The sequence below is a fragment of the Geminocystis sp. M7585_C2015_104 genome (assembly GCA_015295805.1).
Lineage (GTDB): Bacteria > Cyanobacteriota > Cyanobacteriia > Cyanobacteriales > Cyanobacteriaceae > DVEF01.
This window is the reverse complement of the sequence record DVEF01000101.1, coordinates 1-42,399: the sequence shown is the minus strand read 5'-3', so window position 1 is coordinate 42,399 and position 42,399 is coordinate 1. Positions and strand designations below refer to the sequence as shown.

The following is a 42,399-nucleotide window of genomic DNA, read 5'->3' as shown; positions in this document are numbered from 1 at the left end:
TTGTGCCGGTAACCGGCCTGTGGATGAGTGCTATCGGCGTGGTAGGATTGGCCTTTAACCTGCGCGCCTATGACTTCGTCTCCCAGGAGTTAAGGGCGGCAGAAGACCCCGAGTTTGAAACCTTCTACACCAAGAACATACTACTAAACGAAGGATTGCGCGCCTGGATGGCGGCCCAAGATCAACCTCACGAAAAATTCGTCTTCCCAGAAGAAGTACTGCCTCGTGGTAACGCCCTCTAATTCCTAACCACAAGCTATGGACAGGCCCCCCCGGGGGGCTTTTTTTGTGGGTTATGGGAAGTTATTAGCTAGGGGGGGTATGGGTGTGCCAGTCGGTGACCTGCTGATAGGCGTAACCCACCCTAAACAACAAGTCTTCCCGTAGGACATTGCCAATCAGTTGCATCCCCACCGGCAAATTCTGGTGGTCAAAACCACAGGGGATGCTAATCCCGGGCAACCCAGCCAGGTTTACAGGGATGGTCATCAAGTCGGACAAGTACATACTGAGGGGATTAGCGGTTTTCTCCCCAGCTTTGAAGGCCGTGGTGGGGGAGGTAGGGCATACCAAAACGTCCACCTGGGTAAAGGCGTTGTCAAAATCCTGTCTAATAAGGGTACGGACCTTTTGGGCTTTCAGGTAATAGGCGTCGTAATAGCCGGCAGAAAGGGCATAGGTGCCCAACATAATCCGACGTTTTACCTCTGCACCAAATCCCCTTGCCCTGGTTTTGGTGTACATCTCCAGGAGATTATCTGCATCCTCCCGTAGGCCATACTTAACCCCATCGTAACGGGCAAGGTTGGCACTGGCTTCCGAAGGGGCAATGATATAATAGGTGGGCAAGCCATAACGGAAACGGGGACAAGACACCTCTTTTACTTCCGCCCCCAGTTTTTCCAACTCCTTGACGGCCTGGGTAACCCTGTCTGCCACCTGACTGTCTAAACCGGAGGCAAAGGTCTCTGTGATTATACCTATTTTGAGACCCTTTAGGTCGGTGGTAAAATATTGGGTATAGTCGGGCACCTCTATTTTTAGACTAGTGGAGTCATGGGGGTCATGGCCGGCGATGGCCTGTAATAAAATGGCAGTGTCCTCTACTGTACGGCCAAAAGGCCCGATTTGATCCAGAGAAGAAGCATAGGCCACCAAGCCAAAACGGGAAACTAAACCATATGTGGGTTTTAGCCCCACTACGCCACAAAAGGAGGCGGGTTGACGGATTGAACCCCCCGTGTCCGAGCCCAGGGCCACTACACACTCTTTCGCCGCCACTGCCGCCGCTGAGCCTCCTGATGAGCCCCCTGGCACCCTTTCCACATCCCAGGGGTTAGCAGTGCGTCCATAGGCGGAGTTTTCCGTAGAGCTTCCCATGGCAAATTCGTCTAGATTTGTTTTCCCTACTATCACCGCCAACTGCTTTCTGAGTTTTTGGGTTACCGTTGACTCATAACAGGGGATAAAGTTCTCCAGAATCTTGGAAGCACAAGTGGTAGGGATGCCCCGGGTGACAATGTTGTCCTTTACAGCAATAGGGATTCCTGCTAATGGCGGAAGCTCCTCCCCCTTGGCTATTTTCTCGTCCACCTGTCTTGCCGTTGCCAATGCTTCCTCCCTGGTGACACACAAAAAGCTTTTCAGTTTTGGCTCTAATTGCTCTATCCTACTCAGGTATTCCTCTGTAATCTCTACTGCCGAACGCTCCTTATTCCTCAGTTGATTCTGTAGCTGCTTAATAATACTCATGAAACTCAGAAAGGTAAGTAGGGGACAATAATATTAAATCATCCCCCGGCAACAAGTCATATTCTGGGAAGAGGCAACTGCTAGCTGCTATACTTAGATAGGGACTAGCAAGGCCCCCTTCGCCTGGACTGTGTCAGGTTGTACTCCTATGTACCCCCAAGAAGTCAAATACCGTCGTGCCCCCAATCTGGAGCGTCGATTCTATGCCTTTCTCATCGATTATATCACTGTTTGGCTGTTCTCCTCCCTGGTGAGAAATATTTTTTTGGAATTTATTGTCTTTGTTTTTCTTTGGTTTATCCTCAGGGTGATTGTAGTTTCCGTCAACAAAGGGCAAAGTTTAGGGCGGTGGGCAATGGACTTGAAAATCATGGATGCTCGTTTTCAGAGGATTCCGCCGGCACACATTCTAGCAAAAAGGGAGGCCATTATTGCCTTTATTTCCTTCCTGGCGATGGTTGGTTTGAAAATCAATTTCCATGACTTCCTTTTAATGCTTCTGTTACTGGTGCCGGTTATCCTGGACGGTATTGGTGTTTTAATAGATGAGGAGGGGAAGCGCGCTTTTCATGACCGTTTTTGTGATACCATTGTTGTTCCTACTCAACGGGGAATCTCTTTGGATTTAAAAATCAAAAAACTCTGGCGTCAGGCAAAACAAAATTGGCTCTCTAGGGAAACAAATAGGAGATAATCTTTAAAATCACAGGGATAAAAGCTAGAAAAACTTTCATTTGTTCGGACCATCGATGAGTAAAGTTTTTGTTATAGGTTTAGGAAAATCAGGATTAGCCGCCGCCAGACTCCTACACAAAAAAAATTATCAGGTAACTGTTTACGATAGTAGCCAATCCCCCTCCCTCTTAAGCCAAAAGGAAAACCTAGAGAAGGAAAAAATCACTGTCAAACTGGGAAGTTTACCCTCCCTGGAAGAGAATATACCAGACTTAATTGTAGTTAGCCCAGGAGTGCCTTGGGACATACCCATACTGGAAAAGGCACGCGCCCTAGGCATTAAAACCATAGGGGAAATGGAGTTGGCATGGCAGTATCTCAAAGACTACCCCTGGATTGGCATAACTGGCACTAACGGCAAAACTACCACTACTGCCCTGGTAGAGGCTATCTTGAAAGCTGGGGGATTCAAAACCAAAGCCTGCGGAAATATTGGCTATGCCGCCTGTGATTTAGCCCTAGAAGCAATCACCAACCCCCTAGACTGGGTGGTAGCGGAAATCAGTAGCTATCAGATAGAATCCTCCTTTGAATTATCACCCAAAATCGGCATCTGGACTACCTTCACCCCTGACCATCTAGAAAGACACAAAACCATTGAAAACTATCATCGCATAAAAGCAACTCTCCTGGAACGCTCACACTTAAAAATCCTTAACGCTGACGACGCCCATCTCTACAACTTCGGCTTGAATCTACAGTGGAAAAATGTACACTGGACTAGTATAAGAGGCAAAGAATACCTGTTAGGAGATTTGGAAAAGGGTGTTTATCTGGAAGACTCCTGGATTGTCGCCTTCAGAGAATTAATTGCCCCCGTTTCCATCTTTAAAATGGTAGGCAGACACAATCAACAAAATCTCCTCATGGCAATAGCCGCCGCTAGACTGGCTGGTGTAGATAAACAGGCTATTGTAGATGCCATCTCCACCTTTAAAGGAGTTCCCCATAGGCTAGAATTGGTTAGGACTATTAATGGGGTGGATTATATTAACGACAGCAAAGCTACTAACTACGATGCCGCCTTGGTGGGATTGGATGCCGTTGAGGCACCTGTCATTCTCATTGCCGGCGGGTTGGCCAAAAAAGGGGATGACACCGGATGGATAGCCAAAATCAAGGAAAAATGCGCCTTTGTCCTACTCATAGGCGACGCCGCCCCCTCCCTTGCCCAGCGCCTCAGTCAGGCTGGCTTCAGTAGTCACGAAATTGTAGAAAATATGGCTAAGGCTGTGCCCCGTAGCAGGGAAATGGCAGAAAAATTCAATGCTAGAGTGGTCCTCCTTTCCCCCGCCTGTGCCAGTTTCGACCAGTATAGCAGTTTTGAAGAAAGGGGTGACGATTTCCGTCAGTTGTGTTATAGTCTATAGGAGGGAGATTATACCCTTCCTATCATTTGTGTAAATTAGGGGGGTTGTCCCCCCTCTTGGCCGAGTGGTAGACCCTTCATCTAGGTCTCAACCCCTTGGGGGGGGCCCCCCTTGTGGTTTTGACTGGGTTTGACAACCAATAAACACTAGTAAACACCGGGATTGTAACGCTCATCCCCTTCATTGAATACGGGGGAGGGAGGGGTGACTACAAAGTTGTCCAAGTTGGCTTGTAGTCTTTGTTTTTGCGCTTCGGTTAAGCCAGGGATGTTTAGTACATCCTCTACCTTCTCATAGGGGGCATTTTGGATTATTATACTAGCTAGTTTGGGATAAAAGCCTCTCAACTGGCGAAAGTCACGCACGTCACTGTTGTTGAGGTCGATTTTTTGACCTATCTTTCTCAAAACTTCATCTGCCTCATTGCGACGAGTAGTCTCCGCTGCCAAAACCCGAGGGGTGGTTTCCATGACAGTGGTTACATCTACAGCCTTAGCCGGAGACACCGCCACTGAAGTCACCAGGAAAAAAACAACCCCCACCATCCAAACAACTCTACGCCACATTTTCATGAATTCCTTACCTCCAAAATCCTATCTTTTCTCCTGAGTTTATATCTGTTTAAGTTATTGCACTCTAGCTTATAAATTATAAAATCCTATCCCTCTGGCAGCCCTTTGGAAAAAGCCGCCTCGATCCCCACTGGGGTTACAATAGGGCGGCGGGCGGGTTGACACCACCATGCATGGGCAAGTACCAATTAGACAAAACTAATTGGACTAAACTAATTAGACTGACTACTGGTATCGCCAACCCTCCCCATAGCCCCCTGTCCCCCCTTCTTATAGGAATCCATTATAAGATTCTATCAGTCGTTCCCCCTTTTCGCGGAATAAGTAAAGATTTGTAAAGAACACATAAGGAAAGACTATTTGATTTCCCCTGTCAGTTTTAACAAGAGAAACCCCCAGGCTAAACCAATCAAGACAACCGTAAAGCAAAGAATTGCGCCATTAAACAACATGCTTTCCGCACTCATCACATCTCCTCCTCAAACCTGGCATATGTTTTAATGGTGATTAATAGTACCATATAAGGTTGATTTTCGCCCATGACGGCCATCCCTTTTTTTGATTTTACTAACAATGTTTACCTCTGTAATCGGAGTCATTGGGGATTGTTAACCCTTAGTGGCGATGACAGAATTCGCTTTCTTCACAACCAAACTACAAATAATATTCAGGCTTTGAAACCCGGCGAAGGTTGTGATACTGTCTTTGTTACTTCCACTGGCAGAAACATTGACTTAGTCTCCGCCTACGTCAGGCAAGAAGACATTTTATTGCTAGTGTCTCCCGGCGAAAATCAAAGACTTTATCAGTGGATGGATCGTTATATTTTTCCCTTTGATAAGGTACAATTAAGGGACATTTCTTCTCAGTTTAGTATTTTTACCCTCATTGGCAAACAAAGTACACATCTTTTGGCAAATAATCTTTTGGCAAACTGCTTCGAATCTTCAGTCCTGTCTGCCCCTGAATTTCAACACTTTTCAGTTAAAATCGATGGCATTGAGGTTTTTGTCACGGTCGGTTGTAACCTAAAACTCCCAGGATACAACCTTATTGTGTCTAGAGAAAAGGCTGATTTCTTATGGGAAAAACTAGCTAATCTTCCTCTTGAAATAATCGACGAAGAGGCCTGGGAAAGGCTCAGAATACTCAGAGGTAGGCCAGCAGTTTACCATGAATTAACTGAAGATTATAACCCACTAGAGGCAGGTTTATGGCATGCCGTCTCCTTCAACAAAGGCTGTTATATCGGACAAGAAACCATTGCCCGTTTAAACACATATAGGGGGGTAAAACAACGACTCTGGGGCATTAAATTAACCGGAAAAATTAACCCAGACACAGATATCCACATCACAGTGGGAGAAGAAAAAGTAGGGAAACTCACCAGTTATTTCCACACAGAAGAATTGAGTTTTGCCTTGGGATATATTCGCACCAAAGCCGGCGGAGAAGGCTTACAAGTCATTGTGGGGAGTGAAAAAGGAGAAGTGGTGGCATTGCCCTTTATCCGTCATGAATACTATCTAGGGGATAAAATGTAGGTGGGAAAGATTGGGGTTTATTGTTTAGTTTTTATTCAAACTCCCAAAGCAAATATTTCTCCGCCTTCCACAGTGATAACAAAAAACACCTGTCTCCCCATTAATATTCCCCCCCTTAAATAAGATAATTTACAATGAGGGTGAGAAGCAGTTTTTCTCTGGCCGTTGAGTAATATTTCCTTCACAGGGATATACAATGGAGAAAAATGCCCCCAAAATCCATACCCCTAAAATTTGTCCTCACAATACCAGTAGTAATCCAAATTGTTTTACCAGTCACCATTGTAATCTATTTGTCCTGGAAAAATGGACAAAAAGCTGTTGAAAACCTAGTCAGTCAAATAAAACAAGAAGCTTTAGAAAGGGTCGTGCAAAATCTGGACAACTATTTGAGTCTACCCCATAAGCTGAATCAAATAGTATTGGATGACATTCAAAAAGGAAGACTGAATATCTATAACCTGGAAGATGCCGCCGCATACTTCTGGAAAAAAGCAAAACTATTCCCCCAATTAACTTTTATAGGCTATTATCTACAGGATAGAAGGGGTGCTGGTGCTGGCCGTTGGTATTCAGACTATGATGGCATAGTAGTATCCCGTCATTCCCCAAACAGTTTGGCAGACTACACCCATGCCACTGACGGGGAAGGAAATATTCTCCATCTACTGGAGTCTGACGACTATGACCCCATTGTGGACGAATTTTACACCCAAACCCTCAAAGCAGGAAAACCTATTTGGAGTGACGTTTATGTGACAGAGTGGGGAAGGGAAGGAAGAATTACCGGCGGCTATTTAGCTATTTCTGCTAATCAGCCCATTTTTGACAAGCAAAATAACAAAATATTGGGGGTTATAAACATCGATATTTCCCTGGATAGCCTCGGCGAATTTTTAAGAGAAATTAAGTTTAGCCCCTCCTGTGACATTTTAATTGTTGAGCGAAATGGCAATTTAGTCGCTGGTGCCGGTATCCCCGTATCCTGGCAGGGTAAAGATAAAAAATTTTACCGCCATAACCTCAGCAACTTGCCCCACCCTCTATGGCAGCAGTTGGACAAATTTGTGAGAGAAAAGGCTGGAAATTATAAGACAATAAAACAGCAAAAAGACTGGGTATTTTACTTCCAAGGAGAAAAATACTTCATTTCTGTCTACCCCTGGCAAGATGCTTACGGCTTGGATTGGTTGATAATTGCAGCTGTACCCCAGTCAGATTTTTTGGCAGAAATTAACCGCAATATCCGTAACACAATCTTACTATCGATAGTCGTTTTAGTGACTTCCGTATATTCTGCTATAAAAACCGCCCAGTGGTTGGCAAAACCCGTATTGCAACTTGAAAAAACAGCCTCCACAATTGCCAGTGGTAATCTATCATCTCGAATAAAAATTAGTGGCATAAAAGAATTAGAAAAGCTGGCAAATTCCTTCAATATAATGGCAGAAAAATTACAGGACTATTTTGAGCATCTAGAAGAAAAAGTAAAACAACGCACTTTGGAATTGGAAAAAGCAAAGGCTTTGGCAGAAGTGGCAAGCAAGGCAAAAAGCGAATTCCTAGCCAGTATGAGTCATGAATTACGCACACCTCTTAATGCCATTCTCGGCTTCACTCAACTTTTGAGTCGGGATAAGAGTCTATCAAAAGAACATTTAGAAACGATTACCATTATAAACCGTAGCGGCGAGTACCTTCTGACACTGATTAATGACGTCTTAGACATGGCAAAAATAGAATCCGGGAAAATGACGCTACAGACAACGGCGGTGGATATACATCAAACTCTAGAATTGGTGAGGGAGATGTTTCGCGAAAATGCCCATAGAAAAAATTTAAGATTGGAGATAAGAAAATCACAGGATTTGCCCCAAACAGTCAAAACGGATGCCCAGAAATTGCGTCAAGTGTTGGTAAATCTAGTTAGTAACGCCATAAAGTTTACTGACAAGGGTGGGGTTGTTGTCTCCGCCTGGCTAGATTCTGTAGAAGGAAATGGAGAGGCAAACAGGGTAAAGTTGGGATTTGCAGTTAGTGACACGGGAGTGGGAATTTCCCCAGAGGAGATAGGGGATTTATTTCAGCCTTTTGTGCAAACCTCTGCAGGAAAAAATTTACAAAAAGGCACAGGTTTGGGCCTAGCCATTTGTAAAAATTTTGTAGAATTGATGGGGGGTAAGATTACTGTAGAAAGTGAGAGGGGTAAGGGTAGTACTTTCCGTTTTTACATCCTAGCAGAATTGGCCGAACAAAAAAACCCACCCCCCACCACTTCCACTCCCCGTGTTATTGGTATTTCCTCCAAAAGACATTGTAAGATATTGATAGCGGATGATGATAAAAACAACCGGGACATTCTTACCGCCTTGTTAAAGCCTGTGGGATTTGAAGTCAAGGAGGCAGAAAACGGCAAGGAGGCAGTTGCCTTTTGGCAGTCTTGGCAACCGCATTTGATTTGGATGGATTTACACATGCCAGTCATGGATGGTTTTGCCGCCGCCGCCACTATTCGTCATCAGGCTGGGGGAAACACTCCCGTAATTATCGCCTTGACTGCCAGTAGTTTGACAGAAGAAGCTATCGCCAACATCCCTAACACTCACTTGTTTGATGAGATAGTCAGAAAACCCTTCAGGGAAAATGTCATTTTTGAAACGATGGCAAAATTCCTGGGGATTACTTACATCTACGAAAATAGGGAGGATTTAGGGGTTACCCACCACTTGACACCAGAAGACTTATTAGTAATGCCACCCCGGTGGTTGGACCAATTGTACCATGCCGCTGTCCAGTTAAATCGGAGTAAACTCGAGGAATTGTTGACAGAAATCCCCCCCCAATTCCCTTCTCTAATAAAAAAACTTGAAGTAATTATAAGAAATTTTGATTTTGACCATCTTTTAACAATACTTGATGGTATAAGGTAGAGTAGTGACTGGTTGACAAGGCGTCGCGGTTGCACACCCTTTTTCATCTACCATTTCATATCATGTCTTCACTGACTACTGGTTCATGATTATGAGTCTTTATTCCACCTCTGCCCTATCTCTCTAATCTTACCCCCTTGGCATAAATAATCAAGAAATAATCAAGAATAAACCGCACTGTACCCCTATGAAGAAATTGCACAATCGTGACATGATATAGTTGACGATGGAAATTACAAAAAGGCTGGATTTACACGGCAAAACCGTTTTAATAGTGGACGATAAACTAGAAAATTTGAATGTTCTATATAGGACCTTGTCTCGTCATGGCTTTGAAGTGCGGTGCGCTAAGGGAGGGAAAATCGCTCTGAGGGCCCTGGAAAAATTCACGCCAGATCTGATTATTTTAGACATTAACATGCCAGAAATTGACGGTTATCAGTTGTGCAGGGAGATAAAAAAAAATAACAGACTGAGGGACATCCCCGTCATTTTCCTAAGTGCTTTTGATGACGTATTGGACAAGGTAAAGGCCTTCGATGCGGGGGGTTCAGACTACATAACCAAACCATTTGAGGTGGAAGAAGTATTGACTAGGATAAGACATCAACTAGAATTAAAAATAGCCCGCAGACAACTTGAAAATATAAACAAAGAATTAGAGGAAAGAGTTAAACAAAGGACTTGGGAATTGACCAAATTAAACGAACAATTAAGGGAGGAAATTAAAGAGAGAAAACGAATCCAAAAATCCTTGGAAGAGAGTGAGAAGCGTCTGGAGAGTATTTTAAACTCTATGGAGGATGGAGTATGGTCAATAAGTCCAGACTCTCTCACCATTACCTATCTTAACCCGTCAGTGGAAAAAATTTATGGCTACCCCCGTTCATCCTTTTTTACCAACAAGTCCCTGTGGTTGGACGTGGTACATCCAGACGACAGAAGTAGAGTAAAAGAGGCGTTTAAGGCAATGCTGAAGACGGGAAGTCTGGCAGAAGAATACAGGATTTTAAGACGGGGAATAGAAGTGCGTTGGGTGAGTAACAGGGGTTATGCTATTTATGATGAAAGTGGAAAAATAGTGAGATTTGATGGCATAATCAGGGATATAACAGGGCAAAAAAAAGCAGAACAACAGTTAGTACACAGTGCCTTACATGACAGTTTGACTGGCTTACCTAATCGTATTCTATTTCAGGAACGTCTACAAAGGGCAATAAAACAAAGGCGGCGTAATCCAGACTATCTTTTTGCCGTCTTGTTTGTGGATTTAGACCGCTTCAAGTGGATAAATGATACCCTGGGACATATGGTAGGGGATAGATTTTTACAGGAAATAGGCAGTCTAATCTCCCAGTGTTTGGGGGAAGAGGATACATTGGCGCGTTTTAGCGGTGACGAATTTGCTATCCTTTTGGAAAACCTAAATGATGACAATGAGGCCATAATAACAGCTGAAAGTATTTTAAGTCAGTTTGCCAGGCCTTTAGTTGTAGAAAATCATAATATTTTTTCTAGTGCCAGTATTGGCATTGTAATGGGCAATAAGGATTATGACAATGCTGGAGAAGTTATCAGAGATGCCGAGATTGCCATGTATCGTGCCAAGGCTTTAGGCAAAGGGCGTTATACCATTTTTACCCCCGAAATGTACCAGGAGAATCTAAAAATCATCAGGATAGAAAACGACTTGCGACTTGCCTTGGCAAGAGAAGAGTTAGTGGTGCACTATCAACCAATAATTTGTCTAAAAACATCCCAATTAGTCGGGTTTGAGGCATTACTTCGTTGGCGTCATCCACAACGGGGATTTATTCCACCAGACGAATTCATCCCCATAGCCGAGGAAACAGATTTGATTGTGGAAATAGGCAACTGGGTTTTGGCAGAGGCTTGTAGACAACTTGGCATTTGGCAAAAGAAATTCCCCCACGGCGAAAATCTAAGTATGAGTGTCAATGTCGTCAGTAAGCAAATTAAAAATCTTCAAATCCTAGACAAGTTGGAAGAAGTATTAGAAAATACCCTTATCCCAGGCAGCAGTCTGCGACTAGAGATAACAGAAAGCACAATGATGAGTCAAGGAGAAGACACCACTGAAAAATTGCAAAAACTCAGGGAAAAAAACGTTTTACTCAGCCTTGACGATTTTGGACAAGGTTACTCTTCTCTCAGCTACCTCCACCATTTTCCCATAGATACCCTCAAAATCGACCGGACTTTTGTGAGTCAGATGACAAAGGGAAAACAAAATCTAGAAATCATTAAGACTATTATATTGCTTGCCCATGCCCTGAATATGGATGTAGTGGCGGAAGGAGTGGAAAACATTCACCAAGTGAGAATTTTAAAACAATTAGGGTGTGAGTTTGCCCAGGGTTACTATTTCTCCCCTCCCCTAACAGCCGCGCAAGTGGAAGAAGCCATCGCTAGCAAAAAACTCGTTATCTCCCCCCATAAACCGGCAAAACCATCCTCCACTCGTAAAAACCAACCATAAAAACCACCCGCAACCACAAAAACACTTAGCGAGGGGTAGAATTAAGACACTGTTTTAACTGTCGGATTTCCTCCTGTAATTGACGAATCAATTGGGCTTGTCGTCTTAGTGTAATTTGGGTTGCAATACGAGCAAGCAATTCCGGTTTCCGGAAGGGTTTTGTAACATAGTCGGAGGCGCCCAGACTATAAGCCTCCACTAAATGGCTTTCCTCCACACTAGCTGTGAGAAAGATGACAGGTATATCCCTGTATTCCGGGTGAGACTTGATAATACGACATACTTCCAAGCCACTCATTTCTGGCATCATCAAATCCAGCAAGATTAAGTCGGGGGTTAAGACTTTAAGTCTCTCCAAGGCATCCCTACCACTGGTTGCCAGACTAGTCTGATAGTTAGCTGACTCCAGGATAACATTTAATAGTTTCAGATTCTGTTTCAAATCGTCTACTACTAGTATTATAGGTTCGGAAGAAGAATTGATTAATAGGTTATCATCCATAGTACCTTTACACCTATTCTGCTATTATCCATTTAACCACTCAACTGTGTGGAACTTGTTTATTTTTCATATTCCCTCTCTTGTGTTTATGGGCTTGTCCCTACGGGGCTTGTGGGGGTTCTATAATTATCCTAGTATAAAATTGTCTTACCTGTTTTAGTTTTAACTCATAATTTACTATTACTGTGCCTGCCATTTATCATACTTGCCATTATCCAAAGCCTTGGTTTAGCCAACACCGTCAGACACATGATTTTATCACCAACTGTGGAAGACAACTAACTTTATCTCTCTGATGGCCATGATATGATGGAGAGCAAATCGGTATAATGTGTAGTCCGAAAAAACCAAACGGTGCCTATTTTTACTTTCATTCCCAACAGTTTAGACTCTAAGCAAAGAATACTGACAACTCCTAACACTCCATTCTTTCAGATTCTTTTACAGGTTTTTGTTGGGTTAAAAAAAAAGGAAAAAACACCTAACAAGCCCTAATTGTTGGGACAACCATTTTTTTTTTTGAGGTTTAAACCGTTTATTATCTGCCTCCTTTTAGAATTAATCCTCTGCTAACAGTCTCAACATATAGCATCTCCTGTGTTTTAACCTTCACCACAGTCTGGACTATCCGACAAAATGTTACTTAGCAAAATCCAATCTTGCAAGTCCAAATCCTCCGCCCGCACCTGAGGATTTATGTTAAAATTTGCCAGGATTACTTCCAACAATTCTGGCTTAACGATGGGTTTTAGATTATTCTTTAGCATCTTTCTTCTTCCATTAAAACCCATGCGGATAATTTTTTCCAGAAAGGCGGGATTTTTAGGTGGATTATCAATCTTCCTTGGGGTTATTTTCACCACCACAGAGTCTACCTTTGGCGGCGGATAAAATGCCCTTGCTGGCACCTTACATACTATCTCACAGTCTGCCAAATATCTTACCTTAAGGGTAAGAGCGCCGTAATTTTTGTTGCCTGGTTTTGCCACCAGTCTCTCCGCCACCTCCTTTTGAATCAATAAGACAATAAATTCCAACTGTTTTGGCGACGGTTTGCTGATAGTGCCTAGCAATTTTTCTAGGATGGGACCGGTGATATAATAGGGGATATTAGCCACCACTTTGTTGTATTCCAAGAAACCGGGAAAAAACTCCTGCGCCAAGAAATCCCCCTCCAGCAACAGAAAGTTGGACCAGCCGGCGAATTTTGTCCTTAAAAGTTTACACAAATCTCTATCAATTTCAACAGCCAATACTTGGTTCACTTGTGGCAACAATCTTTCCGTTAAAATTCCAGTACCAGGCCCAATTTCTAGTATCCTATCCTCCCTTTTTAACTGGGCAGTTTTAATAATATTCTCAAGGGCAATCTCACTTTTTAGCCAGTGTTGGCCAAATCTTTTTCGAGGCTTAATAATCATAGGCAAATGTTGTGGTATAATGGCCGGAACGGGGAAACAAAATTAGCGCAAATAACGAGGAAAAATGAGCAATTATTCAACCAACCTGAAGGAAGCAGTGCCCATGGATTCCATTAGATACAATGAACAAGGATTAGTACCGGCTATCGTCCAGGATTATCTAGATGGGACAGTACTAATGATGGCATGGATGAGCCCCGAATCGCTACAGAAAACTCTAGAAACAGGAGAAGCGTGGTATTGGAGTCGTTCACGTCAACAATTATGGCATAAGGGGGCAACTTCCGGACACATTCAAAAAATTAAATCCATCCGCTATGATTGTGATAGTGATGCTCTTCTGCTAGTGGTAGAGCAAATCGGGGATACTGCCTGTCACACGGGGGAGAGAAGTTGTTTTCACCAGATAGATAAAACCAAAGCCTCACCCCCAGCTGATACCCTCACAGAATTATTCAAGGTAGTATTTCAACGTCGCCAACACCCCAAGGAGAATTCCTATACCTGTCAACTGTATGAAGGAGGAGATAACAAAATCCTAAAAAAAATCGGCGAGGAGACTGCTGAATTTGTTATGGCTTGCAAAGACGACAATAAAGAGGCTATCGTTGCAGAGGCTGCTGACTTGTTTTACCACACCCTTGTAGCTTTAGCCTACCACCATGTCGATTTGCGTCAAGTATACAAAAAATTACAAGAAAGAAGACGCTAGGACTATATGAACTTTTGTTGCATTTTTGTGGGAAAGTCTGTATCCTATAATACAATGAACCCAGCAGGCGTGGAGTGGCTGTTTCTATGAAGTAGGAAGTAGAGAAATTATGAGTAGAAAAAGGGTAAAAAGTGGAAGTGGCTTTGCTGTTGCCAAGTCGGTTACCAAGTCAAGGGTGAGTGTCAGTGTCAGTCAAGAAACAAAAAAAATCCTAGAAAAGTTAACGAAAGAAACCCAAGAGACTGAGTCAGCTTTGTTGGATAAAATCTTTCAGGGAGACATTGCCATTTCTGGTAACAATCCTGATAGAGTTATCACCATCAAGTCTAGGGAAGACGGGGAGTTGTATGGAGAGGTTTCCCCCAGAAGTTTCACTGAATCAGAGTATCTTCAGGAAAGACTAGAATACTCGGAAAAAAGACAGAAGGAATTAGAGGAGAAAATACAGCAGCTGGAGAGTCTGTTGACGGAGAAAAATAAAGAAAACGAACAAATAGCTGAGAAATTAGAAAGGTTGGTAGCTGAAGATTTGGAGAAGCTGGAGAATTCAGAAAGTAAACGGAGGGAATTAGAGGAAAAAATCCAGCAGCTGGAAGGCTTATTAGCTGAAAAGGCCCGGGAGAATCAACTAATAGCTGAGAAATTGAATAAGCTAGCTGCTTCAGATAGTAAACGAGCGGAAATAGAGAAAAAAGTAAAACAAATGGAGAAGCTGTTAGCAGAAAAAAACGAAGAGAACCAACGTTTACTGGATAATTTGGCTAATAAAATAGCCGCCGTTAGCCGTCTTGAGAAACAACTGGCCAACCAAAAAGAAGAGACAGAAACTCTTAAGAATACCTGGGAGAAAAGACAGCTGGAACTTTCTGAAAAAATAGCGTCTATTCAAAAGGACAATGAAAATCTAATAAAGGAGCTCGCTCGTATTAAAAACCTGGAAGAAGTAGCTACAGAAAAAACAAAAGAAGTTTCCAAACTCCAACTCAAAATAGCCGATTTAGAAAGCAGAAATCGTCAAAAAGAGGAGGAGCAAAAGGGCCTCATAAATATGATAAATAACCTAGAGAGACAGAAAGAAAGTCTGGAAAGAAAAATAGTAAAAGACAGCTATCTTCTGGCAGAAAAGGAAGCATATATATCCCAACAGAAAAATATTATTGAAGGGTTACAAAAGAGAATCGCCGAGTTGGAATCCGTCACCGCCATCGCCGACTACACCCTCAACAAATGGCGCACCCGTTTTTATATATGATTGCTTACAACAGCTAGCCCAGCAGAGGAAGGGTTTTATCCCCTCTGCCTTTCTCTTTTTGTTTTTTGTACAATTTGTGTGAATCTCTATCCCTCACCCCCCCTTTACAAGCAGCCCACTTTGTGCCACCTACACCGGCGCCCCAAGATTCTGGCCCGTACACCCATGGCAGGCTGCCGTTTTCCTTATCCCTTCTCTTTTCTACCTTGTCTCCCGCCCCCTCCCTTATTTTACATAACCCTCGGAGGGCCACCGTCCCCACCCCCGTCTGGCGCCTGTAGGAAAAGTCTTGCCTCACCCCCACAGGACACCATTCTACCCCGGTCGTCGACGAGGGTGAAGGGTTACAGGGGCAAAACCCTACTGGGGCGCTAGGATTCGAACCTAGGAATGCCGGGACCAAAACCCGGTGCCTTACCGCTTGGCTACACCCCATCGCGACTGCCTCTTCTATTATTACTAATTGCTCCCCTGTTTGTCAAGTGGTGTTTACGGTTTTTCCCCCAGTTCGGCTAAGGGATAGTACCTAGGCAGTTGTGACTACAAAAGAAATAAAAAATATTAAAGAATGTGTTTTCTGTAAGAAAATACCCGGATGACCAGGGAAATAAAAAAGCAAATTGTTAAATAAACTTACACAAAGGCACTGAAAACTAGATGAAAAGAAAAAACAAAGGCTAGAATTGGGACAAGAGATATAACTCACTTCAATTAGCCAAAAAGATAAAAACCTATGACTGTTACACCGACTCCATCAAAACAAGTAGTTGCTAAAATAACCAAAAATCTGTGGAAGAGTAAGTATCCCAAAAAACACGACCATTACACCGTGGAAGACTTTTTTTACTTCGATGTGGGAAATGGTACTATCATCGATTGGAATGAGGCGCGTAACGTGCTAGTAACAGAAGACTTCATCATCGGTTTGATTGAAGGCTTGGAAGAAGAAGTTGGTGCCGCCTCCAGTGTAGTAATGTACAACATCGGTAAGGCTTGGGGAATGAGAGATGCTGAATTCTTTGAAAAATGGTTTCAAGAAGAATACCAGTACCCCCAAGATATACACGATATGAACCTACTATACGTGTTGGAAGCCTGGTGGTGGCCTTTTACCGCCCAGGGTTGGGGAAATTGGGAGGTGGATTTGAGTGAACAAAAAAATGGTTTTATGTTTGTAAACATCTTTGACTCAGCGGTGGCACGCACCCTGGGGGACGTTGGCAAACCCGTGTGTCATATCTATGCGGGGTTACTGGCTGGTTTCTTCAGTCGTTTTATCAACAAGCCACTCAACTGTATCGAGATTCAATGCTACTCCATGGGGGAAACCTATTGCAAGTTTCTTTTAGGAAAACAAGATCGAATCGACGCAGCGGCATTCTGGTTGAATGAGGGCGCTAGTGCCCGGGATATTGAAAAAAGACTTATCAATGGGGAATATCTCAAATGATTAACCTGTTGAATGGCAAAACCGTTGGCGACTTCTTCCGAAACGCAAATTGGCAGGGTTTACCACCAACAGGGGCAGAAAAACTGACAACACCACAAGAGGTTTCGCCTCAAGTCAGTCTCAGCCTCACCGTGGAAAGGTTTTTTAGCCTCTATAACTGGAATGGCAAACAAGCTCCGTCTCCTCCCATATCCCCAACCATACTTCCCCTAACTATGAGTGTGGCTGAGTTTTTCCTCCGTATGGGCTGGTATTCCCCCACCTCTAAGCCCCAATCGGCACGAGAAACTCATGACACACCCCTAAACCCACAGGAATGGGGAAAAAAACAAATCAATGTCAAGGATTTATCAGACTTGTTTTAGGAGTCCAGTATGTACCCCCTATTACAGGAGTTAATTCACGAAGCTGAGTCTAAATACCTGCAACAGTCGGATTTACTGCGGTTGATGCAGGAGATGTCAGGTATGCGGCCAAGACTGGCTGTGTACCGGTATTTACGGGACAATGAAGTACATATATTTCAAAAGGTGGCCGATGAGCTGTTGAAACAGCTTCCCCAGGAAAAAACCCGTAATATCGAAAACTGTCTCCGCCACTGGCTATCCATCACCCGCTACAGCGCCATGGCTATGTTGCTCAACAACCCTGAATACCTACAACGCCGTTTACTGGAATGGCTCACTGACATTGTCCGGGTATATGAATACCAACATATATCACAAAAACTACAGGCATTGTTAGTGGAAAGGCTAAAAGAAGAATTGCCCTCAGATGGTTTTAAATACATTGAGCCCTTTTTGAATCAAGCCCAAGCCCACATTCAAAACGTCCAGTAGGAGGAGTCATGATTTCTGTAGCCGACTTGTTGAATTCCAAAAAACCCCTCAAAGGCAATTATTTCGCCCCTGAAGCCTACGTGCAAGGCGACTTTGAATTGGGACTGTTGGAAACCCGTCTAGGGGCTCGTTTAATCGCCCTACCAGAGGTGTTTTTACAGGGGATGTATGAGGGATTGAAACATGAGTTAGGACAAGCCTACCCCCTAGTACTATACAATTGTGGTCGCTGGTGGGGCAAAAGTTTTTTCCGTCGCTTCCAACAGGAGGTAAGCCAGTACTATGGAATCCCCCTGGCACAAATGGAAATGGTAGAATTTTTAAGTTGCTTTAAGCAGTGTTGGAAAACCCATGGCTGGGGTACAATTGAATTCAACTTTGACTATTACCCCCACGGCCTGATAGTTATCTATACCACCAACTCCCCCTTTGCAGCCGCCGCGCCCAAAGGAGAAGGTTTCGCCTGTCAACTAGAAGCCGGAATACTCGCCTCCTTCTTCAGTCAACTCACAGGAGAAAATCTCGGCTGCATTCAAACCTCCTGTGAATCCATGGGTGCGCCAGTTAACTCCTTCATCCTAGGCCTTCTGGAAAGGGTGAAAATAGCTAAAACCTGGCTTGAAGAAGGACATGACCATACCTCCATTCTCGAAATGCTTTGCAACACACAAGTAAATAATGAGAGTTAGGATGGGCTTTGTGATGGGAATAGGTTAATCTGGAAATAGACCTAGTATCACAACACGCCAATACCTCTACCTATGGCAAAAATCATCAGAATAGTTCCCCTCGGCAAGGATACCGCCGTCAAAACCAATGACAATCTCCTTTCTGCATTGTTGAAAAACGAACTAAATGTACTACAAGAATGTGGCGGGAGGGGGATGTGTTCCACCTGTCATGTGTACATAAAAGAGGGCATGGAAAGTCTTACACCCCTCAACCGTCGCGAAAAAAGAACATTGGAAGTCATTACTACCTGTAAACCCAATTCCCGTCTCGCTTGCCAGGCAAGAGTCATTGGGGACGGTGTGGTGGTAGAATTGCCCCCGGGGATGTATCTCCATCAAATTGACGACATCGAGTCTTTGATAGGGAAAAGGGTACAAGAGGATATCCTTCACCCCATCACTGGTAAGGTGTTGGTGGAAAAAGGTAAGTTAATTACTAGATCTATGATTACCCAGTTAAAAGACACTAAGGTTGAAGCCGCTAGGTATCTCTCTCAGGTTACCGATGCCGTGTAGTATATCAGGAGAATCACTGTATGTTAAGACAACTAGCTGATTTAACCCTCGAGGCTGATGGCCGTTACGCCGAAGACTACGAGTTACAATTCCTAGAAGACTACCTAGACTCCCTGGATTTGAGGGTTCAAATATATAACAAAATCAGAGACAATGCCGATAAAATCATAGAACAAGTACGTCTTGGAAAGCAAAAACGTAATCCCCAATTCCAAGACTTCTATGCTACCTGTAAACGGGATTTGATGGACCTATTGCGTTATAGCGCGGCTGCCATACTGTTTGACGATTTGGAGAGACACCGCACTAACGCGTTATTGTGGTTTCAAACTATCTCCCGCGCCTTCTCCTTTACCGATGATAACAATGACACCTACGAGGTGTTGTTGGAAGTCATGCGTCAACTCCTAACCCCGGAAGAAGCCAAAATTGCCCTTCCCGCCTTTGAGCTGAATTGTGTTGTACTACAATAGAAGGGGTGAGACACTATGGAAGCCAAACAAGACTTTCTCGGTTATGCCGCCATAGGCGCCTCTATTTTCGGCACGGTGGTTGGCGCCCTCGCGGAGATGCCTGTTATCGCTTACCTCGGTATCACTGTGGGGGTTGGCTGTAGTGTTTTTAGTAGCCAACAAAATTACAAACAGCTGTTACAAGCCTACAATCAACAACAACAGTTAATCACCCAGTTGAATAGCCAGCTAGAGACTACCGGACAACAGTTGAACGACAAACTGGTAGAATACAAGGCAGATTTTGGCAACAGCCTCGAAAAATTCCAACATTCCCTCCAACAGATGCTGACAACAGTAAAACAAGACATGGCCCAGGAAATCAAACGACTGGATCTACAGTACCAAGAGTTAAATAACGTTGTCAGCAACATTAAGGAAATAGAAAACCTCTCTCAACGGCTGCATTCCCACTCCAATTCTGCCGAATTCTTCTACCAACGCGCCGTCGGTTACGAAAAATTAGGTAACTATGCTGGTGCTATAGAAGACTATACAGAGGCCATCAAGAGAGACAGCAATATGGCAAAAGCCTATCACAGGAGAGGGGTATTGTATTTGGAACAAGGGATGAAACAAAAGGCAGTGGACGACTTAAGAAGGGCAGCCCTACTCTATTTTGAGCAGGGGGATATTGAAAGCTACCACCAAGCCCGAGAAATGAGTCGTAACATCCACGAAATCCGCACCCTGGACAATGGGAAAGCCCAAGAAGTGGTGGTGGGTTCCCAATTATTCTCTGAAAACAGTAACTAGAATTAAAAAGGGGGAGTTTTTTTCCCCCCCAACTCTATGTTTCTCGTTTGCCCGACAACTCTTCTAGTTTTGCCAAAACCTCCTTGCTGTGGATAATAGGCCTTACTGATAAGAATTTTGCCACTAGAATGCCCTCAGGGTTTATAATGAAGGTGTGACGGAGTGAACGACCCGCTAGGAAAGAACCGTAGGCTTTACTCACACTCCCGTCTGTGTCAGAGAGAAGGGGGAATTGCAATCCCTCCTCCTCGCAGAAACTCTCATGAGAAGCTACAGAATCCACACTAACACCAATCACCTCTGCATTCAGTTGGTGGTATTTCTCTAAATCCTCCTGGAATTTGCGCGCCTCTATGGTACAACCGGGAGTGAAGTCTTGAGGATAGAAATACAACACCACCCACTTGCCACGATAGTCTTTTAACGACACCGTCTCGTTGCCCCTATTGGTAGGCAGGGTAAAATCTGGTGCGGGTTGATTCAGGGCCGGTTGTACCCCCCCCAACGCCAATGCCGAGGGGTTACACAATAGGCTTGAAAATATAAAAATCAGTCCAATTATCCGCTTCCACATGGCTAGGTTGAGACATTGTGCCATCTAGCAATTTTAACTTTTCCTTGCGCCCGACGCCACGCCGCCACTGTCTTTACCCTTTCCCAGCAAATTGATACTCTATTGCACTAGGTAAACGGAAGAAGGACTACAAATTAAGCCGCCTACCCCCACTCCCCCTTACCCAATCACGTCGGGCAATTCCCTCTTTAAAATATACAACCAAAATAAGGCTGTTAACCCCATTATTATGGCTGTCAGACTAACCAGTTGAGCTACTCTTATCCCCCCCAGCATTAAACTATCAGTCCTAAGCCCTTCAATCCATATTCTCCCAATACTATAGCCTATCAAATACACAATAAATATAGTGCCTTTTTTGAGTTTCTTGCCGTTACTATCTACCCGGAAAAAGAGATATATTAAGATAAAAAAAACCAAAAAATTCCAAATAGATTCGTAAAGAAAAGTGGGATGAAAATAGTCAAATTCCAGGTATTCAACCGGACGATGGCTGGGAGGAATATATAATTTCCATGGTAGGTCAGTGGGCGTACCAAAAGCCTCGGAATTAAAAAAATTGCCCCACCTACCAATAGCCTGACCTAAAATGAGAGAAGGAGCCACAATGTCTGCTAATTGCCAAAAGGACTGACGGTTTATCTTAGCAAAAATTATACCGGCTATAATACCACCAATGATAGCACCATGAATGGCAATTCCACCCTGCCATATGGCAATAATATCCTGGGGGCGTCCAGCGTAGTTTTCCCACTGAAATAAAACATAATAAATTCTAGCCATGGGAATGGCACCAATCACTAACCACATCGCCATGTCCGCCACTAACTCCGGTGACACCTGACGTCTTCTCCCTAACTGTTGAGACAACACCACTCCAATTAATACTGCTAGGGCAATTAGAAATCCATACCAACGAATGGTTATAGGCCCTAATTGGAACAAAATTGGACCAGGAGAACGTAACTGCATTATTATCCCTTGTTCCATCTCATTTCTCCGAACTTCATCGGCAATTATAACCCCCGGCGGTTGACAACTCTACTCTGTTATTTTAAAATGAAGTCAGTGGTAGAATGGGCCTGTTTTGCGGTCTATTCACTGGAGAGAAAAAACAAATAAAAACAAACAATGGTTGTGCCCCTAGTGGGCCCATTAGAGTTAAGTTTATTCTAATAACTGGTGTTGGATGAGGAAAACCCTACAGGCGCACTGTTTTGCCTCTTTTTTGCTTCTTCCATAACCCTGAGATTGCAGCGATTTCCCCTCCAATTCAAGAGAAACAACACAGGAAAAAATGCCATTGAGGCTTATAAATCTATAATTGAGGATTTGCCAGTTGTTTTTCTGACAAAGTTGATGGAGTTTTGATACCCAGTCTCGAGTTGTGGGTTTTTCCGGTTTTTTTAAAATGAGACTATTTTTGGCAGTATCAACGAGATTGTCAATAGCCTGGGGATTATTGGTGAGGGTGTTTTCCAAATAACTCTTAATGTAGGCAAGGGATGCCTTTTGTTTGGCTTTATTTTTTCTACTGTCCCATTGGGGATAAGGATGGGTTAGATTATTGATATAACAGTGGGCATAATATTGTTTGTGAGAAGGAGAATATTCTATTTTAAATTCCAGGGGAAGGTTTTCTTTTTGTGAGTAAGTTAACACCACAGAAACTGCATTTAATCCTAGAGAATCTACATCAGTATCATCCAGACATACCCTGAGTCTCCCCACAAACCATATATTGTATAAGTCTTTCACTGTCAGACTTTTAATTCTTCTGTTAATTTCCTCTATCACTAGACTGTCAAATTGGGTTTTTAGACAAAATTCTATCAACTTGCTGAAGTCTTTTCCCTCTAAATCTTTGATGTCACATTTCCCCTCCTTGCATGACAACTTGCTGGTTATAAAGTCTTCTATGGTTGGGGGAGGTATGGGATTGGGTTTATCTGTCAATTCTCCCCGGATATATGACTTGATGGCTGCCAACGCTGCCTTGTGTTTCACTCTATTTTTCCTGGCATCTCCCTCCGGATTAACCGTTGTCTTCCCGTCTATGTAACAGTAGGCAAAATATTTCTTCCTTAACTCACAATATTCAAATTTGTATTCTACCACTGAGTCTTCCAGTTGTGATTTGACTAACAACACTGAAACGGCATCCACATTCTCGTCGTCAAAAAACTTGTCAATTCCTGCTACAAACCAGATGTAGTAATAGTCTTTTGTCTGTAATTCCCCTCTTCTTAATTCTAAAAGTCTAGTGAACAAATCCACTCGTTGGCAACATCTATTCTTTATCTTGATTGCTATATACTGGATTAAATCTGACAACTCCCCTTGGGATAGATTTTTAAACAATTCCTCTGAAAGATTGTTATATTGCCACTCCAACTCCGCCCTCTTTTTCTCCCGCATGTAATTAGACTTATCTATCTTGAATTTTGACTGAAATTCATTGACCATTTTGGCAATTTCTGATAATTCTTCAAGACTATAGGGAGAGGATTGCCCATTAAGAAAATTCTTAAGGATGCGGTGGTTCACCAAATCAACAAATCTCCTCAAAGGGCTGGTAAAATGGGTGTAAGCCCTCAATCCTAATCCCACATGGGGCCTGGGAGAAGAGTCATAAACCGCAGGCACTAGACAATGCCCCATGGTTTTTATGGCTAATTCTAAATCCTCTATTCCCACATCCTGAGTGCGATACAGTGCTGCTACTTTATTTGTGGCAAGAAAATTAGCTACCACCCTGTTTGTTAGAATCATAAACTCGGCTATCATCTGGTAAGCATTGGCGTTTTCTTTTATTAGATTTCCGTCTTCATCTATGTAGCCGTCTTTAGTTAAAATACCCGATTTACCACCTCTTTTTAAGGCTAACAACTTCGCCAGTTTTTGCATCTTAACTAGTAGTTTTTCCTCCGGCTTATCCTGGGGATTATTCAGAATCTTCTCCACCTCTTCATAACTAAATGCCTTTTTGTTGGTAAAAATGGTTTCTCTGATAGTAAAACTTTCCACATCTCCCTGATTATTCAACCTAAAAAATAGAGTAATGGCCAATCTTTCCTTATTCTCCTCCAGTGAGGCTAAATCATTACTGAGACGACTGGGAAGCATTGGGGTAGGAGGATTAGTATGATAAAGGGTAATTACTCTTTTTTTCGCCTCTATGTCAATGGGAGAATCTTTAGGAATTAGACTGGCAACATCAGTTATACTAACCTGCAATTCCAATTTGCCATCTTCCAACTCTTTCAACCAAATGCCATCGTCTCTATCCATAGTATTGCTATCATCTATAGTGATTCCAAATACAGGCAATCTCTGACAATAATAATCAGCCAAGTTAATGGCGTAAGCCTGTTGCAAATGCTTTTCCCTAAATTTCCTGGGTTTTATTTCTGTTTTCATACTTTTCTGACCAATTCTCGGCTTTTATCTTCGTATATAATATTATCCCATACCTAATTTTCTGTAACTACTGTATCCAGGCGAATTTGTCTTTTCCCTCGCCACCACAGCACAACTAGAAACAACATATCAATGAATCTTAATTAATCCCTCTTGTCAAGGACTGGAGTGAGAAGAAAATGACTAGAAATAACAACAGTTATGAGTTTTCCTGGAACTATTTTGTAAGTCTGTTTACCGGGATAACATTGGGAATTATCCTGGGAGGATTTATGCCAAAATTGGGGCAAGAAGTAAAGTTTTTGGGAGAGTTATTTATTAACACCCTATTAATGTTGGTAGTGCCACTGGTGATGATTTCAATGATAACAAGTATCACATCCCTGGGAGATTTGCGACAACTGAGAGGATTGGGATATAAAACTATATTTTTCTACATGATAACCACCGCCGTTGCCGTGATTCTGGGATTAATTTTAGTAAATGTAATTCAACCAGGAGTAGCAGATACAGAAGCGGAAAGACTGAAAATAAGAGGAGGAGAATTATTGGCTGATGTTGAATACTTTGTCAACGATAACAAGGTTACCATTTTTGGGGGAGAATTCAAAAGCTCATGGGATGAGCGTTATTTCGTATTATTAATAGACCAAAATATAACCGGCAATATCTCTGAGAAAATAAAGACAAACTCCCAGACAATTGTAGTAGACGGTTGGCGAGATGCCAGAGGAGAAACAGTTAAACCATCCCCCCAGGGAAAGGGTATAAAAATCGATTTGACTGTAACAAAAAAACTAGAGGAAAAAAAAGAAACTACCGTAGCCGAAACCCTAAAACAAGTAATAGTGGGATTATTACCCCGTAATATTTTCCAGGCAATGGCAGAAAATGACGTGTTGCCCCTTATCGTCTTCTCCCTGCTTTTCGGGGGGGTTTTAACTACTGTAGAGGGTGGGAGAATAATAATTGACTTTTGTTCAACCCTCAACACTGTTATTCTAAAAATTGTTGACATTATACTCCTATTTGCCCCATTAGGGATTTGCGCACTAGTCGCCGGCCGTTTAGGAGAAGCGGGTGGGTGGAGTGGTTTCACCACCGACTTAATTTTCCTGGGAAGGTATGTTTTTACCGTTTTCTTCGGCCTTCTTATTCATGGCATAGTCATACTACCCCTATTTCTCTATACTATCACAAAAAAATCCCCATGGCGGTATTTGCGCAGGAGTTTTCCCTGCCTGATGACGGCCTTTGCCACCGCCTCCAGTTCCGCTACCATCCCCGTCACCCTGGAATGTGTCATCAAAAACAATAGGGTGGATAGTAGAATTGCCGATTTTGTAATACCTCTAGGAGCAACAATAAACATGGATGGGACAGCACTATATGAGGCAGTGGCGGCAGTATTCATAGCCCAAATTTATGGGATTGAGTTGGGATTGGCAGAAGCGGTAATTGTCTTTTTTACCGCAACCCTAGCAGCCATTGGCGCAGCCGGCATTCCAGAAGCGGGATTGGTTACCATGGTAATGGTACTAAAGGCCGTTAATCTGCCTGTAGAGGGCATATCTTTAATTCTAGTTATAGATTGGTTTTTAGACCGTTGTCGCACCACCATAAATGTCTGGGGGGACTGTGTGGTGGCAGGCATTATAGACTCCCTAGAAAAGAAAGACAGTCAATAGTTCTAGTTTTGGGTTAGAATCAAAGTTGACATGATATCATTGACTCGTGTTGTCCGTGAATAAAAAAATCTCTACTGGCGGCACTGTGGAATTGGCTCCCCGTTACGCCCTCTCATCGGTTATAATCCTCATGGGGGTGGCATTAACTGTTTTCCTTTGGTGGTTGGGGTTGTTGCTTACCCTCTTCGGCATTTTTCTTTTTCTTCAAACCAGTATCATTAGACTGCGATTTACACCCACAGCCCTGGAAGTATATCGGGGGGGTGCTAAAATCAGAGTATTCCCCTATCAAGACTGGGAGAATTGGCTAATTTTTTGGCCCGGCCTGCCAATTATATTTTACTTTAAGGAGGTAAAAAGCATTCACTTGTTGCCCATTATTTTTGATGCCGTTACCCTCCAAGAGTGTTTAGAAACTCATGTGCCTGCTCCTAGACGGCAATAATTGTATAATAAAATAGTCCAGGTTTTAGTTGTCATGTTTTATGTCCAACTTTCAAGCCTCTGGTAAAGAAAAAAACAATACTATGAATTTTGAAAACTTCGAGGATGACGATGATATTTGGGAAAAACAAAATCAGGAGGGGGATGGCAGTCGCTTCAATATAGAAACCAATCCAACCGGAGAAGATTCCCCACATCAAGCCAGTCAAGAAACAAGTCTTTCCCAGGAGAATTTATTGCCTCAACAAGAAAATCCCGACGTTGACACAAATACCATAGCCACTGAAACTCCACAACAGAAAAACACCGCTTCCGAGAATATCCCTCTTACCGAAAAAAGTGCCTCTTTTCAAGAGAAAAAATGGGAAGATATCCAATTGGATAAAGAAAGCATATTGGCAGAAATAAATGATTTAATCAGCAGGAAAAATGAGTTGATAAGACAACAGGAGGAGATAAGCAAAGCCATAGGCAAAATAGTAGAAAATGGGTTGGCAGAATTGGAAAACAAGAGAAGAAATCTGGAAATCGCCATAGAGAAATTAGAGAGGAGGAAAGAAAAAATCGAACAGGAAATAAAACGGAATTTCCTAGGGATATCCCAGGAGTTAGCTATCCGACTACAGGGATTTAAAGACTATCTGATAGGCAGTTTGCAAGAATTGGTGGCGGCGGCAGAAGAAATCAACCTATCACCACCCTCGCCAACCCCCGTTGAAGTAAAACCCACCTCACCGACGGCAACAGTGACACCCGCCACACCCCAATTCGTAGAAAAGGCATTTAGGGAAGAAACTAGACAGATTCGTCGTCTTTTAGACCAGTATCGCACAAAACCCGACTATTATGGCCCTCCTTGGCAACTACGTCGCACTTTTGAGCCACTTCAGGCGGAAAGGGTGGCTACTTGGTTTTTCTCCCTCGGCGGTAGAGGAGCAGTACCGAGTCTTTCCACAAGACTACAAAATATACTCGTGGCATCGGCCATCATATCCATCCTATACCATTTATATGGGGACAGGGTGCGTGTGTTGTTACTGGCAGACACACCAGAAAAACTGGGGGAGTGGCGACGGGGTTTGCAAGACTGTCTGGGCATCTCCCGTAGTGATTTTGGCCCAAACCGCGGTGTAGCTCTCTTTGAAACTACTGATGCTTTGCTCCAGAGGGGTGATAGGCTTGTGGCAGAGAATTATCTACCCCTAGTAATCATGGATTTGAGTGATGACAAGGTGAGTCTCTCTCTTTTAAAATACCCCCTCTGGCTTGCCTTTGCACCAGACACTAGACAGTCACCCCCCGTTAGTAACTGGACCTAGCTGTTATAATGGCAAGTAGGAGAAATATAAAAATCTCCCAAATCGGTTTAGTTGTTATTCCCCGGCAGGAGGCGGCAGAGATGACACTTTTTCCCCTTAGGAAAATCACCCCATTATTCTCTATGGTTTTGCTATTGAATACAGTAAAAGCCCTACCATTATTGTCTCAAATTCCACAGGAGAATACTTACCAAAATAGATGTGTTGCAGTCATAAAAAGATGGATTGAGGGGAAGGCACCTTTTACCTCTACAGAAGCCACCGCAATGGCACAAAGATACTGTGCTCATGTGGGGCAGAATTTAAATATGGACTGTCTGACTAGGAGTTACAATTATGCCCTATCATCGCCCTTTTATAATAACAGACAGGCTGTGGTATAGGCTCTTAACACTTGTAGCGTTCAGTGGTAGAATCAGGGAAGAAAATCTATGCCAAAATATGTGTTGTTTGGAAGCTATTGTGAAAACGCTCTAGAAAGGAGAATACCATACCGTCAGGCACATTTAGAGGGTTTACAAAAACAAAAAGAACAGGGTATCCTAGTCACCATAGGTCCCACCAAGGATAATACCAAGGTTTTTGCTATTTATGAGGCAGAAAGTGAAGATGTTGTAAGAAAGCTAGTAGAATCAGACCCCTACTGGCAAAATGGTATTTGGACAGAATACGAGATTAAAGAGTGGATTCAGGTTTTCTAATTTCCCTTTCCTCCCTCTTTCCATTTCCCTTGCCCGGAGAAATAAAAAAAATGATTATCGTTGTTATAATTTCAGGACAGCCCCTAATCATGGGGGTGTAATTTTTCACTCAACCCCTCCCCCAACAAAGACAATCCTGTTACGAGTATTGTCATTGCTAAGCCAGGGAATAACGCACTCCACCACACCCCTGTGGGCAATCCGTCTAAGGCCATTTTTAAATCATGCCCCCATTCTGGCACATCTTCGGGTAATCCCAGTCCCAAAAAACCTAATGCCCCTAGTATCAGGATAGCATCAGCGGCATTTAATGTAAAGAGCACTGGGATGTTTTGCACCACATTGAGGAAGATATGTTTGTATAATATCCTGATGGCAGACGCCCCCATTGCCTTGGCAGCTTCCACATACAATTCCGTTTTAACACTAGTGGTTTGATTTCTGATAACCCTATAATATTGGGGGACATAGGAGATAGATAGGGCTATTGCCGCATTTAGAATTCCCCTCCCCACCACAAATGCTAGGGTTACAGATAACAGTAAGCCAGGAAGGGTGTAGATTGTATCCATCAAAAACAGAATTATTCTATCTATTCTCCCTCCTAAATACCCACTAATTAATCCTAGAGGCACCCCAATACTTAAACTCAATAGGGTAGCACAAATCACCACCTCAATTGCCGCTTGTGTACCAAAAATTGTCCTTGAAAAAACATCATAACCCTGTGCATTTGTGCCAAACCAGTATTTGCCATTAGGGGGGTGATTTATTGGATTTGCAAGGGATTGTATTGGGTTTTGAATCAATCCCCATTTTTGTAACATAGGAGCTAGAATCGCCATCGTCACAAAGGTAATTGTAATAGCAATCCCTACGTTCATTAAAAAATCCGATATTTTCTGTTTTTTTCTGCCGAGAAAACTACTAATAACTGACATCTTTATCTTACCAAAATACGTCGGTCTTAGGAGCGTTAAGATTAAGTGGGAAAAACCACTGAATGGTGGCAAGAATGTCTGCAAAGGGAGGGAAGAAAAACCAAATGTTTATCTTTTCCTCTGGGAATTGGATGGCAGGAATAACAGCTGTTTGTATCACCAGCCGAAGGATAAAAAGGAAAAAATTTAGAAAAAACAAGAGGCGAAAAGTTAAAAAGTCATAGTGATGATATAACCATAACCCCGTCAACGTCAACAACAGTGGCAGTGGCAAAGTCTGTACTAAAATCGAGAAGACACACTGGCAGTATCCCATTTCCAGTACCAATCCCCTATTATAGTCCTTTAACCCCCCAAAGATGTTTATTTTAACTAAATCACTGCCATCAGCCACAACCTGCCTATAATTGCCTTTGCCTAGAATCTTATTGTTGTTAGAGGATTGTGATAATTGTCTTTTCAGTAAAACACAGTAGTTGGCAATGCCACCACCAAGTGTATACCACCCACTTAACCATAAAGCTAATGGCAAGTCTTTCCACCCCCGCCGGAGAATAAATTTGGGTAACAGATAAACTACTTCACAATTTTGCTTCAAGGCAAAACTTAAAACACTAGATGCCAAATTTTTATGAATATAATCCCCCCCCCTTACCACCAACACCCATTCACTCCTTCTGGAAACATTATAAAGTCCTGAGTCTAACATGCCATTGTTGACATCAAGAAATCTAATCCTAGGGTCCTTCTCTGATAATACTTTTATGTTCTCGTTTTTAAAACAATCACGGGTAGCCAAGACAAGGATTTCCCTTACCTCATAACTTTGTCTGGAAATTCCTGCCAACAAACGGTAGATATTCTTATCGTCACCGGCAGGTATTATAATAACACTTACCTTGCCAATCAAACCCAGATGGGGTACTGTTGGGATTATACGGTATCGTCGCCCTAGTTTGTCAATAAAATTTCTAAGAAGAATAAAGGTAGCAATCGTTTGCCAAAGCAGGAGATTGAAGCAGACAAAAGCAATAACTGACATCCAAACACCCCTTTTTCTTTTCCCTGTCTTTTATATTCCTATTTTCCCACTCCCTGTGGGGGTTGGATTTCAGGTGGGGTGGGGGTGTCTTCAAATTTTGCCTTTTATGAAGGGAATTATCTCCTCTGCCAACAGAGGCTTACTGAATAAATAACCCTGCATTATCTTACAACCCAGTCTTTCCAGTAAGCCAGCCTGTTGTGTATTTTCTACCCCCTCCGCCACCACTTCCAAATTAAATCCCTTCCCTAGGGTAATTATTGCTGAAATAATCGCCACGTCTTCCGGAGAATCCTCTTTTAATTCTCCCACAAAACTCTGATCTATTTTTATTTTCTTAAACGGAAATTTCTTCAAATAACTAAGAGAAGAATAACCGGCGCCGAAATCGTCAATCGCGATTGAAATCCCCATTAACGTCAATTCCTGTAATATTTCCCTTGTTAAATCGGGATGGGCTATAATAGTCGTCTCCGTTATTTCTAACTCCAAATGATTTGGATCTATTTGCGTTTCTCTGATGATCCCCTTAATGGTGGGAAGTAAACTGGGTTGACACTGTCTGGCAGACAGGTTAATGGCTGTCTTTATGGGAGGTAGGCCAGCTTCTTGCCATCTCTTGTGGTCTAGACAAGCTGTGTATAAAACCCACTCGCCAATGGTGTTAATATAACCCGTTTCTTCGGCAATGGGAATAAAGTCTGCCGGTGAGATTATCCCCCACTCGGGATGTAGCCACCGGAGTAAGGCTTCTACTCCTACTACTTGTCCGGAGTGAATATTAATCTGGGGCTGATATACTAAGTATAGTTGTTTATTTTCGATGGCACGATACAGATGTGTTTCTAAATGCAGGGAGTCTTCTTTTCTCTGATTCATGGAGGGGTTGTAAAATTGATACTGGTTGCCACCATTGTCTTTACTGCGATACAAGGCTACATCCGCATTTCTTACTAGGGTTTCTGGGGTTTCGCCATCCTGGGGATATATGGCAACACCCATACTCAGATGACAGTAGAGTTGATATTCGGCAACCACAATCGGCTGTTGAAAGCTTTCAAATATCCTTTTGGCAACAATGGCAACATCCTCAGGGTTTGTTATTTCCGGCAACAGGATGGTAAACTCATCCCCCCCCCATCTGGCAATTGTATCCCGGCTTGTTAGAGAATTTTTGAGTCTGATGGCTACTTGCTGTAAAAAACGATCCCCCACGTCATGACCCAGTGTATCATTGATATTCTTGAAGCGATCTAAATCGATGAAAATTACTGCTAGACTGCCATTATACCTCCGAGCCCGGGCAATTGCTTTTTGGAGTTTATCGTTGAATAGACTCCTGTTTCCCAAGCGGGTTAGCCAGTCATGGGAGGCTTGGTAGTATAATAACCCCTCTGCCATTTTTCTCTCCGTGATGTCCCTCACCGCATAACAAATGTATTCCTTCGCCCCATAACAAATTGTGCTAACATTCACTTCTACATCTATCAAACTGCCGCCGCGGTGACGGTGTACTGACTCTTGGGTTATATTTAGACGCTCCCTTTGCACCTTCCCTATAATATTATCATTTATCTCTGGATCTGTGGCCACCACGTCATATATTCTTAGACTGACTATTTCTTCCTGTTTATAACCCACCAGACTACAGTAGGCGGGATTGGCTTCTATTATTTTTTTTGTAGCCGGATCTACTAGTATAATACCCTCAGATATTTGTCTTACTATTGCCCTATATTTCTCCTCATTTTCTCTTAGAGTCTTCTCCTGATTGTATCTGTCGCAGAAGGAGAAAATGTAGGAATTTATGGCTTTTCTATCTGGGGTGTATCTCAGATACTGGCTATATATTTTCCCCTCATATTCCACCTCCCTCACTGAGAAATCTTTTCTGCTTTTTTCCAATTCCAGCCATGCATTTTTTAGGAAGGGATTTTGGTTTTCGTCTAATTCGATATGGGGAAATGTCTCTCGGAAAATATCATTGGCTTCTATTAACTTATTGTCGCTACTAATCTTCAATTGGGGACAGGATAACTGGTATTGGCTTTGTTCAAGAATAAAAAGGATTTCATTTAGGAAGAAATTTACCCCATTTCCTTTTGTTTTTTCAGGCACTGTTGTATCAGAACCCGCCTTTTTCAACAGGGTAGACTTTTGTTCCAACCCATTTACTTCCCCTTCTGAGTCTATAGGAGGGGGTGTTGTGACTGAGAGTGAATCCTGTTTAAATCCCTCAATTATTTCATAGGTCATTTCTATTTCCTCTCCGCCAATGTGAATTATATCCCCGGTTTTTAATTCATGGGAGAGGATTTTATTTCCGTTGACAAAAATTCCATTGCTGCTCCTGTTGCCCTTTAAATCCCCGTCTATAATCCAAAACAAATTTTGTTGTGCTTCTCCCTTGTATTTCACCGGCAAAATGGTACAATGAAAGCGAGATACTATCGGGTGATGAATTACAATTTTATTGCTGGAATGACGCCCCACTGAATATACTTCTTGATTCAATGATATTCTCTGGACAACATCCCCGTATTTTATTGTCAATATATGTTGAGAATTGGAATGTTCTCCCATACCCGGTAACTCTTTAAATGCCGTTGAGTTAAATGTCGTCGAAATTTTCTCCTCCCCTTCCTTTATTTGTTCCTCTCTTTAATTTAATTGTTTTAGCCTTCAACCCGGTCACAACATAACCTACTCACTAGACAATACTGCTAATATAATAACCCATTTTTGATGACTGGAAATAAACCGCAAAAAAAAAGAGAGTCTTAACAACCCCCCTAAACTAGTTCGTATCGACAACAACTGGCAATCAGAATCATCCGGCTTCTACTTGTTTGTTTTTCTCCACTTCTCTGATGTGTTTCATGTAGGCGAAGTCTTCCACTTTGATGTGGCTGGCTAACCAGTTATTGAGGAAAAGCAGCAATTCTACACTGATAAAACTGTTACCCGCCATAAACTCTTGTCGAAATTTTTTCACCTTCTCCGTCAATTCTTGGTGGATTTTCTTGTGTTCGTGATAACGAGGATAGTTATAAGATAACATGTATAACTCCTCATCGGTGAAATGTTTTACAGTATACTCTAACAACTCATCCAGTATTTCTCCCAATATGATTTTACTTTTGCCTTCTTTCATGGCACTGTGCAGTCTGTTAATAATTGTAAACAATTGTTGGTGTTCTTTGTCTATTTTTTGATTCCCCGTATGATATTCTGGGGTGAATTCTACAAATGTTCTTGTCATGACTTCCCTCCGGCTTCTTCATCTTGTTTCTCGATTATAACCCTTATATTTTTTCTATTTTATACCCTTTACTTTTCTTAATATGAATTGCCTTTAAAATGTCTAAAAATACAAAAAAATACATTCGTGTAAAAAAATTCTAGGAGTTGTAATGTTTAATCAGCCATCCCTCCAAGATTGTATCCAAATATTTAATGTCATCTATATTTGTATCAATGCTCAGGTTATCCTTAACCCAAGCCATTAGATTCTTTAGAAGTATCTCCCTTGCTTTTGCCAATTTGCGGGAGACATTGTATTGTTTTATACCCGTTTGCTGCTCAATGTGTTTTTGAGTAAGATTATCCCTATAGTACAATTCGAGTATTCGTGACAATTCAGAGGGAAGTTTTCGAAGACTTTCCGTGAGTATCTGTTGGATGTCTATGTAAATTCTACCCCTTATAGCGGTTTCTTCGGCGTCTATAATTTGTTGGAGGGGAGAGGATTTCTCAGAGGCAATTGTCTCTAATAACTCCCCGGATTCCTCTTGGTTAATAGCGGCATTTAGGGAAACTGTTTTTGGATATAAATACTGGCGGATAAGTAGGGCACAGTATTTTAGTATTTTGGCACATTTTTCCGGCTCTAGTTGGGTTGTGTTTTCTGATAATTGGGGATAATTTTTCAGCTGTTGTTGGTAGGCAGCAATGATTTTCTCCCAAACATCCGGCGGCGGCGATGTTAGCTTCTGAGACGTTTTCTTGTCATTAGGGGTGTAAATTCTCTGAAAACAGCTGAAAAGTAAACAGTACTGTTGTATAGTAAGACTATCTAACCCCGCCTCTTTTAGACTGGCAATTAGCCTCTTTTTACTGGTTTTGCGCAACAACGCCCAGTCGGTGCAAATGTCTGCCGCTGCCTTTTGTCTTAAACTATTATTAAGTATTGTCCTGAATCCCACCCTGGCAAAACCCACTAGGGATGTGCCCTGGGCTGGTTTATAGTATCTTAGTATTTCTTCATAGTTAGCTATGCAAATTTGAAAATAATCTGATAAAGTATAAGGAAGATGAGGAAATTTCCTAAAAACGTTCAGGGCGGTCAAATAACAGGGTTCTTGCAGATAGGCGAGGAGATGGTTTCTTGCTAGGGAATTGGGGCAATGAAGCCATTGTCTATAGAAGTGGAGGGCTAAGAATTTCTCGTTGATGCTTCTGGATTCCTCCTGTTGAAGAATTTTTTCTATATTCCTCCTAAGTCTAAAATCGGTTAGCCATCCCCCAAACCTATCCCCAGAAAATTGTATAAAGGTGGAAAACAAGTCCATTAAGTCATTTCTCGGCTGCATGGTGTGTGGCTATTTTTCTTGAAATCAACTGTTATACTAACCGCCCTTAGGCTGAAAAGACAGATCTTGTAATTGTAGAAGTTTCAACAGACTCTGCCATTTTTCCCTGATAACAAGGTTGTCTATATTGTCCTGATACAATCGTGCCAGTTCGTCCACGGCATCATACCATAAGTTATTATCTCTATAGAGTTCATATCTTTCCAGGGGAGACAATTTACTGAGTTGCAACTCCAATTCGGGGGTGGTTGCCAATTTTTGAATGCCTCCCGTCACTGTTGCCTCTACCCCGCGTTTCCCCTCCTGACAGACTATTTTCAACTCCCAAGTATAGTTTTCCCCATCCTTTAGGGCAAATTCAGTTTTCTTAGGAAGAGAAATCCTGAATAAGCCGGTGGAATCAGCCTCAAGGGGTGGGTGGTAAGTCATTTTTTGGTTGGTGGTGTCTTTAAGAGTGAATTCCAGATTTGTTATCTTAGTGGTAGGGACAAGTAGGTAAAACCAAAAATGGGGGTAGCGATGGAGAGTGTAGTCATTCCCCTGATTGGCAGTTAAGGCCACTAATAAAGGATTGCTTAGATTACAGGTGGAAATCGAGCGTGTTGCACCCCTGGTTTGGCTTCTATTACTACCTATGGGTGTACCAGTTGGCGGGGGGGGTGGCAGTTTTAATTTCAACCCGGGGTTTAGTTTCTCCCTGCCGGCTTGGCTATTGGGCTTTATGATAGTCGTAGTTGTGGTTGTAGCTATAGTAGTCTGACTGTGGAGGAGAGATACACAGCAAAAAACCATAATGGTAGCAAAACCAACCCCCGCCCCACTATACCTCTTTGTGAGTTTCCCCATGGCTGACATGAGAATTAGTTTTTATAGGCCTATTGTTAATTCTAGCAGGGGAACTATAAGGCCTGAGGAAATATTTAAACTATTGTTTATTTGCTAATAGATCATCTTGACAAAATGGGCATGTTCCAGATAGTCATGGTAGGTTTTATATAATTCAAACCCTGGTAGTCTGGTTTTGAAACTGGGGGGGATAATAAATTGATTGCCGTCATACTGATTTCTGATGGAGGTGATAGAATGGTACACCTTTTCCCATTTCCTCAACTGGCGGAGAAATAGCTGGAATTGAGGATAAATCTGGGCGTATTTGTCATTTAACCCTATATATTGGATAATTCTTGCTATGTTTGTCAGCTGAGTCTCCTTATCTTCTCTCATGTGTAGAATCCTATCCGCCAGGGAGAGGAAAAATGTTTCCTCTGTTTTTGTAAACAACAATAGGGGTTTCAAAGTCTCCAAGGATTCCACCTGTTGACAGTGGAGAAACTTTTTGATTTTAGCAAACACCTCCCAGTTGTTTAGCTTTTCTGTTTTTAACAACTCGATGAAGTTAATTAAACTGTCTATCTCCGATACTTTGCGGTAACAGCTACTATAGTTGCTTATCAATTTCTGCTCTTTTTCATCTTCCACTTTTCCCCGGAATTGTGTCTCCAGTTTGTTGAGTTTTTCCTGAAAGATTAATTTGTGATGATTCTCCCTTACTAGCCTGAATACCTCCTGGAAAAATTCTTGGGCTTCTTCGCTGGTAGCAGTATCTTCTATACTCTGAATTTTCTGCAGAATTTCTATGTTGTCTATTACAGTTTTGAACAACTCCTTCCCCACCAAAATGTAGTGATTGTTAGACTCATAATACCGCTGAAAATAGGCCTGAAGGCGAGCAAAAATAAGAAAACCAGGCTGGCTGAATTTTTCGTTAAAAAGTGCCCTTAAATTAACAGTGACCCCCCCTAAAACTTCTAAATAATAATCGTGGAGAGAGACTACCTCCTTACAAATCTGCAGACGGGAATGGCCTTTAAATAAATACTCACATAGTGTCCTCTCCCCAATCAGAGGACGATTCCACCAGGGCTTTTCCACTCTGGCTTCCGTCTTCCCACTCATGAGCAATCCCGTCTTCATGTTTTTCCTCTCTGTCTCCCTCCCTAGCTACGATGTTAATTGTTTTTCCTCCAGCTGCAATCAGTATTATCCCTTATTTTTACCTTTTTTTTACTAATTTTTCTTAAAGTTTCCCCGGGGTTTCTGACGAGATGGTCTAAAAAAAATAGGCCTCCAAGGGCCAAATATTAAGTGTTAATATCCAGTTGTAAACCCTGGGTTAAGAGGAAAAATGATGGATAATAGCCTGGGCAAACTCAGAACATTTTAAGGGGGGAGAGACGGGGGGAGTCATAAGACGGGCTAAATCATAAGTGACCTGTCTGGAAGCAATGGCCCTACTAATACCATGACGAATTAAATCAGCAGCCTCCTGCCAACCCATGAAGTCCAACATCATCACCCCGGAGAGAATCAGAGAAGCGGGATTTACCCTGTCTAACCCCGCATGTTTGGGGGCTGTGCCATGGGTCGCCTCAAATATAGCACAATTGTCACCAATGTTGGCACCAGGACTCATGCCTAAGCCGCCAACAATAGCAGCCGCCGCGTCGGAGAGGTAATCCCCGTTCAAATTCATGGTGGCTAGGATGGAATACTCCTCGGGACGAGTTTGGATTTGTTGAAAAATATTGTCAGCAATCCGGTCGTTGACCAGGACTTTATCCCGCCATTGGCCATTGCCATGGGTAGTCCAAATGGAGTCTAATACCCTTTTCACCTCCTCACACACCTGAGCTCGTTTTTCGGGAGTGAGGGTATCATAACTCGGTTCTATTTGACGGGCATTCTCTTCAATGGTGATGTGAGGATTGGCCTCCTTGTTGCTTAAAATCCAGGATTCCCTCTCGGTAACACAGTCTGCCCGAAATTCCGTGGTGGCCAACTCATACCCCCAGTCACGAAATGCTCCCTCTGTGTACTTCATGATGTTACCTTTGTGTACTAAAGTCACCACCCGTTTGGGTTTAGGGAGTCTGAGGGCATGTTGGATAGCACGACGAATCAACCTTTGGCTACCCCTTTTACTGATGGGTTTAACTCCAATGCCGGCATCCGGGGGAATCCTCTTGTTTTTGTGTTCAGGGGTAGCAGGTATTAACTCCTCGTTCAGAATTTTAATGAGTTTCTGTCCTATTTCTGACCCCTCCTGCCATTCTATCCCCAAGTAGATATCTTCTGTATTCTCTCTGTAAACAATCACATCTAGCTTTTCTGGATTCCTATGGGGGGATGGTGTGCCCTCATAATAACGACAAGGACGTACACAGGCGTATAGATCAAAAATCTGTCTTAAGGCTACGTTTAATGAGCGAATCCCCCCACCTACAGGTGTAGTTAACGGTCCCTTTATGGCTATACCATATTCTCTAATGGCATTGATGGTATCCTCGGGGAGGTACTGATAAGCCCCATATTTCTCACAAGCCTCATCCCCCGCATACACCTTAAACCAATGTATCTTCCTCTTGCCACCATAGGCCCTCTCCACCGCCGCATCAATCACCCTCTCTGTGGCAGGCCAAATGTCCACTCCTATCCCATCCCCCCTAATATAGGGAATTATAGGCTCATCGGGCACTATGGGCTGTCCATTGTTAAACTGAATCTTCCCCCCCCTCTCTGGAGGCGTTATCTTCTCAAACATTTCCTACTATACACAGTATCTACACTTGGCAAATGCAATATTATATCCCCTCTACCCCACTTTCTTGATCTATCGTCCCCAATCGTTGATAATTGACTACAAAGCCTCTCTATTGTGTAACTCAAGTTCCCACAATGATACCATTAGGAGTAAAACCCACAGGCAACACCGAGCACTTCAACCTACAACAGTATCTCCAGGAAAAGAAGGAAAAGATAGAAAGAGCACTGGATGCCTCCTTGCCCATAGGCGATCCTGCTAAAATATATGAGGCCATGCGTTACTCCCTCCTGGCGGGGGGTAAGCGTCTACGCCCCATTTTGTGTCTGGCTACTGCAGAATTGTTAGGGCAAACGGAAGAGGTGGCTATGCCCACTGCCATCGCCCTAGAAATGATACACACCATGTCTCTGATCCATGACGATTTGCCTGCCATGGACAATGATGATTATAGGAGAGGGCGTCCTACAAACCACAAGGTTTATGGGGAAGACATTGCTATCCTGGCAGGGGATGGTTTGTTGGCTTATTCCTTTGAATATGTCGCTAAAAATACTACTGGAGTACCACCAGAAAGGGTAGTAAGGGTTTTGGCTATTCTCGGTGAAGCCGTGGGTGCAAAGGGACTAGTAGGAGGGCAAGTGTTAGACTTAGAATGCGAGGGGAAAACTGACATCACCGCAGAAATGTTGACTTCCATCCACCGTCGTAAAACTGGTGCCCTCCTGGAAGCCTGTGTCTCCTGTGGGGCAGTCTTAGCTGGCGCTCAACAGGAAGATTTACAACGTCTTTCTGTTTATGCCCAAAACATCGGTTTAGCCTTCCAAATTATAGATGACATCTTGGATGTTACTGCCACCACCGAACAGTTAGGCAAAACCGCCGGTAAAGACGTCTCCGCCCAAAAAGCCACCTATCCTCGACTGTGGGGAGTGGAAGTCTCCCGTCAGAAAGCCCAAGAATTAGTTGATGCCGCCATCCAACAACTCTCCTTCTACGGGGAAAAGGCTACCCCCCTTCGCGCTATTGCCGAGTATGTCGTCAACCGCAGTAACTAATCCCCATGATGGACGTTTTTAGGGCAATCCTTACCAACCAATTACTTGTTATACCCCTTCTTACCTGTGTCCTCGCCCAGATTATTAAAGTCTGGGTGGATACCATCAGCCATCGTAAATTCAGTTTCCGTTTCCTTGTTAGCACCGGTGGTATGCCTAGTGCCCATTCTGCTCTTGTAGGCGCTCTTGCTACTGGCGTTGGACAAACTTTAGGATGGAATTCCCCCGAATTCGCCATTGCCACTGTGTTTGCTCTTATTGTCATGTATGATGCCGCCGGTGTCAGACAAGCCGCTGGCAAACAAGCCCGTATTCTTAATCAGATTATGGATGAACTACGTAATGAGAAATTCAATGAGGAAAGGCTGAAAGAACTATTGGGTCATACCCCTTTTCAAGTTTTGGTGGGACTACTTTTAGGCGTATGTAGTTCTCTTTTTTTTACCCCCCTTTTTGCCAAACTCAGCTATTAAATTCTACATCCCCCTTCTATTAGCTTATTTCCAACTTTAGTCCTGGGAGGAACTTTTGGAAGTTTTTTAGGGATTTTTTTTGCCACGGTATTTGCTCTGATCCTAGTATGGTTAGTTGAATTTTTTTTCTCTTTCTCAGCCCTATTATGAATTTAGACAGCATGCTAATTCCGGAACTATTTAAAAAGTGCAAATCCCTCAGATCAATAGTCATATTTTCTGGCTCTTCCTCCGCCACCGCCTCTAACAATTCTCTTATTGGTGAATATTCTTGAGGCCCTCCCAAACTTAATTCCCCCTTGAAATTCACACAAACTTTCTCCGGCTCAAATTCTACCACATAGTCTATCCCCTCTATTCTTTTTCTCTCCATTTCCCTTTCACTTTCCCTTCCAATAACTTGGACTTATTATATTCCAATTTATACCTCTATTTGTACCATTGTTGTTACCATATAGAATTTTCTTTCCCCCCTACTCACCTCTTCAAATTTCCACCCCAGTTTGGCATTATAATCATTAATCATCGTCAACAATCCCAACCCGCAGGAATCCTCTTCCTCATGACAGTCATTTGCTGCCTTTTCTATGTGTTCCATGTATAATTGTTCCGGATCACTAGAAAAGAGTTTATGGATGAAATTCTCCAATTTCTCCCGTCTTTTTGCACTTATACCGTTAGTTGCAAAAACCACTGCTATCAGACTCTCATTGCCCAAAAAATGAACACCGAATTTCACCTGTGTTTGTGCTTCTTCATAATTGTATTTCATTGCATTCTCTAACAACTCGTTTGCTATATACGACACTGCTGACTTACTTTCTTGAATTCTCTTTTGTTGTTCAGCGTCACTGTCATCCAGAGGCAAAAAAGTGGTAAAATAGTCTGCTATAAAGTGGGCGGATAGTCTGTTGTTTCGCCAGCGTTTTTTCAGGGGCACAGATGTGGGAGTAAAAGTCAATTCCAGGGAATCCCTCTCTGGGGGAAATTGTTGGATAAAATCTCCCAATATCAGCATTTTCTCCTTCCCTTAAACTCCACTAACCCTCAATAGGAATAGGATTTCCTGTTTTACTGTCCAGTTTATAACTTCCCTTTTCTAGGCCATGTTTCACTGCCACCCTGTCATCGAAGACGAAACACTCCCCTTCCCACAAACTCTTTTCTGGTGGTATTTCCTCTAGATATTTTAAAATACCTCCCTTCAGGTGATAAACTTCCTTAAACCCCCTGTTTAACATATAGGCAGTCGCCTTTTCACAGCGAATTCCCCCTGTACAAAACATTGCTATTTTGGTATCTTTCTGGGGTTCTAAATTTTTCTCTATATACTCCCTTAATTGTCTAAAAGAGTGGATATGGGGGTTAATAGCGCCTTTAAAAGTTCCAATTTTCACCTCATACTCATTCCTAGTATCTATCACTTTTACATCTGGTTGAGAGATTAAGTCATTCCAATCCTTTGCTGCCACATATATGCCCACCCTTTCATTTGGATTTGCCCCTGGGCCAAAAGTGATAATTTCCCTTTTTATTTTCACCTTCATTTTCCTAAAGGGGTAGTCTGTTACCGGGGCATATTTAACTTCTATATCCTCACAGTTGAGTATTTTTTTTATCTGGTCAATCACCACATCCAGCTTTTGCCTTTCCCCCACAATATTAGCATTTATTCCCTCTGACGCCAACAAAATAGTGCCCCTTATCCCCTCCTGGTTACACCACGTCAACATTTTCTCCTGTAAATCCCTCAGATTCTCCAAAGGCAAAAACCGATAAAACGACGCCAAAGTTAGATTCATAAATTCCTGTTTGCCACTTGCCATCTAGCCTCCTCTTATTATCATAACCCCTGTGGGTGGTGAGATACAATTAATCTTCAAATTAGTTATTATCTTATTAGCCATTTTCCTTTAGATTATGACTAGCTTAAAGGTTGGAGACAAAGCACCAGATTTTGCCCTGCCCAGTGCGGATGGTAAGATAGTTCGTCTTAGTGACTTTCTCGGCAAAAAAGCCGTTGTCTTGTTTTTCTACCCCAAAGACGACACTCCCGGTTGTACCATGGAATCCTGTACATTCAGGGATAATTACCAAGTATTTCAAGAGGCTGGCGCTGAGGTTATCGGCATCAGCGGTGATTCTCCCCAATCCCATCGCCAATTTGCCGGCAAATACCAACTCCCCTTTCCCCTCCTCAGTGACGAAAACAACCTGGTTAGGAAACTATACGGTGTGCCCAACGCCCTCTTCTTCCTTCCCGGTAGAGTCACCTATGTCATCGACAAAAACGGCATCATCCGACACATTTTCAACTCTCTCTTCGACGTCAAAGCCCATGTCCAAGAAGCCCTAAAAACCATTCAATCCCTCTAAACCCCCACTTTCCTCCCCACACCCCTTGACAGTTTCCCCTTTTTTTGCTACAATCGGGGGTATGATGGGGTTACAT

General features: G+C 42.8%; 43 protein-coding genes and 1 tRNA gene. 23 read left to right on the top strand and 21 right to left on the bottom strand.

Translation table 11 applies throughout. From position 1 onward, the window contains the following. A partial coding sequence (locus tag IGQ44_12325; protein HIK38762.1) for a photosystem II D2 protein (photosystem q(a) protein) occupies positions 1-242 on the top strand: 242 nt, incomplete at its 5' end. Positions 243-306: 64 nt separating this feature from the next. Here IGQ44_12325 and gatA read toward each other — a convergent pair. Further along, positions 307-1,752 (bottom strand): Asp-tRNA(Asn)/Glu-tRNA(Gln) amidotransferase subunit GatA, encoded by a 1,446-nt coding sequence (gene gatA, locus IGQ44_12320; GenBank protein HIK38761.1) that lies wholly within the window; start codon positions 1,750-1,752, stop codon positions 307-309. Positions 1,753-1,900: 148 nt separating this feature from the next. On the opposite strand from gatA, the gene IGQ44_12315 reads away from it, so the two are divergent. Next, the gene (locus tag IGQ44_12315) at positions 1,901-2,446 is read left to right on the top strand and encodes an RDD family protein (protein ID HIK38760.1); all 546 of its coding nucleotides are present in this window, start codon (positions 1,901-1,903) and stop codon (positions 2,444-2,446) included. 55 nt (positions 2,447-2,501) lie between these two features. Then, on the top strand, positions 2,502-3,857 hold the full coding sequence (locus tag IGQ44_12310; GenBank protein ID HIK38759.1) for a UDP-N-acetylmuramoyl-L-alanine--D-glutamate ligase: 1,356 nt from the start codon (positions 2,502-2,504) through the stop codon (positions 3,855-3,857). A 146-nt stretch (positions 3,858-4,003) separates the two neighbouring features. Here IGQ44_12310 and psbU read toward each other — a convergent pair whose 3' ends face one another. Both psbU and IGQ44_12300 read right to left on the bottom strand, forming a co-directional pair. After that, positions 4,004-4,429: a photosystem II complex extrinsic protein PsbU gene (gene psbU, locus IGQ44_12305; GenBank protein HIK38758.1), complete on the bottom strand. Its 426-nt coding sequence runs from the start codon at positions 4,427-4,429 to the stop codon at positions 4,004-4,006. Between the two features lie 356 nt (positions 4,430-4,785). Next, positions 4,786-4,896: a PetM family cytochrome b6-f complex subunit 7 gene (locus tag IGQ44_12300; protein ID HIK38757.1), complete on the bottom strand. Its 111-nt coding sequence runs from the start codon at positions 4,894-4,896 to the stop codon at positions 4,786-4,788. 72 nt (positions 4,897-4,968) lie between these two features. Between IGQ44_12300 and IGQ44_12295 the strand changes: the two genes are divergently transcribed. From IGQ44_12295 to IGQ44_12285, 3 genes are all read left to right on the top strand, one after another. Continuing rightward, the gene (locus IGQ44_12295) at positions 4,969-5,973 is read left to right on the top strand and encodes a folate-binding protein YgfZ (protein HIK38756.1); all 1,005 of its coding nucleotides are present in this window, start codon (positions 4,969-4,971) and stop codon (positions 5,971-5,973) included. 206 nt (positions 5,974-6,179) lie between these two features. Beyond that, the gene (locus IGQ44_12290) at positions 6,180-8,903 is read left to right on the top strand and encodes a response regulator (protein ID HIK38755.1); all 2,724 of its coding nucleotides are present in this window, start codon (positions 6,180-6,182) and stop codon (positions 8,901-8,903) included. Positions 8,904-9,129: 226 nt separating this feature from the next. After that, positions 9,130-11,403: an EAL domain-containing protein gene (locus tag IGQ44_12285; protein HIK38754.1), complete on the top strand. Its 2,274-nt coding sequence runs from the start codon at positions 9,130-9,132 to the stop codon at positions 11,401-11,403. A 25-nt stretch (positions 11,404-11,428) separates the two neighbouring features. Here IGQ44_12285 and IGQ44_12280 read toward each other — a convergent pair whose 3' ends face one another. Both IGQ44_12280 and rsmA read right to left on the bottom strand, forming a co-directional pair. After that, complete coding sequence (locus tag IGQ44_12280) at positions 11,429-11,905, bottom strand: response regulator (protein HIK38753.1); 477 nt, start codon at positions 11,903-11,905, stop codon at positions 11,429-11,431. 602 nt (positions 11,906-12,507) lie between these two features. Further along, entirely contained in the window at positions 12,508-13,323 is an 816-nt protein-coding gene (gene rsmA / locus IGQ44_12275; GenBank protein HIK38752.1) for a 16S rRNA (adenine(1518)-N(6)/adenine(1519)-N(6))-dimethyltransferase RsmA, read from the bottom strand. A 67-nt stretch (positions 13,324-13,390) separates the two neighbouring features. Here rsmA and IGQ44_12270 point away from each other — a divergent pair, with 67 nt between their 5' ends. Together IGQ44_12270 and IGQ44_12265 are read left to right on the top strand one after the other, a co-directional pair. After that, positions 13,391-14,038: a bifunctional phosphoribosyl-AMP cyclohydrolase/phosphoribosyl-ATP diphosphatase HisIE gene (locus IGQ44_12270; protein ID HIK38751.1), complete on the top strand. Its 648-nt coding sequence runs from the start codon at positions 13,391-13,393 to the stop codon at positions 14,036-14,038. Positions 14,039-14,147: 109 nt separating this feature from the next. Next, positions 14,148-15,290: a hypothetical protein gene (locus IGQ44_12265; protein HIK38750.1), complete on the top strand. Its 1,143-nt coding sequence runs from the start codon at positions 14,148-14,150 to the stop codon at positions 15,288-15,290. A 13-nt stretch (positions 15,291-15,303) separates the two neighbouring features. Here IGQ44_12265 and IGQ44_12260 read toward each other — a convergent pair whose 3' ends face one another. Together IGQ44_12260 and IGQ44_12255 are read right to left on the bottom strand one after the other, a co-directional pair. Next, positions 15,304-15,594 (bottom strand): hypothetical protein, encoded by a 291-nt coding sequence (locus tag IGQ44_12260; protein HIK38749.1) that lies wholly within the window; start codon positions 15,592-15,594, stop codon positions 15,304-15,306. A gap of 59 nt (positions 15,595-15,653) precedes the next feature. Beyond that, positions 15,654-15,725 (bottom strand) — tRNA-Gln (locus tag IGQ44_12255). Between the two features lie 298 nt (positions 15,726-16,023). On the opposite strand from IGQ44_12255, the gene IGQ44_12250 reads away from it, so the two are divergent. The 7 genes from IGQ44_12250 (at position 16,024) to IGQ44_12220 (ending at position 20,094) form a co-directional block, all read left to right on the top strand. Beyond that, entirely contained in the window at positions 16,024-16,740 is a 717-nt protein-coding gene (locus IGQ44_12250) for a 4-vinyl reductase (protein HIK38748.1), read from the top strand. Next, the gene (locus IGQ44_12245; GenBank protein ID HIK38747.1) at positions 16,737-17,105 is read left to right on the top strand and encodes a hypothetical protein; all 369 of its coding nucleotides are present in this window, start codon (positions 16,737-16,739) and stop codon (positions 17,103-17,105) included. Before IGQ44_12250 ends, IGQ44_12245 begins: the two co-directional genes overlap by 4 nt. A 9-nt stretch (positions 17,106-17,114) precedes the next feature. Next, positions 17,115-17,579: a phycobilisome protein gene (locus IGQ44_12240; GenBank protein ID HIK38746.1), complete on the top strand. Its 465-nt coding sequence runs from the start codon at positions 17,115-17,117 to the stop codon at positions 17,577-17,579. A gap of 8 nt (positions 17,580-17,587) precedes the next feature. Next, on the top strand, positions 17,588-18,268 hold the full coding sequence (locus IGQ44_12235; protein ID HIK38745.1) for a 4-vinyl reductase: 681 nt from the start codon (positions 17,588-17,590) through the stop codon (positions 18,266-18,268). A gap of 72 nt (positions 18,269-18,340) precedes the next feature. Next, entirely contained in the window at positions 18,341-18,826 is a 486-nt protein-coding gene (locus tag IGQ44_12230; protein HIK38744.1) for a 2Fe-2S iron-sulfur cluster binding domain-containing protein, read from the top strand. Positions 18,827-18,846: 20 nt separating this feature from the next. Beyond that, entirely contained in the window at positions 18,847-19,299 is a 453-nt protein-coding gene (locus IGQ44_12225; GenBank protein ID HIK38743.1) for a hypothetical protein, read from the top strand. Between the two features lie 15 nt (positions 19,300-19,314). Further along, entirely contained in the window at positions 19,315-20,094 is a 780-nt protein-coding gene (locus IGQ44_12220) for a tetratricopeptide repeat protein (GenBank protein HIK38742.1), read from the top strand. A 34-nt stretch (positions 20,095-20,128) separates the two neighbouring features. On the opposite strand, the gene IGQ44_12215 is transcribed toward IGQ44_12220, so the two are convergent. The 3 genes from IGQ44_12215 to IGQ44_12205 all read right to left on the bottom strand — a co-directional run bounded on the left by IGQ44_12215 (position 20,129) and on the right by IGQ44_12205 (position 24,088). Beyond that, a complete protein-coding gene (locus tag IGQ44_12215) occupies positions 20,129-20,668 on the bottom strand; it encodes a peroxiredoxin (GenBank protein HIK38741.1) in 540 nt (179 codons plus the stop codon). Between the two features lie 159 nt (positions 20,669-20,827). Further along, positions 20,828-21,658 carry a prolipoprotein diacylglyceryl transferase gene (locus IGQ44_12210; protein HIK38740.1) on the bottom strand — a complete coding sequence of 277 codons (831 nt, stop codon included), beginning with the start codon at positions 21,656-21,658 and terminating at the stop codon, positions 20,828-20,830. A gap of 177 nt (positions 21,659-21,835) precedes the next feature. Then, the gene (locus tag IGQ44_12205) at positions 21,836-24,088 is read right to left on the bottom strand and encodes an RNB domain-containing ribonuclease (GenBank protein ID HIK38739.1); all 2,253 of its coding nucleotides are present in this window, start codon (positions 24,086-24,088) and stop codon (positions 21,836-21,838) included. Positions 24,089-24,267: 179 nt separating this feature from the next. Between IGQ44_12205 and IGQ44_12200 the strand changes: the two genes are divergently transcribed. From IGQ44_12200 to IGQ44_12180, 5 genes are all read left to right on the top strand, one after another. Next, positions 24,268-25,776: a dicarboxylate/amino acid:cation symporter gene (locus IGQ44_12200; GenBank protein HIK38738.1), complete on the top strand. Its 1,509-nt coding sequence runs from the start codon at positions 24,268-24,270 to the stop codon at positions 25,774-25,776. Positions 25,777-25,906: 130 nt separating this feature from the next. After that, positions 25,907-26,221, top strand: a complete 315-nt coding sequence (locus IGQ44_12195; GenBank protein ID HIK38737.1) for a DUF3119 family protein — start codon at positions 25,907-25,909, stop codon at positions 26,219-26,221. An 82-nt stretch (positions 26,222-26,303) separates the two neighbouring features. After that, positions 26,304-27,539, top strand: coding sequence for a DUF3086 domain-containing protein (locus IGQ44_12190; protein HIK38736.1), 1,236 nt, complete (start codon positions 26,304-26,306; stop codon positions 27,537-27,539). 8 nt (positions 27,540-27,547) lie between these two features. Beyond that, entirely contained in the window at positions 27,548-27,922 is a 375-nt protein-coding gene (locus IGQ44_12185) for a hypothetical protein (GenBank protein ID HIK38735.1), read from the top strand. A 48-nt stretch (positions 27,923-27,970) separates the two neighbouring features. Then, positions 27,971-28,240, top strand: a complete 270-nt coding sequence (locus tag IGQ44_12180) for a YciI family protein (GenBank protein HIK38734.1) — start codon at positions 27,971-27,973, stop codon at positions 28,238-28,240. An 83-nt stretch (positions 28,241-28,323) separates the two neighbouring features. Here IGQ44_12180 and IGQ44_12175 read toward each other — a convergent pair whose 3' ends face one another. From IGQ44_12175 to IGQ44_12140, 8 genes are all read right to left on the bottom strand, one after another. Beyond that, positions 28,324-29,181, bottom strand: coding sequence for an ABC transporter permease (locus tag IGQ44_12175; protein HIK38733.1), 858 nt, complete (start codon positions 29,179-29,181; stop codon positions 28,324-28,326). Between the two features lie 7 nt (positions 29,182-29,188). Beyond that, complete coding sequence (locus tag IGQ44_12170) at positions 29,189-30,223, bottom strand: hypothetical protein (GenBank protein HIK38732.1); 1,035 nt, start codon at positions 30,221-30,223, stop codon at positions 29,189-29,191. 90 nt (positions 30,224-30,313) lie between these two features. Further along, the gene (locus IGQ44_12165; GenBank protein ID HIK38731.1) at positions 30,314-32,806 is read right to left on the bottom strand and encodes an EAL domain-containing protein; all 2,493 of its coding nucleotides are present in this window, start codon (positions 32,804-32,806) and stop codon (positions 30,314-30,316) included. 247 nt (positions 32,807-33,053) lie between these two features. Further along, on the bottom strand, positions 33,054-33,485 hold the full coding sequence (locus tag IGQ44_12160) for a hemerythrin family protein (protein HIK38730.1): 432 nt from the start codon (positions 33,483-33,485) through the stop codon (positions 33,054-33,056). A gap of 139 nt (positions 33,486-33,624) precedes the next feature. Further along, a complete protein-coding gene (locus IGQ44_12155; protein HIK38729.1) occupies positions 33,625-34,815 on the bottom strand; it encodes a sigma-70 family RNA polymerase sigma factor in 1,191 nt (396 codons plus the stop codon). Between the two features lie 36 nt (positions 34,816-34,851). Next, complete coding sequence (locus IGQ44_12150) at positions 34,852-35,661, bottom strand: DUF928 domain-containing protein (protein ID HIK38728.1); 810 nt, start codon at positions 35,659-35,661, stop codon at positions 34,852-34,854. Positions 35,662-35,754: 93 nt separating this feature from the next. Next, positions 35,755-36,789, bottom strand: coding sequence for a hypothetical protein (locus IGQ44_12145; protein HIK38727.1), 1,035 nt, complete (start codon positions 36,787-36,789; stop codon positions 35,755-35,757). A 199-nt stretch (positions 36,790-36,988) separates the two neighbouring features. Continuing rightward, positions 36,989-38,416, bottom strand: a complete 1,428-nt coding sequence (locus IGQ44_12140) for an NADP-dependent isocitrate dehydrogenase (GenBank protein ID HIK38726.1) — start codon at positions 38,414-38,416, stop codon at positions 36,989-36,991. Between the two features lie 134 nt (positions 38,417-38,550). On the opposite strand from IGQ44_12140, the gene IGQ44_12135 reads away from it, so the two are divergent. Both IGQ44_12135 and IGQ44_12130 read left to right on the top strand, forming a co-directional pair. Then, complete coding sequence (locus tag IGQ44_12135) at positions 38,551-39,474, top strand: polyprenyl synthetase family protein (GenBank protein HIK38725.1); 924 nt, start codon at positions 38,551-38,553, stop codon at positions 39,472-39,474. 5 nt (positions 39,475-39,479) lie between these two features. Next, on the top strand, positions 39,480-39,947 hold the full coding sequence (locus IGQ44_12130; GenBank protein ID HIK38724.1) for a divergent PAP2 family protein: 468 nt from the start codon (positions 39,480-39,482) through the stop codon (positions 39,945-39,947). Positions 39,948-39,966: 19 nt separating this feature from the next. Here IGQ44_12130 and IGQ44_12125 read toward each other — a convergent pair whose 3' ends face one another. Genes IGQ44_12125 through IGQ44_12115 form a run of 3 tightly spaced genes read right to left on the bottom strand, consistent with a single transcriptional unit; the run spans position 39,967 to position 41,749 of the window. Next, on the bottom strand, positions 39,967-40,320 hold the full coding sequence (locus IGQ44_12125; GenBank protein HIK38723.1) for a hypothetical protein: 354 nt from the start codon (positions 40,318-40,320) through the stop codon (positions 39,967-39,969). A gap of 48 nt (positions 40,321-40,368) precedes the next feature. Then, positions 40,369-40,965: an ATP-binding protein gene (locus IGQ44_12120; protein HIK38722.1), complete on the bottom strand. Its 597-nt coding sequence runs from the start codon at positions 40,963-40,965 to the stop codon at positions 40,369-40,371. Between the two features lie 22 nt (positions 40,966-40,987). Beyond that, positions 40,988-41,749: a rhodanese-related sulfurtransferase gene (locus IGQ44_12115; protein HIK38721.1), complete on the bottom strand. Its 762-nt coding sequence runs from the start codon at positions 41,747-41,749 to the stop codon at positions 40,988-40,990. A 118-nt stretch (positions 41,750-41,867) separates the two neighbouring features. Here IGQ44_12115 and IGQ44_12110 point away from each other — a divergent pair, with 118 nt between their 5' ends. Then, positions 41,868-42,323 (top strand): peroxiredoxin, encoded by a 456-nt coding sequence (locus IGQ44_12110; GenBank protein HIK38720.1) that lies wholly within the window; start codon positions 41,868-41,870, stop codon positions 42,321-42,323. Positions 42,324-42,399: the final 76 nt, after the last annotated feature.

Coding starts and splice junctions, on each gene's coding strand:
- gatA (HIK38761.1), bottom strand. CDS start 1,752: ATGAGTATTATTAAGCAGCTACAGAATCAACTGAGGAATAAGGAGCGT.
- IGQ44_12315 (HIK38760.1), top strand. CDS start 1,901: ATGTACCCCCAAGAAGTCAAATACCGTCGTGCCCCCAATCTGGAGCGT.
- IGQ44_12310 (HIK38759.1), top strand. CDS start 2,502: ATGAGTAAAGTTTTTGTTATAGGTTTAGGAAAATCAGGATTAGCCGCC.
- psbU (HIK38758.1), bottom strand. CDS start 4,429: ATGAAAATGTGGCGTAGAGTTGTTTGGATGGTGGGGGTTGTTTTTTTC.
- IGQ44_12300 (HIK38757.1), bottom strand. CDS start 4,896: ATGAGTGCGGAAAGCATGTTGTTTAATGGCGCAATTCTTTGCTTTACG.
- IGQ44_12295 (HIK38756.1), top strand. CDS start 4,969: ATGACGGCCATCCCTTTTTTTGATTTTACTAACAATGTTTACCTCTGT.
- IGQ44_12290 (HIK38755.1), top strand. CDS start 6,180: ATGCCCCCAAAATCCATACCCCTAAAATTTGTCCTCACAATACCAGTA.
- IGQ44_12285 (HIK38754.1), top strand. CDS start 9,130: ATGGAAATTACAAAAAGGCTGGATTTACACGGCAAAACCGTTTTAATA.
- IGQ44_12280 (HIK38753.1), bottom strand. CDS start 11,905: ATGGATGATAACCTATTAATCAATTCTTCTTCCGAACCTATAATACTA.
- IGQ44_12270 (HIK38751.1), top strand. CDS start 13,391: ATGAGCAATTATTCAACCAACCTGAAGGAAGCAGTGCCCATGGATTCC.
- IGQ44_12265 (HIK38750.1), top strand. CDS start 14,148: ATGAGTAGAAAAAGGGTAAAAAGTGGAAGTGGCTTTGCTGTTGCCAAG.
- IGQ44_12250 (HIK38748.1), top strand. CDS start 16,024: ATGACTGTTACACCGACTCCATCAAAACAAGTAGTTGCTAAAATAACC.
- IGQ44_12245 (HIK38747.1), top strand. CDS start 16,737: ATGATTAACCTGTTGAATGGCAAAACCGTTGGCGACTTCTTCCGAAAC.
- IGQ44_12240 (HIK38746.1), top strand. CDS start 17,115: ATGTACCCCCTATTACAGGAGTTAATTCACGAAGCTGAGTCTAAATAC.
- IGQ44_12235 (HIK38745.1), top strand. CDS start 17,588: ATGATTTCTGTAGCCGACTTGTTGAATTCCAAAAAACCCCTCAAAGGC.
- IGQ44_12230 (HIK38744.1), top strand. CDS start 18,341: ATGGCAAAAATCATCAGAATAGTTCCCCTCGGCAAGGATACCGCCGTC.
- IGQ44_12225 (HIK38743.1), top strand. CDS start 18,847: ATGTTAAGACAACTAGCTGATTTAACCCTCGAGGCTGATGGCCGTTAC.
- IGQ44_12220 (HIK38742.1), top strand. CDS start 19,315: ATGGAAGCCAAACAAGACTTTCTCGGTTATGCCGCCATAGGCGCCTCT.
- IGQ44_12215 (HIK38741.1), bottom strand. CDS start 20,668: ATGTGGAAGCGGATAATTGGACTGATTTTTATATTTTCAAGCCTATTG.
- IGQ44_12210 (HIK38740.1), bottom strand. CDS start 21,658: ATGGAACAAGGGATAATAATGCAGTTACGTTCTCCTGGTCCAATTTTG.
- IGQ44_12205 (HIK38739.1), bottom strand. CDS start 24,088: ATGAAAACAGAAATAAAACCCAGGAAATTTAGGGAAAAGCATTTGCAA.
- IGQ44_12200 (HIK38738.1), top strand. CDS start 24,268: ATGACTAGAAATAACAACAGTTATGAGTTTTCCTGGAACTATTTTGTA.
- IGQ44_12195 (HIK38737.1), top strand. CDS start 25,907: ATGGGGGTGGCATTAACTGTTTTCCTTTGGTGGTTGGGGTTGTTGCTT.
- IGQ44_12190 (HIK38736.1), top strand. CDS start 26,304: ATGAATTTTGAAAACTTCGAGGATGACGATGATATTTGGGAAAAACAA.
- IGQ44_12185 (HIK38735.1), top strand. CDS start 27,548: ATGGCAAGTAGGAGAAATATAAAAATCTCCCAAATCGGTTTAGTTGTT.
- IGQ44_12180 (HIK38734.1), top strand. CDS start 27,971: ATGCCAAAATATGTGTTGTTTGGAAGCTATTGTGAAAACGCTCTAGAA.
- IGQ44_12175 (HIK38733.1), bottom strand. CDS start 29,181: ATGTCAGTTATTAGTAGTTTTCTCGGCAGAAAAAAACAGAAAATATCG.
- IGQ44_12170 (HIK38732.1), bottom strand. CDS start 30,223: ATGTCAGTTATTGCTTTTGTCTGCTTCAATCTCCTGCTTTGGCAAACG.
- IGQ44_12165 (HIK38731.1), bottom strand. CDS start 32,806: ATGGGAGAACATTCCAATTCTCAACATATATTGACAATAAAATACGGG.
- IGQ44_12160 (HIK38730.1), bottom strand. CDS start 33,485: ATGACAAGAACATTTGTAGAATTCACCCCAGAATATCATACGGGGAAT.
- IGQ44_12155 (HIK38729.1), bottom strand. CDS start 34,815: ATGCAGCCGAGAAATGACTTAATGGACTTGTTTTCCACCTTTATACAA.
- IGQ44_12150 (HIK38728.1), bottom strand. CDS start 35,661: ATGGGGAAACTCACAAAGAGGTATAGTGGGGCGGGGGTTGGTTTTGCT.
- IGQ44_12145 (HIK38727.1), bottom strand. CDS start 36,789: ATGAAGACGGGATTGCTCATGAGTGGGAAGACGGAAGCCAGAGTGGAA.
- IGQ44_12140 (HIK38726.1), bottom strand. CDS start 38,416: ATGTTTGAGAAGATAACGCCTCCAGAGAGGGGGGGGAAGATTCAGTTT.
- IGQ44_12135 (HIK38725.1), top strand. CDS start 38,551: ATGATACCATTAGGAGTAAAACCCACAGGCAACACCGAGCACTTCAAC.
- IGQ44_12130 (HIK38724.1), top strand. CDS start 39,480: ATGATGGACGTTTTTAGGGCAATCCTTACCAACCAATTACTTGTTATA.
- IGQ44_12125 (HIK38723.1), bottom strand. CDS start 40,320: ATGGAGAGAAAAAGAATAGAGGGGATAGACTATGTGGTAGAATTTGAG.
- IGQ44_12120 (HIK38722.1), bottom strand. CDS start 40,965: ATGCTGATATTGGGAGATTTTATCCAACAATTTCCCCCAGAGAGGGAT.
- IGQ44_12115 (HIK38721.1), bottom strand. CDS start 41,749: ATGAATCTAACTTTGGCGTCGTTTTATCGGTTTTTGCCTTTGGAGAAT.
- IGQ44_12110 (HIK38720.1), top strand. CDS start 41,868: ATGACTAGCTTAAAGGTTGGAGACAAAGCACCAGATTTTGCCCTGCCC.